46 protein-coding genes, 2 tRNA genes and 1 riboswitch (1 of these 49 running past the window's edge) are annotated in these 55,425 nt (G+C 39.5%); of the genes, 45 read left to right on the forward strand and 3 right to left on the reverse strand.

The features are described 5' to 3' along the window. The 3 genes in view from T501_RS06170 to T501_RS06180 are tightly spaced (at most 26 nt apart) and all read left to right on the forward strand, a layout consistent with a single transcriptional unit that may run on beyond the window. A protein-coding gene (locus tag T501_RS06170; protein WP_044913857.1) for a DUF6056 family protein crosses the window boundary here: on the forward strand, nucleotides 1-741 show its end. It extends 843 nt beyond the left edge of the window; 741 of the gene's 1,584 nt are visible here — the last part of the coding sequence; the start codon falls outside the window, past its left edge; its stop codon occupies nucleotides 739-741. A 26-nt stretch (nucleotides 742-767) separates the two neighbouring features. Continuing rightward, nucleotides 768-2,021, forward strand: coding sequence for a hypothetical protein (locus tag T501_RS06175; RefSeq protein ID WP_044913858.1), 1,254 nt, complete (start codon nucleotides 768-770; stop codon nucleotides 2,019-2,021). Beyond that, the gene (locus T501_RS06180; RefSeq protein WP_044913859.1) at nucleotides 2,014-3,534 is read left to right on the forward strand and encodes a phospholipid carrier-dependent glycosyltransferase; all 1,521 of its coding nucleotides are present in this window, start codon (nucleotides 2,014-2,016) and stop codon (nucleotides 3,532-3,534) included. The genes T501_RS06175 and T501_RS06180 overlap by 8 nt, the downstream gene beginning before the upstream one ends. On the opposite strand, the gene T501_RS06185 is transcribed toward T501_RS06180, so the two are convergent. Further along, a complete protein-coding gene (locus T501_RS06185; RefSeq protein WP_044913860.1) occupies nucleotides 3,495-5,399 on the reverse strand; it encodes a hypothetical protein in 1,905 nt (634 codons plus the stop codon). The genes T501_RS06180 and T501_RS06185 overlap by 40 nt on opposite strands. 416 nt (nucleotides 5,400-5,815) lie before the next feature. On the opposite strand from T501_RS06185, the gene T501_RS06190 reads away from it, so the two are divergent. From T501_RS06190 to T501_RS06355, 34 genes are all read left to right on the forward strand, one after another. Then, complete coding sequence (locus T501_RS06190) at nucleotides 5,816-6,811, forward strand: radical SAM/SPASM domain-containing protein (protein WP_044913861.1); 996 nt, start codon at nucleotides 5,816-5,818, stop codon at nucleotides 6,809-6,811. 51 nt (nucleotides 6,812-6,862) lie between these two features. Continuing rightward, entirely contained in the window at nucleotides 6,863-8,617 is a 1,755-nt protein-coding gene (locus tag T501_RS06195; RefSeq protein WP_044913862.1) for a DUF6044 family protein, read from the forward strand. An 88-nt stretch (nucleotides 8,618-8,705) separates the two neighbouring features. Then, nucleotides 8,706-9,653 (forward strand): glycosyltransferase family 2 protein, encoded by a 948-nt coding sequence (locus tag T501_RS06200; RefSeq protein ID WP_026509487.1) that lies wholly within the window; start codon nucleotides 8,706-8,708, stop codon nucleotides 9,651-9,653. A 98-nt stretch (nucleotides 9,654-9,751) separates the two neighbouring features. Continuing rightward, nucleotides 9,752-11,005 (forward strand): SGNH/GDSL hydrolase family protein, encoded by a 1,254-nt coding sequence (locus tag T501_RS06205; protein ID WP_044913863.1) that lies wholly within the window; start codon nucleotides 9,752-9,754, stop codon nucleotides 11,003-11,005. A 199-nt stretch (nucleotides 11,006-11,204) separates the two neighbouring features. Further along, nucleotides 11,205-12,509 carry an MBOAT family O-acyltransferase gene (locus T501_RS06210; protein WP_197027926.1) on the forward strand — a complete coding sequence of 435 codons (1,305 nt, stop codon included), beginning with the start codon at nucleotides 11,205-11,207 and terminating at the stop codon, nucleotides 12,507-12,509. A 12-nt stretch (nucleotides 12,510-12,521) separates the two neighbouring features. Further along, entirely contained in the window at nucleotides 12,522-14,027 is a 1,506-nt protein-coding gene (locus T501_RS06215; protein ID WP_044913865.1) for a hypothetical protein, read from the forward strand. Nucleotides 14,028-14,053: 26 nt separating this feature from the next. Continuing rightward, entirely contained in the window at nucleotides 14,054-14,680 is a 627-nt protein-coding gene (gene udk, locus T501_RS06220) for a uridine kinase (RefSeq protein ID WP_026509483.1), read from the forward strand. 2 nt (nucleotides 14,681-14,682) lie between these two features. Continuing rightward, nucleotides 14,683-15,864 carry a DUF6077 domain-containing protein gene (locus T501_RS06225; protein ID WP_026509482.1) on the forward strand — a complete coding sequence of 394 codons (1,182 nt, stop codon included), beginning with the start codon at nucleotides 14,683-14,685 and terminating at the stop codon, nucleotides 15,862-15,864. Nucleotides 15,865-15,954: 90 nt separating this feature from the next. Then, the gene (locus T501_RS06230; protein WP_207641182.1) at nucleotides 15,955-16,644 is read left to right on the forward strand and encodes a hypothetical protein; all 690 of its coding nucleotides are present in this window, start codon (nucleotides 15,955-15,957) and stop codon (nucleotides 16,642-16,644) included. A 26-nt stretch (nucleotides 16,645-16,670) separates the two neighbouring features. Further along, nucleotides 16,671-18,104, forward strand: a complete 1,434-nt coding sequence (locus T501_RS06235; RefSeq protein ID WP_050008167.1) for an MBOAT family O-acyltransferase — start codon at nucleotides 16,671-16,673, stop codon at nucleotides 18,102-18,104. 105 nt (nucleotides 18,105-18,209) lie between these two features. After that, the gene (locus tag T501_RS06240) at nucleotides 18,210-19,289 is read left to right on the forward strand and encodes a hypothetical protein (protein ID WP_044913867.1); all 1,080 of its coding nucleotides are present in this window, start codon (nucleotides 18,210-18,212) and stop codon (nucleotides 19,287-19,289) included. 10 nt (nucleotides 19,290-19,299) lie between these two features. Beyond that, nucleotides 19,300-20,283 (forward strand): SGNH/GDSL hydrolase family protein, encoded by a 984-nt coding sequence (locus T501_RS06245; RefSeq protein WP_026509478.1) that lies wholly within the window; start codon nucleotides 19,300-19,302, stop codon nucleotides 20,281-20,283. A gap of 7 nt (nucleotides 20,284-20,290) precedes the next feature. Further along, on the forward strand, nucleotides 20,291-20,680 hold the full coding sequence (locus tag T501_RS06250) for a DMT family transporter (RefSeq protein ID WP_026509477.1): 390 nt from the start codon (nucleotides 20,291-20,293) through the stop codon (nucleotides 20,678-20,680). Continuing rightward, nucleotides 20,677-21,015, forward strand: a complete 339-nt coding sequence (locus T501_RS06255) for a multidrug ABC transporter (protein ID WP_044913868.1) — start codon at nucleotides 20,677-20,679, stop codon at nucleotides 21,013-21,015. Before T501_RS06250 ends, T501_RS06255 begins: the two co-directional genes overlap by 4 nt. A 179-nt stretch (nucleotides 21,016-21,194) precedes the next feature. After that, a complete protein-coding gene (gene rfbB / locus T501_RS06260) occupies nucleotides 21,195-22,283 on the forward strand; it encodes a dTDP-glucose 4,6-dehydratase (protein ID WP_026509475.1) in 1,089 nt (362 codons plus the stop codon). Nucleotides 22,284-22,415: 132 nt separating this feature from the next. Further along, complete coding sequence (locus tag T501_RS06265; RefSeq protein ID WP_026509474.1) at nucleotides 22,416-23,348, forward strand: glycosyltransferase family 2 protein; 933 nt, start codon at nucleotides 22,416-22,418, stop codon at nucleotides 23,346-23,348. A gap of 172 nt (nucleotides 23,349-23,520) precedes the next feature. Further along, nucleotides 23,521-24,390: a glucose-1-phosphate thymidylyltransferase RfbA gene (rfbA, locus tag T501_RS06270; protein WP_026509473.1), complete on the forward strand. Its 870-nt coding sequence runs from the start codon at nucleotides 23,521-23,523 to the stop codon at nucleotides 24,388-24,390. Beyond that, nucleotides 24,380-24,778, forward strand: coding sequence for a hypothetical protein (locus tag T501_RS06275; RefSeq protein ID WP_026509472.1), 399 nt, complete (start codon nucleotides 24,380-24,382; stop codon nucleotides 24,776-24,778). The genes rfbA and T501_RS06275 overlap by 11 nt, the downstream gene beginning before the upstream one ends. Nucleotides 24,779-24,800: 22 nt before the next feature. Continuing rightward, a complete protein-coding gene (gene rfbC / locus T501_RS06280) occupies nucleotides 24,801-25,367 on the forward strand; it encodes a dTDP-4-dehydrorhamnose 3,5-epimerase (RefSeq protein WP_044913869.1) in 567 nt (188 codons plus the stop codon). After that, a complete protein-coding gene (locus T501_RS06285) occupies nucleotides 25,368-26,390 on the forward strand; it encodes an ABC transporter permease (RefSeq protein ID WP_044913870.1) in 1,023 nt (340 codons plus the stop codon). Nucleotides 26,391-26,417: 27 nt separating this feature from the next. Next, entirely contained in the window at nucleotides 26,418-27,761 is a 1,344-nt protein-coding gene (locus T501_RS06290; RefSeq protein ID WP_044913871.1) for an ABC transporter ATP-binding protein, read from the forward strand. Between the two features lie 3 nt (nucleotides 27,762-27,764). Further along, nucleotides 27,765-29,888, forward strand: a complete 2,124-nt coding sequence (locus T501_RS20680) for a class I SAM-dependent methyltransferase (protein ID WP_081843059.1) — start codon at nucleotides 27,765-27,767, stop codon at nucleotides 29,886-29,888. An 11-nt stretch (nucleotides 29,889-29,899) separates the two neighbouring features. Beyond that, complete coding sequence (locus T501_RS06300) at nucleotides 29,900-31,984, forward strand: glycosyltransferase family 2 protein (protein ID WP_044913872.1); 2,085 nt, start codon at nucleotides 29,900-29,902, stop codon at nucleotides 31,982-31,984. After that, nucleotides 31,984-34,047, forward strand: a complete 2,064-nt coding sequence (locus T501_RS06305) for a glycosyltransferase family 2 protein (RefSeq protein WP_044913873.1) — start codon at nucleotides 31,984-31,986, stop codon at nucleotides 34,045-34,047. The genes T501_RS06300 and T501_RS06305 overlap by 1 nt, the downstream gene beginning before the upstream one ends. Before the next feature lie 128 nt (nucleotides 34,048-34,175). Continuing rightward, a complete protein-coding gene (locus T501_RS06310) occupies nucleotides 34,176-35,915 on the forward strand; it encodes a phospho-sugar mutase (protein WP_026509466.1) in 1,740 nt (579 codons plus the stop codon). A 57-nt stretch (nucleotides 35,916-35,972) separates the two neighbouring features. Continuing rightward, nucleotides 35,973-37,358, forward strand: coding sequence for a glycosyltransferase (locus T501_RS06315; RefSeq protein ID WP_050008168.1), 1,386 nt, complete (start codon nucleotides 35,973-35,975; stop codon nucleotides 37,356-37,358). A gap of 31 nt (nucleotides 37,359-37,389) precedes the next feature. Further along, on the forward strand, nucleotides 37,390-38,379 hold the full coding sequence (locus tag T501_RS06320) for a glycosyltransferase family 2 protein (protein WP_044913874.1): 990 nt from the start codon (nucleotides 37,390-37,392) through the stop codon (nucleotides 38,377-38,379). A gap of 27 nt (nucleotides 38,380-38,406) precedes the next feature. Further along, the gene (locus T501_RS06325; protein ID WP_026509464.1) at nucleotides 38,407-39,810 is read left to right on the forward strand and encodes an undecaprenyl-phosphate glucose phosphotransferase; all 1,404 of its coding nucleotides are present in this window, start codon (nucleotides 38,407-38,409) and stop codon (nucleotides 39,808-39,810) included. 77 nt (nucleotides 39,811-39,887) lie between these two features. Then, complete coding sequence (locus T501_RS06330) at nucleotides 39,888-40,979, forward strand: LCP family protein (protein WP_044913875.1); 1,092 nt, start codon at nucleotides 39,888-39,890, stop codon at nucleotides 40,977-40,979. Nucleotides 40,980-41,124: 145 nt separating this feature from the next. Continuing rightward, a complete protein-coding gene (locus tag T501_RS06335) occupies nucleotides 41,125-42,054 on the forward strand; it encodes a glycosyltransferase family 2 protein (RefSeq protein WP_026509462.1) in 930 nt (309 codons plus the stop codon). Between the two features lie 62 nt (nucleotides 42,055-42,116). After that, nucleotides 42,117-42,755: a GTP pyrophosphokinase gene (locus tag T501_RS06340; RefSeq protein WP_026509461.1), complete on the forward strand. Its 639-nt coding sequence runs from the start codon at nucleotides 42,117-42,119 to the stop codon at nucleotides 42,753-42,755. Between the two features lie 417 nt (nucleotides 42,756-43,172). Then, the gene (locus T501_RS06345; protein ID WP_044913876.1) at nucleotides 43,173-43,748 is read left to right on the forward strand and encodes a hypothetical protein; all 576 of its coding nucleotides are present in this window, start codon (nucleotides 43,173-43,175) and stop codon (nucleotides 43,746-43,748) included. A 33-nt stretch (nucleotides 43,749-43,781) separates the two neighbouring features. Continuing rightward, on the forward strand, nucleotides 43,782-45,329 hold the full coding sequence (locus tag T501_RS06350; protein ID WP_442856345.1) for a peptidoglycan DD-metalloendopeptidase family protein: 1,548 nt from the start codon (nucleotides 43,782-43,784) through the stop codon (nucleotides 45,327-45,329). Nucleotides 45,330-45,439: 110 nt separating this feature from the next. Then, complete coding sequence (locus tag T501_RS06355) at nucleotides 45,440-46,732, forward strand: UDP-N-acetylglucosamine 1-carboxyvinyltransferase (protein WP_026509458.1); 1,293 nt, start codon at nucleotides 45,440-45,442, stop codon at nucleotides 46,730-46,732. Nucleotides 46,733-47,271: 539 nt separating this feature from the next. On the opposite strand, the gene T501_RS06360 is transcribed toward T501_RS06355, so the two are convergent. Both T501_RS06360 and T501_RS06365 read right to left on the reverse strand, forming a co-directional pair. Continuing rightward, the gene (locus tag T501_RS06360) at nucleotides 47,272-48,348 is read right to left on the reverse strand and encodes an HD-GYP domain-containing protein (protein WP_044913878.1); all 1,077 of its coding nucleotides are present in this window, start codon (nucleotides 48,346-48,348) and stop codon (nucleotides 47,272-47,274) included. A gap of 134 nt (nucleotides 48,349-48,482) precedes the next feature. Continuing rightward, nucleotides 48,483-49,250 (reverse strand): ECF transporter S component, encoded by a 768-nt coding sequence (locus tag T501_RS06365; RefSeq protein ID WP_044913879.1) that lies wholly within the window; start codon nucleotides 49,248-49,250, stop codon nucleotides 48,483-48,485. 104 nt (nucleotides 49,251-49,354) lie between these two features. After that, a riboswitch (FMN riboswitch) is annotated at nucleotides 49,355-49,562 on the reverse strand. Nucleotides 49,563-49,657: 95 nt separating this feature from the next. Here T501_RS06365 and tsaE point away from each other — a divergent pair. The 8 genes from tsaE to T501_RS06405 all read left to right on the forward strand — a co-directional run bounded on the left by tsaE (nucleotide 49,658) and on the right by T501_RS06405 (nucleotide 55,135). Next, the gene (gene tsaE / locus T501_RS06370; RefSeq protein WP_044913880.1) at nucleotides 49,658-50,095 is read left to right on the forward strand and encodes a tRNA (adenosine(37)-N6)-threonylcarbamoyltransferase complex ATPase subunit type 1 TsaE; all 438 of its coding nucleotides are present in this window, start codon (nucleotides 49,658-49,660) and stop codon (nucleotides 50,093-50,095) included. Between the two features lie 3 nt (nucleotides 50,096-50,098). After that, nucleotides 50,099-51,340, forward strand: coding sequence for a tRNA (adenosine(37)-N6)-threonylcarbamoyltransferase complex dimerization subunit type 1 TsaB (gene tsaB / locus T501_RS20685; RefSeq protein WP_044913881.1), 1,242 nt, complete (start codon nucleotides 50,099-50,101; stop codon nucleotides 51,338-51,340). Next, nucleotides 51,333-52,256 carry a ribonuclease Z gene (locus T501_RS06380; RefSeq protein WP_044913882.1) on the forward strand — a complete coding sequence of 308 codons (924 nt, stop codon included), beginning with the start codon at nucleotides 51,333-51,335 and terminating at the stop codon, nucleotides 52,254-52,256. Before tsaB ends, T501_RS06380 begins: the two co-directional genes overlap by 8 nt. Nucleotides 52,257-52,284: 28 nt before the next feature. Further along, nucleotides 52,285-52,875, forward strand: a complete 591-nt coding sequence (locus T501_RS06385) for a DUF6715 family protein (protein ID WP_026509452.1) — start codon at nucleotides 52,285-52,287, stop codon at nucleotides 52,873-52,875. A gap of 63 nt (nucleotides 52,876-52,938) precedes the next feature. Continuing rightward, complete coding sequence (gene tsaD, locus T501_RS06390) at nucleotides 52,939-54,021, forward strand: tRNA (adenosine(37)-N6)-threonylcarbamoyltransferase complex transferase subunit TsaD (RefSeq protein WP_197027928.1); 1,083 nt, start codon at nucleotides 52,939-52,941, stop codon at nucleotides 54,019-54,021. After that, nucleotides 53,984-54,745 carry a 2-C-methyl-D-erythritol 4-phosphate cytidylyltransferase gene (gene ispD, locus T501_RS06395; RefSeq protein ID WP_442856346.1) on the forward strand — a complete coding sequence of 254 codons (762 nt, stop codon included), beginning with the start codon at nucleotides 53,984-53,986 and terminating at the stop codon, nucleotides 54,743-54,745. Before tsaD ends, ispD begins: the two co-directional genes overlap by 38 nt. Before the next feature lie 176 nt (nucleotides 54,746-54,921). Continuing rightward, nucleotides 54,922-55,007 (forward strand) — tRNA-Ser (locus T501_RS06400). 39 nt (nucleotides 55,008-55,046) lie between these two features. Then, nucleotides 55,047-55,135, forward strand: a tRNA-Ser gene (locus T501_RS06405). The last annotated feature ends 290 nt before the right edge of the window (nucleotides 55,136-55,425 follow it).

Consider the following 55,425-nt stretch of genomic DNA (forward strand, 5'->3'; position numbering starts at 1 on the left):
GCTGAGGCTGCTTTTAATCCCATAAAAGCAATACTTATGGCAATATACTACACAGTGGATGCAATGCTTGGAAAATGGCTGACCTGGCCTGTTGTGATACTGATAGCATTTCTTGTACCGTTTTTGTGGAAGGCTACAGGAAGAATAAAGCGTTTTTACGGATTTGATCATCCGGTATTGTTTATTTCCTTTTCATTCCTGCTCACAGCGGCAAGCATTACGCCGCCGATATATGCCACAGGAAGTATAGAAGCAGGAAGAATCCAGGCTCTGTTTTATATGCAGGGAATGCTTTTACTGATATTATCCATAGGCTACATGTGTGGCTGGATAAGATATGTTATAAAGCCGGCTAAGCTTATAGATACGGATGATATTGAAAAAAGAAAGCCAAAGGATTTTCTTGAGGATGCATTCCTTGGACAGTATGCATCTAAGGTTGTCCTGGTTGTAGCAGCGGCATTTATTGTATGTACTTCCCTGGCAGTAAGACCTGAGCCTGCGATACTTACGTCATCAGAAGCGATAGCGGATATTCGAGGTGGAGCAAAGATTTATAAACAGGAATTTGAGGAGAGACTAAATCTCTTACTGGATGAGAAAACTGAAAAGGTTGAACTTTCATCATATTCCGTAAGACCGGGCCTATTATTCTTTTCAGATATAACTACAGATGAGAAGGACTGGCTTAACAAGTCACTGGCTGAATATTATCATAAGAAAAGTGTGGTTCTTAAATAACAGGAGCCACTTAAGGGGGAGGATTTTTGAAAACTGAAGGAACAAATAAAAAGGAACTCAATAATTCCGGTATAACCGGTTTTGATAAATGGATAATTGATATAGTTACGAACAATCTGGAGAAGATTGCAATATTTGCAATTGTCCTTATAGCAGTTTTGATCAGGATGAAGCTTATACCTGAGACAGAGCTTTCCCCGGATTATAAGAGCTATTATCTGCCCTGGGTAGAGGCTTACAGAGAGTATGGTCTCATAGGAGGCCTTTCAAAGGACATTGGTGATTATTATGTTCCCTTTAATGTCATGTATGCCATATGCTCACTTTTTCCCTGTGAGCCATATATTCCGATCGCTCTGTTTTCCCTTGCGGCTGAGCTTGTCAGCGCGTTCTTCATAAGAAAAATGCTCCTTCTCATTTTTGATGAGAGAGGTGTCGAGAGAAGGATTGCCGTAAGAATCAGTGATTTTTCAGCTGCCCTTACCCTGCTTCTTCCCTTTGTTATCTGGAACGGAGCGTTGTGGAAACAGTGTGATGCAATTTACGTAGTATTTCTTGTAATAGCTTTGTATTATGTACTTAAGGACAATTACACGAAAGCTTTCATTTTCCTTGCGATTTCATTTAGCTTTAAGCTTCAGGCGGTGTTCTTTCTGCCTCTTTTTCTGGTACTCTATTTTGTAAAAAAGAGATACAGTATTTTTAATTTCCTATGGATTCCTGTTATGTATCTGATAATGGGGCTTCCCTGTGTTTTGAGCAGAAGAGGGCTTAGAGCCACATATCTGGCATATCTTTTCCAGACTCAGGAAGTGGCAACTGAAGGATACGGCATGGTGTCCTATTATCCTAATTTTTATAATTTCGGGCTGGATGCCTTTGATGAGATACTAACGCTGCCGGCAGTTCTTATGACGGTTGCGGTGCTTGGAGTATTTGCGGTATATGCTATTCGCCATGCTTCTTTTTTGGATAAAAAGGAAAATGTATTATACTTTGGCCTGTTTATGGCTTGGAGCTGCTGCATGTTTTTACCGGGGATGCACGAGAGATATGATTATGCAATCGTCCTTCTCATGACAGCATTTTGCCTTGGGGTTAAAAGAGAGAAATTGTGGATTGCAGCCATCATGAATATTAATTCCATGCTTGTGTATATAATGGTGCTCTTTAAGGAGGAAGTGTTCTCTATAACAATTCTGTCAGCTATTGCAGTAGTCCTTTATGCCATTACTGCCTTTGATATTGTAAAGAGGATTGGAGCTGGATCCCATGAATAAGCATCTTCGAAGACTTTCAATGATCTTTTTTATTCCATTTACTTTATTGAATGCAGTGATACTTCTTTCAGGGACCTTTACCACTGTGTATTATGATGTGGGGCAGGAGGCGGATCTTCCCAGATTTGGGACGCAAGATTATTCGGAATTACTGGTAGGAATTCTTGCATTTGCACTCATGGCTCTACTGGCAGTTAAAATTGTAAAAAAGCGCATGCTGCCACTTGCACTTATACTTGAAGCAGTTGTCTGTCTTATTATCATTTTTTCATCAAAAGCCGTGGCAGTAACAGACGGACTTATGCTGGATAATGTCATCAATGAATTCAATGCAGGGGATTACCATAGCCTAAGTAAAGGCGGCTACATGTTTATATATCCCTTTCAGCTGGGATATGTGGCTATCGGGCAGATAATAGGTAACCTGTTCGGACCCGGCAATTATACAGTATTTCAGCTGATAAATATGATAGCGATACTGTTTACGGTGTACCTTCTTCACCTGATAACCCGGGAGCTGTTTGAAAACGACGAGGTCTGTGCGATATTTGATGTACTTTCTCTGTTCATGTTTTTCTTTTTTACCTATGTGACCTTTGTATACAACGATGTCTGGTCTGTGACGCCGGGAGTTGCTGCTATTTATTTTGAAATCCGCTATTTAAAGGGAAAAGCGGTCAAAGATGAGATACTTGCAGCACTGTTTTTAGGTCTTGGATGTTTTTTGAAAACAAATCTGTATATAGCTTTAATTGCCATGGTGATCCTGCTGATTGTGCATTTTGTGCAGGTGATTCTTGATAATGAAGAGCAAAAGATGAGGACGGTTTTCTTTAATCTTGTATTCTGTATTATTCTATGCATCATGGCTATATATCCGCTTAAGCTTTTAGGGAATGTATATGCTGCAAAGGCAGACCTTGAGGCGTATCCGGAGGGCGTACCGAGCTCAACCTATTTTGCCATGGCTATGCAGGAGGGTGAAGGAGAGTGGGGCTGGTACAACGGCTTTAACAGAAATACCTATGATGAATGTGATTATGACAGAGAGCTTACTGATGAAAAAGCAAAGCTTGCCATAGCTGAAAGAATTGCTGAGTTTAAGGAAAGACCGCTTCATGCGGCGAGATTTTATGCAAGAAAATTCTTAAGTCAGTGGGCGGATCCTACATTTGTATCTGTCAGAAATTTTGAGTTGTCGATGAGACATTCAGATTCTACATCTTCGTTTGCAAGGTCAATGGTAGATGGGATATGGTCGAAGATTTTTCAGGGAATAATGGATGTGGCCCACTTTATTGTGTATTTTGGAGTGGTGGTTTATTGCATATTAACCTTGAAGAAAAAGAGCTTTACACTTTGGCAGGCGCTGCCGATACTGTTTGTTTTTGGGGGAATGCTTTTCCATGAAATATGGGAAGGTTCGTCCAGATATATAATAAGATATTATCTGATGCTCCTTCCCTTTGCAGCTTACGGTCTTTTTGAAATTACAAAAAAATCACCAAAATAGTTTATACTTAGTGCCTCGGGATCATAACCCGGGGCATTTTTTATTGTATCAACCTGAGTCTTATGAAGGATAAAAGTATTACCTTCATCCAGATAAGAGACTACATTCTCCGCAAAGTCTTCCGGCAGTCCAAATCTGAAATTGGTAAAGGAATCTGCAATGCGAAATTCTGCAGTCGGATCCTTGTAATGGACTGTCTTGATAAAATCGGTGGGCGACGTTTTGGTGTAATAAAGTGCTATCATAAATGGGGCAGATACGTGTTCGTAGGTTGAGTAGATAATTGAATCATCCTTAGTTATATTATCTGCATAGGCACAGGCTTCTCCGTATCCGGGCATGTAGGCATCTCTGCTTAGATGATTAAAGTCAGTAAAGTAAGTCCTGCTGAATAAAATTGCGCTAATAAGAAAAACAGCGGGAGCAATTGCTTTTCCAAATATGGCAAGATAATGAATAAATTTGTTTGGTGTGTTTTTTTCAAGAGTGACAAATTCATTAACTATAAAAATGTATCCACGCGCCAGATAGTAAATCACTGGAATAAAGATCATCACCATTCTTGTTATATCTTCTTCAACGAATAAACCAAAGATAAATGAAGGGATGAAAAGGCTTGCAATTACCTGATCAATAAATTCACCATTTCTTAATCTGAGTATACTTAAAAACATTCCAAGTAGTGTAACAGGGAATGTAAAAGCCAGAAGCGGAGGAAATCCCGGGATATAATTAAGAATCTGTTCTGCGGAGGAACCGATTGACAGATTTTTAATTATAACCAGAAGGTTCTGCAGCACTGACAATAGCATCCCTGAACCGGAAACAAATATGCTCCTTTTGGCTGTGAATTTTGTTATTGTAAACAGAGGCGTTGTAATCTGCGGAAGATTAAGTGCATTGACCACGTAAAAAATCAGCAGAGGCGAAGAAAAAATAAGGAATACCACAACGCCTGTTGTTACCTGAAGTCTGGTCATGCGATGTCTTCTTGTAAATATTACGCACATGATAACCAGATGGACAGGAATGATGATTGTAGCTGCGCCATAGCTGTAAAGCGTAAGTGAATAGAATAAGGCGGAAAAAGCAAAAAGCAGAGTTGCCTGCGTATCAGAAGCGCTTAGGGATTGACGTTTTTTCCTGTCTTTACGCTTAAATAATGTTCCAATGTTCTCGAAGGAGGTAGCTTCTTTTTGCGCTTTGCCTCCGAGAATGAAAAGAAAGAGAGCAGTAAGTACAAAAAACGGTGCGGTATTGCTGTCAAGGCTCCATCTTGAGAGCATGATATGCCATGGACTAAGGGAAATTATGCACAGATACACAATTGGGAGCCACAGATATTCACCTGATATATACTGAAGAGTAAGCCTTTCACTACTGTCGGAAAATGATTCACTGCTGAGTTTTTTTATAAGGAAAAATGAAATAATAAGTGTAGCTACGCCAAGAACAGCCGGCAAAGCCCTTAGAGTCACGGGGCTTGAACCAAACAGAAAGGTTGTGATGGCGTTAATATAGATCATAAGCGGGCTTCCGCCACCTGAACCGTAAGTGATCGGATAAACAGGATATCTGTTGCCGTCACGGTCAATTCCGAAAACAGAAAGGATGTAAGCCTCATAGCCTATGGATGCTTCGTCCTGATGAAGACCCAAAGGAATCTGTGTGAGCTTATAAATTCGGAGTGCAGTACCAATAATAATAAGGGCTGCAGGTAAAAAAAACGTATATATTTTATTGAAGGTGACATTTGATAGATTTATCTGGGAAAATGAGTCACGGTCATTTTTACTATACAGATACAAAGCTAAAGCAATGATCCCAAAATAGATAATGAGTGATACCGCATTTAAAGTTAGCATAAACTATTTTCCGCCTTGTAGATTGCAATTATTGTTCGAATGTTGATGACTTCTTGAATTTCCTCAGGTATTCAGAAAGCCATACTTGTGTATTAATTATAGGAAACGTACAGATAAGAGTCAAACGCTAAGTTGAAAAAAAGCCCTGCTATTGATATAATTATAAACTGTTCATTCAGCTCTGCGCACTTGCTGCGCTGAGCGTGAGGATGTTTAAAGCTTTGAATATTGGATTTGCCCCTTGCCGAAGGCAATTGGAATGGGCAAATCCCGTTGCTGTGAGCACCATAAGGTGCGAGCAGTAACTATAATTATAAACTGTTCATTCAGCTCTGCGCACTTGCTGCGAGCACCATAAGGCGTGAGCAGTATATATAGTAAGCACTCTTGTAGATTTTTAGTTTGGAGGAAATGAAATGCCAATCAAGGTTAACAGTTTTATGGGGAAATTTGGCTGGTTTGCAAGAAAGCATTTTCCTATGCTTGCCAGTGAAGCCTATTTAAAGCTTCAGTTTGCCACAAGACATAAACAGCAACAGGATTATATAGATTATTTTATGAATGCCAAGGAAGTTCCGATGCCCAATGTGGTTAACATCGAGACAATAAACAGATGTAATTCTACCTGCGCATTCTGTACAGCAAATGTACATGCTGAGAGAAGACCTCTTTGCAAGATAGATGATGAGCTTTATAAGAGCATTATCGATCAGCTTGCTGACTGGGGATACAAGGGACACCTCACATTGTATGGTAATAATGAGCCCTGGCTTGATACCAAGATAGTTGAACGCCATAAGTACGCGAGGGAGAAGCTTCCTGAGAGCTTCATCTTCATGAGTACTAACGGACTTATCCTTAATATTGATAAGGTTAAGCAGATTCAGCCCTATATAAATCAGCTTATTATCAATAACTATAGTATGGAGTTCAAGCTTCATAAGAACATTCAGGAGATTTATGAGTATGTTAAGGCTCATCCTGATGAGTTCAAGGATCTTGATATAGAGATTCAGATGAGATATCTGGAGGAAGTGCTCACAAACAGAGCCGGTTCAGCACCTAACAAGCAGGCTACCGAGAAGGTTATCAAGGAGACTTGTCTTCTTCCTTTCACTGATATGTGGATAATGCCTAACGGAAAGCTTGGACTTTGCTGCTGTGATAACTTCGAGGTTACTAATTATGCTGACCTTGCTACAACAAGTCTTAAGGATGGATGGGCATCTGAGGAGTTTATGGCTGTAAGAAGGAAGATTGCTTCCGGAAGACAGAATGAGCCCTTCTGTAAGCATTGTGACTTTATTGATGCAGGATTCCGTATGACGATCGTAAAGGCCATTCTTGAGGGAAGAGATCCCAATAAGCTCGGCGGACATGAGAGAATGGGAATTTTCAAGAAGGAAGACTAATCGTAGCTTTATGTCAGCCTTATCAGGATATGCACATATAGAGGTGAAGTTGTGAAAGGCATAACAGGGAAAATAGCATCCGGATGGTACATCTGGCTTATAGGCATTTTTATCACTGCTGTTTTTGCTATGTATATGATAGTCGGTGAGAACAGTTACATAGCAGTGCCGGACAATTTGGATCTATTTGTTGCACAATATCAAATGATGAAAAATACAGGGACATTCTGGGCTCACGGCGCGGATGTCCCGTTTCTTAATGGTATCAGCAGGGATAATCTTCCCGGAGAATTTTATCTGTACAGTATTCTGTACATGATTTTTCCGGCATATATCGCTTATGTTCTGGGATATATTCTGAAGATTGTTATAGCGCTTGTTTCCTGCCTGCTGCTGTTTAAGGATTTCTTTCCGGATGAGAAGCCGGGAGATGTTGCTTATTTAAGTGCTTTTGCATATGGAATTCTCAATCTTTTTCCAGCCTTTGGAATACCTTTTGCTTCCATTCCCCTTGTTATATATCTTCTTAGAAGGATATACAGAATTGGATTAAAGAGGGAGGTTGTAAAGTACTATATACTCTTATTTCTGTATCCGGTTGTATCTTATTTTTCGTATTTTGGAATGTTTATTCTGGGGTACCTGGTTCTTGCAATTATCTGGAGACTGATAAGTGATAAAAAGCTTTCTCTTTCCTTATGTATTTCTCTTATAGTTTTATCTGCAGGATTTGTGATTTTTGAGTACAGACTTTTTGGAACCATGCTGCTTTCGGATGAAATAACGATAAGAAGTTCTATGAAAGATGCTTCCATGGGAATTTCTGAGATTATAGGTGAGAGCTTTTCTGTGTTTAAAAATGGAATGATGCATGCTGATGATGCACATTCATATTTTGTATTCCCGGTGTGTATGATATATCTGGTCTTTTTAAATGCCGGATATGTGATAAAAAGGGATTTTAAAGGAATTGTTCACGATATTTACAATTTCTTTTTTGTGCTTTTGATTTTTAACAGCGCTGTATATGGAATTTATTACAGCGAGGCAGTAAGAGATTTTGTTGCGTTGGTATTACCGCCGCTTACAGGTTGGCAGTTTAACAGGACGATTTTCTTTAGCCCGTTTCTGTGGTACGGAATGTTTTTCATAGTATGCAGGAGAATGGCTAAAAGAAGTAATGTACTGCTAAGGATATCCGCAAGAGTCCTGCCTGTTATAGCTGTATTTGTGATACTGCTCTTTTCCGGGCATTATAATGATCTGTATGATACTGCTTACGGAACGGCATATCGTTTAAAGACAGGACATGAAGTGGACAGGCTCAGTTACAGAGAGTTTTATTCCACAGAGCTTTTTGATAAAATTAAAAGCGATCTTGGCTATGAAGAGGATGAGTGGGCAGTGGCCTTTGGAATGCATCCCGCCGTGCTGGAATACAACGGAATATCGACACTTGACGGTTATCTTGGATTTTATTCTCAGGATTACAAGGAGAAGTTCAGAAGAGTCATAGCGCCAGCCCTTGATAGAAAGGAAAACACCAGAATCTATTTTGATGACTGGGGAGCAAGGTGTTATCTGTATTCCGGAACTGATGATTCGATAGTTATGCCTACAAAAAGTATGGCAGGTGTTACTGATACCAATCTGTATGCAGACACAGAGGCTCTGAGGGAGCTTTCATGCAAATATATTTTTTCCAGGATTGAACTTGGAAATGCAAAGGAAAAAGGGCTTTTATCTGTAGGAACATATGAGGATGAATCATCTCCGATGACTATATATGTCTACAGGCTGGATTAATAAAGTCTGTAGTTATAAAGCCTGTGAAAAACGGAAAATCTTCCGGGGGCTAATATTTTAGCTCAAATATCATAATGAGAGGTTAGAAATGGATAAAATAGCGGTACTTATTCCCTGCTACAATGAGGAGCAGACCATTGAAAAAGTAATAAAGGATTCAAGGGCGGCTCTTCCTGATGCGGTTATATATGTTTATGATAATAATTCATCTGACCGCACATCAGAAATAGCAGAGGCAAATGGTGCAATCGTCCGCCATGAATATGTTCAGGGAAAAGGCAACGTAATAAGAAGAATGTTTCGTGAAATTGATGCAGAGTGCTATGTAATGGTTGATGGAGACGATACCTATCCTATGGAGTCGGCACCTGGCATGTGCGAGCTGGTACTTAAGAAAAATGCTGATATGGTTGTAGGTGACAGACTTTCATCAACATATTTTACTGAGAATAAAAGGCCTTTTCACAATTTTGGTAACAGTCTTGTAAGGGGTAGCATCAACAGGCTTTTTGATTGTGACATAAGAGATGTAATGACAGGATTCAGGGCATTCAGCTACGAATTTGCAAAAACATTTCCTGTATTATCAACCGGGTTTGAAATTGAGACAGAGATGACAATTCATGCTGTAAATAATCATATGCAGATTGAGAATTACATCATAGAATTCAGGGACAGACCGGAAGGCTCTGAGTCAAAGCTTAATACCTACTCTGACGGAATGAGAGTGCTTATGACCATAGCAAGACTTTACAGAGACTATAAGCCTATGGGATTTTTCTCAATAATCTCTCTTGTTCTTGCGATTGTATCAATTGTATTTTTTGTGCCGATTTTTGCATCATATCTTCAGACGGGGCTTGTTGAGAGATTTCCGACACTTATTGTCTGTGGTTTTGTGATGCTTGCTGCGATTTTCGCATTTTTCGCAGGAATGATACTGCATAATCTTACAATAAATCACAGGAGAGAATTCGAGATGAGGCTTATAAGCCTGAATGCGGATAAGAGGAGATTGCTGGAAAAGGAAAGTTAAGATTATATTAACTTTTTGTGTTTTTTTGATGATAGGGAGTTTCTGGTGTTAAAATGTCATTGTACTTTTGTGATTTGTTAATGACATGAGGAGCTATTATGAAAAAAAGATTTGTTATGGGACTGACTGCTTTAATGCTTACCGTCTCAATAGCCGGCTGCGGTGATCCGTCTAAGCTGACTTCAAAAAATGTAAATGAACCGGTTGTGGAAGAAGAGATAACCGGGGAGACTTCGGAGGAAGCCGTGTCTGATGGCGTAAGTCAGGGGCAGGCGACTGGTTCGGAGCAGAATGCAGAAGGTGATGACGCTGAAGCTTCTACAGCAGAAGCAGCTGAAAAGCCTATGGCAGTAACGTCGGATGGAGTGGCATTTGATCCTGAGGAGATAGTTGAGCCTGCGCTTCCTGCGGCTGAAGTACAGCAGGCAGAGGCGGTAACTGCTGATGTACCCGCCACCGATACCACTGAAACAGAACAGACCGTGGCTGAGACTCCCGTAGAAGACCCTGCAGCTACTCCTGCAGAAGAACCCAAAAAGGATAAGTATTATGACATAGTCTTTATTGGTGACAGCCAGTTTGACAATGCCAGAGGAACGGCATCTGATATACCCTCTTATACCTGTTCGCTTCTTGGGAAAAAGGTTAAGTTCTATAACCTGGCAATAGGAGGAACGGCAGCATCTCTTTCAAGAGACATGGGCCTTGAACTTGATACATTTAGTGATTCATGTTTTATAGGAATCAGCTATGCCCTTGCAGGTAAGATAAACGCTTCTTTCCTTGATCAGTATCCTGCGGGTGAGGAGCTTAAAAGGGTTGATCCCGAAAAGGTGGATCTGTATGTTATTGAGTATGGAGCAAATGACTATATAAACGGAAAAGATTTGTATAATTCCAATTATGTAGATTATCATTCATATAGCGGAGCTCTTTCAGAGGGAATAAATACACTTAAGACCATAAGCCCCAAGGCGCAGTTTATTCTCTGCGGACCATCATATTGTGTATGGTACAACTCAGACGGATATCTTATTGGAGACAGTTATACCGTAAGTAAAGGAATTGGTACGCTTTCAGAGTATTCAAATACTGCCAGCAACCTTGCCAGTGATATGGGCATAGACTTTATGGATTCCATGTATGCGTCACAGTTTGACCTTAAGATGGAAACTATAGATGATTATCTTGTAGACGGTCTTCATTACAACGAAAAAGGAAGACAGATTTACGCAGCGGTCCTTGCTCACAGAATTCAGAAGCTGAGAGGGCTTGATGACAGTGAAATGCCTTATATCGAAATAAATAATTTTGATTTCTGGGCATACAGTGACAGCATCAAGAAAAAATAATAAATTGCAACCAAAAGAATGTCGCACCGCGACATTCTTTTTTTTTAGGTCTTATTTTGCTATACTAAACCTTAATATTATCTAACAAAGAGGACGAATAATGCAGCTTATATCTTTGCAGTTTTTAATCTTTTTGCCAGTTATGGCGTTTATCTATTTTTTAATCCCGGCGAAGCTACGGTATTTATGGCTTTTTCTGATGAGCTGGGCTTTTTACCTTTCACTCGATCTTAAAGGCTTTCCGATGCTTCTTTTCACATCCCTGTCCACCTATATTGGGGCAAGGGTCATGGAGAAGCAGGAAGGGAATAAGAAAAAAGCTATTCTTGCATGTGTGATAGGTGCAAATCTTCTGATCCTTGCTCTTTCAAAATATGCGGGTATCTCAATTCTGTCAGCAGTCGGTATGTCATTTTTTATGTTCATGGCAATCGGCTATATGGTGGATGTTTACCGCGGGAATATTTATGCGGAGAAGAATTTTTTCATACTCTCACTATTTGTATCCTTCTTCCCACAGGTTACGTCAGGACCTATAGAACGTGCGGGACATATGTTCAGACAGTTCAGGGAACCTCATGATTTTAGCTATGACAAAATGAGAGATGGCCTTTTACAGATGATGTGGGGCTATTTTATGAAAATGATAATAGCCGACAGATGTGCGATACTTGTATCTGCTATTTATGCAGATCCTGTGAAGTACGCGGGAACAGCTACACTGGTGGCATCAATTCTTTATACCTTTGAGATATACTGTGACTTTGGCGGATACAGTAATATTGCCATAGGCTGCGCCAAGGTGCTGGGCTTTGATCTGATGAAGAATTTCGATGCTCCTTATTTATCAGGTAATGTCCAGGAATTCTGGAGACGCTGGCATATTTCACTCTCCTCCTGGTTTAAGGATTATCTGTATATTCCCCTTGGCGGCAATAGAAAGGGAACTGTTAGAAAATATATAAATATTTTGATTGTGTTTATTTTAAGTGGGCTGTGGCATGGCGCCAACTACACTTTTGCAATCTGGGGATTATTGCATGGCCTGTATCAGGTAATAGGTCATATCCTGATGCCTGCAAGAGAAAAGCTATGTGCTGCTTTTAAGGTTGAAACGACCAGCTTTTCCCATAGAGTTTTAAAAATCCTGATAACCTTTATGCTGGTAAATCTCGCATGGATATTCTTCAGGGTTCAGGATTTTGGTTCTGCTGTTTATATGGTGACACATATTCTAAAGCCTGAGCCATGGTTTATTACAAAGGGAACCCTTTATAACCTTGGACTTGACAGAACCAATGTGCTTTTGCTGTTTTCATCCATAGCTTTGCTTATAGGAGTAGATATAGCTAACAAGAAGGGCATTGTGATTTCGGAAAAAATTAAAAATCAGGGAATCTGGCTCAGATGGCTCATCTATATCGCTGCGGTTACATTTATTGTGACTTGTGGTATATGGGGACCCGGATATGATGCAGCAGGATTTATTTATCAGAACTTTTAAGGAATTATTATAATGAAGAGAAAACTGATTCTTACACTTAAAACAATATTATTTCTTATACTTCTTGGCGGTGTTTTGTGTACAGTAATGCTTGTTACCGAGAGAAAAACCAGCTATATGAAGAATAAGGACTTTTTTGAGGAAGCAAAAAAAGATCATCTTGATGTTTTGTTTTTGGGATCTTCCCATGTGATAAACGGTATAAATCCCATTGATCTGTATGAGGATTACGGAATCACATCCTACAATCTGGGTGGTCACGGCAGCCTTCTGAAGGAAAGCTATTGGCAGCTCATAAGGGCTCTTGATTACTGTAAGCCGGATTATGTAGTCGTGGATTGCTTTATGATGGACAGGAACTACGATTATATTGATGAAATGTATGAGGAGACTCCCGAAGAGTTCAGGCAGGCAGCTATCAGCCAGCTTCACCTCAATATGGATGCGTATCCTTTGAGTAAGCTCAAGATTGCAGCTGTTAAGGACCTCGTTCATGATCCTGATATACAAAAACAGTATCTTTTTGATTTTATGGTATATCACAACAGATGGAACGAGCTTGAGCAGAAGGACTTCCAGAGACTTACAGGTACTTCAGAATACAATATGTTAATGGGAGCAGAGATGAAGCATGAGCTTGAGGGAAGCATATCTTACGATTATGAATATGATACAGCTGCAAGACTTCCGGAGCATACCGTTTGTGAAGAATACCTTATGAAAATCATTGATGAATGTCAAAGAGACGGTATAGGAATACTTGTTACATATCTTCCGTTTGCAGCTGAGCCTCAGGATATTCAGTCTGCCAATTCTGCGGGAGACATTGCAGCGCAGTATGGAGTTCCGTATATAAATATGCTTCAGATGGAGGATATTATCGACCCCAAAGCGGATTTAAGTGATCCCGGGCACTTGTCCTCTACCGGAGCAAAGAAGGTTACAGATTGCATAGGAAAATGGCTTTCTGAGAACACTGATCTTAAGGATCACAGAGGTGATGCAGAGTTTTCTAAGTGGGATGAACTCAGCGCAGGATATGATAAAGAAGTCAGAGATAGGGAAATAAGCTACAGACTTCTCACTACTCAGCTTAATATGCTCACATTGGGAGATGTAAGTGCTGCGCTCTATCTTACAGAGGATTCACCTGCACTTCAGGATCCATGGTTCAGACATTTGGTTTCAAATCTGACAGGTACAGATAAGATTGAAGAGGCCGGAAGAGATCATCAGCAATATTTCCTTCTGATGGACAGGGCATCAGGTAATATCTACGAGGCTGTTGGATATGAGCCTGTTGAAAATATGGATACTTCAATGGGGCAAATGACATATATTCCTATTGAGAAAAAATTCAGGTTGTTGTATCTTACATCAGATGAGAATAATAATTTCTTATATGATGATGATCACCTTAAGGATGACGTTCAGCTTATAACATATGATAATAATAGTGGAGAGATGCTTTCTCATATTTATTGTGAATCATCCCACAATTATGAAATAGAAGAGTAATACACAGTTTTGAAAGAGAGGTTCTAATGAAGAAAATTTGCATTGTAGGAATAGCCGGTGGTTCTGCGTCCGGAAAGACAACAATTGTGAACAGAATAAGGGAGCAGTTTGGTGATGATATTGTGGTCATCAGCCATGACTCATATTATAAAGCACACAATGATCTGACCTATGACGAGAGAAGCAGACTCAATTATGATCATCCTTCTTCTTTTGATACAGAGCTTCTTATAAGAGATGTGATGAAGCTTAAAAATGGCGAAGAGATTGATGTACCGGTATATGATTATGCAATCCATAACAGATCCGATCAGACAGTGCATGTGATTCCAAAGCCGGTAATCATTCTTGAGGGCATTCTGATACTTGAGAACAAACAGCTTAGAGACCTTATGGATGTAAAGGTTTTTGTTGATACAGATGCTGATGAGAGACTTATGAGACGTATTCGCAGAGATACTATCGAGCGTGCAAGAAGCGTTTCGTCAGTACTTACCCAGTATTCTGAGACTGTAAAACCTATGCATGAGCAGTTTGTTGAACCCAGTAAAAAATATGCTGACCTTATAATTCCGAGGGGCGGCGAGAATCTCACTGGTATCAATATCTTTACAGAGCACTTAAATGCAATGCTTCGGGAGGAGGTTAACTGATAATGTTGGTACTGTCCGCACTTTCTTTGATATTGTGGCTTTTTATAGTACCTATGGGGATGGGGCTCTTAATTCAGAGGATTCTTCCGCAAACGAAAAAGACAATAGGGATAACCTGTCTTTGCGGATTTCTGATATCCTTTGCTGTATTCGAAGTGATAGGAATCTGGTGCATGATAAAGATTCCTTACGGTGCTTTTCATAAGTGCAGTGTTGCCTTTGCCAGTGTACAGGGCATTCTTGCCATTGCGGGATACGCTGCAAAGATTATGGATATTCAGAGGGATTACGAAAAAAAGGATGTAAATATTTTTTATCTGTTCTTTCCGGGAGATAAGAGAGCAAAACCGGAGGCTATCATAAGCCCCAGAACAGATGTAAGAGTCATGAAATTTCAGTATTCCAGGGAAAGTCTTATATATTGGGCTGTTTTTCTTGTGGTGCTGATTTTTCAGCTTGTAATGGCTGTTGTAATTGCTCCGTTTGACGGTGACGATTCATATTATGTTGTTGAATCGCTCCTTGCGCAGCAGACAGATGTTATGAATACGATTCTTCCTTATACCGGAAGCTCAACATCTCTTGATATACGTCATGCCATGGCGGTATTTCCTCTCTGGATTGCATTTATAGCAAGAATGAGCGGGATTCATGCTACAATCGTATCTCATACCATAATGCCGTTTTTGATCATTCCGCTTGTTTATCTGATCTATCTGGAAATAGGTCGAATTCTTTTTGGTGCAAGGCAGGATATGATTCCTGTGTACATGTTGTTTATTTCGCTTTTTGCCATGTTCGGGAATACTTCGATCTACACGCCGGAGACCTTTTTTATGATGAGAACCTGGCAGGGAAAAGCTATGGTAGCAAACTTTGTTATTCCTTTTATATTCTGGCTGTTTTTATGGCTGTTTGATGATTGCAGGAAGCCGGGATTTTTGTGGAAGGAAGAGACAAAAGGTGGAATAAGGTCGATTCGCAACAGTGCCTGGATACTATTGTTTCTTCTCAATATGGCAGCAGGAATCATGAGTTCCATGGGGATTGTTTTTGGAGCAGGACTTATAGGATTGTTGTCACTTTTACTTCTGATCTACACAAGAGATTTAAAGGTTATTATCAAGGCTGCTTTGTCAGTTATTCCTACAGGCGTATATCTTTTAATATACACATCATTTTGAATTTGAGGAAAATTTATGTATGGAATTTTTATGGAGTGTTGGGTCATTTTTAAATTATACGGAGAGAATGGTTTTCTGATCCCGCTCTTTTTGGTTTCTCTAATATATCTTCTGATCACTGAGAAGGACAACAGGAAAAGACTTGTTATAGCCGTTGCTCCACTGATAGTACTTGTGGGCTTTTTCATACCATACACAAGAATTGCCTATGTGGCAGTTTTAAGTGACGGAGGAGACACCTATTACCGTATATTGTGGCTTCTTCCGATGGGAGTGTGCATATCCTATGCCGGCTGTAAGCTTTTCATAAACCACAAGAGGATAGGACTTCCGGTTGTAAGTGCTCTTATCATTCTTTGCGGAAGTATTGTTTACAAGAATCAGTATATGGTCAAAGCTGAAAATGTTTATCATATACCCCAGGTGGTCATTGATGTCTGCGACGTTATAAGTCCAGGGGAGAATGAGCCGAGAATCAGGGCAGTATTTCCTTCTGAGATGCTTCATTTTGTAAGACAATATGATACAAATATCCTAATGCCTTACGGACGTGATATTATTCATTGGGATTATTACAATGCGGTTCATGAAGTTTTTGAAAAGCCGGAGGAAATTAACGCAAAGGATCTTCTTGAGGCTACGAGACAGGCTCAATGCAGATACATAGTTATGCATGAGGGCAGGAAAATAGATGTACCGCTTGATAAAATGGGTCTTGAACTTGTGGATAATGTCGGCGGTTATAATATTTATGAGGATACCGAAGCGGTTCAGCAATAAGGACTATAGGTTCGGTAAGCATAGAAATGACTTTTAATTCATATTCATTTATTTTTATATTTTTACCTGTATTCCTTCTGGGTATATGGGGAATCCAGAGCTCCTTTTTACAGGATGATAAAAAGGGAACTTTGATGAAATTGTGGCTGATAGTAATGTCAGCCTTTTTCTTCGTGGGATACGGGAGATTCAGTATCCTGATCTTTTCTTTTAGTATTTTATGGAATCTTTTATCCGGACTTGCAATTTTACGAAGCAGGGGCGGTTTTTCTAAATATATTAAAGCTGTTGCAATCGTAGGAGATGTAGCACTTCTTGGTTATTTTAAATATTTAAATGCCGGGGCTATGCCTGTGGCCATAAGCTTCTATACCTTTTCCCAAATCATGTTTATAGCAGAACTTAATAAAGAGGAAGGACTTAATATAATTGATTACCTGTGTTATGTCCTTTTCTTCCCCAAGATTCTCCAGGGACCTATTGCTGATTATGAAAATATCAGGGCAGGAATTTTTGATCTTCATAAGAGAAAACTGAATTCAGATAATATAGCCGAGGGTCTTAGGCTGTTTACTTTGGGACTTGTAAAAAAGGTGCTTTTAGCTGATATTCTTGGGAAAGCTGTGGATTTTGGCTATCAGGGTATAAACACAGCTACGGCGCTGGATGCTCTGGTTATAGCGGTTTCATATTCTTTCCAGCTCTATTTTGATTTTAGTGGTTATTGTGATATGGCAGAGGGAATCTGCAAAATGATCGGAATGGATCTCAGGATAAATTTTGATTCTCCGTACAAGTCAGGAAATATATCAGAATTCTGGGATAGATGGCATATATCCCTCACAAGGTTTTTTACAAAATATATTTACATTCCACTGGGTGGAAGCCGCAGGGGAATAGTGAGAACCTGTATAAATATTATGGTTGTTTTTCTGATAAGCGGAATATGGCATGGAAATGGCTGGGGGTTCGTTCTGTGGGGATGTCTTCATGGTCTTCTTATGGTGCTTACCAGATTATTAAAAGGTGATAAAAAGGCAGGAGAGGCAAAAAAATCTGCAGTAATTGACGGGATAAAAACTTTGCTTACATTTCTTTATGTAACTGCAGCCTGGGTGTTCTTCAGGGCCCCCGGTATTGATTCTGCACTGGCACTTTTGGGAAAAATTATCAATATTGATGCCTGGAGAGGATTTCATATTTCCATAAAACTGGCAGAATGTTTTATGGTTGATGAAATCTGGTATATCTTTAAGGTTACTCCGATACCGCGCTGGGACAAGAGTAATTATATATGTATGTGGATAATAATTATCATCTCTGCACTTATCATAATCAGAGGTGACACTGCCAGAAAAATTGCAAAAAAAAGAAAGGCTCCCATAATTTATGGACTGTTGTTTGTATGGGGAGTATTAAGCCTTGGTGGCGTCAGTACCTTCCTTTATGTGAACTTTTGAAACTGGTATCGTCCAGGAATGCAAAGCATGATTGGTTAACGGCACCGGTTACAGAGTGGTCTTAGTCAGATAAAAGATTTGTTTATAGATGAGGAGAGATTTGTATTGGATAAATCAGGCGGAAAAAAATTTATATTATATTTTTTTGTAACCGTTGCAATAATATTGATTCTTGTATCAGCGTTGGTTGCCTATGTAGATCCGTTTTTTCATTATCATAAACCTTTAAATGGATTTCCATATATAGTGGATAATCAGTTATCTCAAAATCCGGGAATGGCGGTGCATATGGATTATGACAGCTGCATAATAGGTTCATCAATGACAGTCAATTTTCATACGGATGATTTTAATGAGCTGATGGGACTTAATACGCTAAAACTTTCCTACAGCGGAGCGTATCCAAGGGATGATTACAACATCTTAAGCATAGTTTTTGATAAGGACACCTATGCCAGAAAGAATAATGATATGAAAGCGGTCTTTTTGGGGCTGGATATACCTACCCTTACCGCAGAAACGGATGAGATAAAGTATGAACTTCCAATGTATCTTTATGATAAAAATCCGGTAAATGATGTTAAATATCTGTGGAATAAGGATGTTCTTCTGGAATATATATTAAAGCCTGTAATTCAGAGAAAACCCTCCAATATGTCTGAGATTTATGCCAGCTGGTGGACTGAGGATTACTATAACCTTCAGTATGTGATGCACGGATATGAAGCTCCGGAGCCGGTTGATGAAGAGATGGATAAGGAACTTCTGATTCCCAAGACGAAGGAAAATCTGGAGGTCAATATTCTTCCATTTGTGAAAGAAAATCCGGACACGGTTTTTTATGTATTTTTCCCGCCATACAGCATTCTTTATTGGAATAATGTTATTACTGAAAATCATCTTGAGGCTACCCTGAATCAATATATGTTTGCGGCGAGAGAGCTTTTGCAGTATGATAATGTGCGTCTATTCTATTTTCAGAATATGGAAGATGTTGTGACAGACTTGAATAATTATGCGGATTATACGCACTATAATCCAAGGATCAATCGCTTTATGACAGAGTGTTTTGCGGATGGATCCTATGAGATAAAAAGTGAGGAAGAATTTGAAACCGAGCTTTCCAAAATGCGAAAGATTATAGAGAATTTCGATTTTGAAGAGCTGTTTTCAAAGGAGTATTAGAGAGGTTTTTATGGCTAATTACAGATCTGATGATAACAGAGGACGTAGAAAAAGACGAAATGACGCTGGAATTCCCGGATGGGTTCATCTGGTTATTCTGGGACTTATTGTTTTACTTATCGGATATGGCGCATTCAGGCTCCTTAAATGGAATAAGGGCAAGACGCTTGAAAAGGTTGAAATTGATGAATCGGAATATGAGGTAGAGCTTCTTGACCAGGTATTTCTTTTACCCTCCGAAAAGAGAGAAGGGCATGAAGACGATGGCAAGGAAACGATACTTGTTCTTGGAAATGATGCGATTACATATGATACTTCCGACGATGGCGTCTGTGCACAGATAGCTGACAGAACCGGAGCGGAAGTGATAAACGCAGGCTTTGCGGGAAGTACAATCGCTCTTTCAAGCCCTGAAGGTGAAGGAGATGCGATGGACAGACTGAGCTTTTTCAATATAGCTAAGTCTATAGCTGGTGATACGAGGACGGATGTTCTTGATGCCACCTGGATTCTCGGTGAGACAGTGATGCAGCAGCATGCACAGAGCCTTGTTGATCTTGATATGAACAAGGTGGACACACTTATCATTTATTATGATGCCACAGATTATATAAAGCTTCGTCCAGGTATGAATCCCGGCGACAAACTGGATCCTATGACTTACATGGGAGCACTTGATTCGGGAATCAGGATGATACAGGAAAAATATCCTTTCATCAGAATTGTGTGCATGTCTTTTACTTTTTGTTATGCCTATGATTCAGATGGGGTTCTGAAAAATGGAGACAGGGTCGATTTTGGAAACGGTAAACTTACTACATATCTGCAGCATATGATAGATACCTGCGGTGATACCGGAGTATCTTTCATAGATAATTATTATGGAACTATCGATGAGGGAAACAGTTCGGAATTCCTTCTTGATAATATTCATGTTAACAAGGATGCAAATAAACATATAGCAGAGCATTTTGCCTCCGCAATATATAAATGAGGTTTTGATGAAGAATAACAGGTTTTTGAGTATTATTTTTTTGCAGGGAGCGGTGCTTATTTATTCACTGACTACAGTTATCAGTAAGCTTGTTTCTGGCTATGATTTTTTGTCAAAAGAATTTGTGATTTTTTATTTGCTTGATTTTGCGGTGCTGGGAATATATGCCATATTGTGGCAGCAGTTATTAAAGAGGTTTGAGCTGTCTATAGCCTATGCAAACAAGGCGATGACGCTTTTATGGTCGCTTCTCTGGAGTGTCGTGCTGTTCCACGAAGGAATAACTTTTGCTAAGATTCTTGGAGTGATCATGGTTATTGCAGGCACCATCATTCTGAATTCTCCTACAGAAAACATGGAAGAGGATACAGATGATATGAAGGGAGGAAGCATATGATTCCCTTCATAGTGCTGATGCTCTTTGGACAACTTTTGGCTTCAGTGTCCCAGATTATGTTAAAACAGAGCTCTCTTAAAGAATATCCCGGTTTTATCAGACAGTATCTTAATGTACTTGTGATAGGCGGATATGGGCTTCTTGTTGTGTCCATGCTGGTGGCTATTATCTGTTATGGACATATGCCTTACATGTATGTGGTGATAATAGAGCCTGTGGGATATATCCTTGTTATGTTTTTAAGCAGAATGATATTCAAAGAGAAGATAACCAAAAACAAGATTTGGGGTATGATACTTATCATGGCAGGTATCCTTGTATTTTATCTGCTTTAATCAGACTGACCTTCAACGAAGGTGGCTTGGAATGACCTGTTGATGGGCATTATAATACTTTCTCTTTTTGCAGCAGGCAGTAAGGCAAGAAATCTTTCTTGCGTGAATATCACATAACGGTTATAATTTTATGAGCTAATTATTTAAAAGTAGTTATATTTATATTATAGGAGTGAAAAATGAGAACTTATCTTGTAACAGGCGGTGCCGGTTTTATCGGTTCAAATTACATTCATTACATGTTTAAAAAATATGATAATGAAATCCGTATCATCAATGTTGATGCACTTACATATGCAGGCAATCTTGAGAATTTAAAGGACGTTCAGGACAGAGATAATTATTCTTTCGTTAAAGCTAATATTTGTGACAGAGATGCTATAAATAAGATTTTTGAAGAAAATGATATCGACAGGGTTGTACATTTTGCAGCTGAGAGTCATGTAGACCGCTCAATTGTTAATCCTGAGATTTTTGTTGAGACCAATGTACTTGGTACAGCAACAATGCTTAATGCAGCTAAGAAGGCATGGGAACTTCCCGATGGAACCTTCAAGGAAGGAAAGAAATTCCTTCACGTAAGTACAGATGAAGTTTACGGATCGCTTCCTGAGGATCCCAATGCTTATTTCTATGAGGATACACCTTATGATCCTCACAGCCCGTACTCAGCTAGTAAGGCAAGCTCAGATATGCTTGTTAAGGCTTATATGGATACATATAAGTTCCCTGCAAACATTACAAACTGCTCAAATAACTATGGCCCTTACCAGTTCCCGGAGAAGCTGATACCTCTCATGATCCACAATGCACTTGAAGGCAAGGCTCTTCCTGTTTATGGAGACGGTAAGAATGTTCGTGACTGGCTCTATGTTGAAGATCATGCCAAGGCAATCGATATGGTTCAGGAGAAGGGCAGACTTTTCGAGACATATAATATCGGTGGACATAATGAGAAACAGAATATCGAGATAGTTCAGACTATTATAGATGTCCTTCGTGAGTCACTTGATGATTCAGATCCCAGAAAAGAGAAGATTACTTACGATCTTATCACTTATGTTGAAGACAGAAAGGGACATGACCGTCGTTATGCTATCGCTCCTGATAAGATCAAGGCTGAGATCGGCTGGGAGCCTGAGACAATGTTTAAAGAAGGTATCCGCAAGACAATCAAGTGGTTCTTTGCCAATGAGGATTGGATGGAGAACGTTACAAGCGGTGACTACCAGAAATATTACGACAGCATGTACAGCAACAAGCTTTAAAACATAAATGATGCGGTTGTATCATTAGTATAACAAGAGAGCTTTGGTAAGCTTTTTTACCGGGCTCTCTGTTGTTGCGTTTTAGGAGACCTCATCGGTAAGGATAATTATCGGTGAAATTATGGAGATAAGATGAGTAAATTATCAATAGTTGTTCCTGTGTATTACAATTCAGATACACTAGAGATGCTCTATGATGACATGAAGGAGAAAATCCTTGGAAAGCTTCCTGACTACGAGATAGTATTTGTTGATGATGGATCCGGCGATAATTCCTGGGAAATTATGAATAAGATTGCCAGCCGTGATGAGAAGGTTGTATGCACCAGACTCTCAAGGAATTTTGGTGAGCATGCAGCAATTCTGGCGGGGTTATCTGTGTGCACGGGTGATTGCGCTGTGACCAAGCAGGCTGATCTGCAGGAGGACAGTACTCTTATTCTTGATCTTTTTGAAAAGTGGAAGGAAGGCAATAAAGTAGTACTTGCCATTCGTGCTGAGAGAGATGAAGGTGCTGTGAAAAAGTTCTTTGCCGGTATGTATTACTGGCTTGTAAGAAAGACAATCAACAAAGAGATGCCTCAGGGAGGCTGTGATTGTTACCTTTTGGACAGACAGGCTATAGAGGTCATTCAGCTGATGGATGAGAAAAATTCATCTCTTACTCTGCAGGTTATGTGGATCGGTTTTAAATCAGCAAAGGTATACTTCCACAGAAAAGACAGGACAGTAGGTAAATCACGCTGGACTTTCGCTAAGAAATATAAACTGGTAGTTGATTCGATGATGAGCTTTTCGTATTTCCCCATAAGGGCCATCAGCACTGTGGGATTTTTTGTTGCTCTTGCAGCATTGATCGGAATAATTGGTGCTATATATGAGAAGCTGACAGTGGGAACACCGATAGCAGGATACGCTTCACTTATGTGCGTAGTGCTTTTTGCAACAGGACTGATAATGGTAACCCTTGGTATTCTTGGGGAATATATATGGCGTGCATTGGATGCTTCAAGGTCCAGACCGCCGTTTATCATTGATGAAGTTCGAAAAAACGAGAATAAATAACGAAATAACAACAAATGAAAGACACGTTCATTTTGTGTTATAGTATAATGTGGTGAAAATGTTTGCTTACATTTTCGTGAGGTAATGTAAAGCAAATTATTGAAACTGTGAATCGTCCTAAGGGATTCACCGCAAGTGGTCCGCTTTAGGAATTTATTTGGAGGGAATATCCATGAAAGGTATTATTTTAGCCGGAGGATCCGGAACAAGACTTTATCCGCTTACAAGAGCAATCTCAAAACAGATTATGCCTGTTTATGACAAGCCTATGATCTATTATCCGCTTTCAACACTTATGCTTGCGGGCATAAGAGAGGTTCTTATTATTTCAACGCCCAGAGATCTGCCGATTTTTGAAGATCTTTTCGGAACAGGAGAGCAGCTTGGTATGTCATTTTCATATGCTGTTCAGGAGCAGCCGAGAGGTCTGGCAGATGCATTTATTATCGGAGCAGATTTCATAGGTAATGACAGTGTGGCTCTTGTACTTGGAGACAATATCTTTTATGGTCAGAGCTTTAGTAAGCTACTTAAGGAAGTTGCTGCAAGGGATAAGGGTGCAACCATATTTGGATACTATGTTCGTGATCCCAGAGAATATGGTGTTGTAGAGTTTGATGAGAATGGCAAGGCTATATCAATTGAGGAAAAGCCTGAGCATCCAAAGAGCAACTATGCGGTTCCGGGACTTTACTTCTATGATAATGACGTAATTGAAATTGCTAAAAATGTTAAACCTTCTGCAAGAGGAGAAATAGAAATCACTAGCGTTAACAATGAGTATTTGAGACGCGGTGAGCTTCGTGTTGAGACTATGGGTCGAGGCTTTGCATGGCTTGATACAGGAAACCATGATTCACTCCTTGATGCAGCTGACTTTGTTTGCGCATTCCAGAAGAGACAGGGACTTTATGTTTCATGTATAGAAGAGATTGCGTATAAGAGAGGATTTATCGACAAGGAACAGTTATTAAAGCTTGCTGAGCCTTTGATGAAAACTGATTACGGTAAATATCTTGTTGAGGTAGCAAATGGACTCTAAAACATTCAGGTTATCTGTACTGGCTATTTTTACTACGCTGGCCCTTATCGCTGTTGTGGTTTATGCTGCCAACAGAGAGCAGATCAATTCTCTTGTTGGAAAGAATGATACGGCAGAGGTAGAGGAGAGCGTTGAGGAAGAAGTACGTACAACTGAATATGGAGAACAGATAGGAGACAATCTTAAAGGGTTTCTTACTGCCAACGATTTTTTTGATAAAAGTGAGCAACGCCCTTCAGTGGTGGTTGTTGTTGATAATGTGCCTGTTCCTGCCAATGCAGACATTCAGCAGGATCAGTCATCGTCTGTTAAGGACGGCAATCTAAAACCGGATGAACACGGAATGCTTCATGAAGTACCGGAAGTTACAGACGGAAATGCAAATTAGATTTTGGAGGATTTAGGTTAAAATGGGACAGTTAACAGTTGAAACATGTGAAATAGAAGGACTTAAGGTTATCACACCCCAGGTTTTCGGTGATAGCAGAGGCTATTTTATGGAGACATACTCAAAACGTGATTTTGAGAAAATAGGTATTCCTATGGATTTCGTACAGGATAATCAGTCAGCATCTAAAAAAGGTGTGCTGAGAGGCCTTCATTTTCAGAAGAACTTCCCTCAGGACAAGCTTGTTCGTGTTGTAAACGGTGAAGTTTTTGATGTGGCTGTTGATTTAAGAGAAGGTTCAGCTACTTTTGGAAAGTGGTTTGGAGTTGTTCTTTCAGCTGAGAATAAGAAGCAGTTCTTTATTCCTAAGGGATTTGCACATGGTTTCCTTGTACTTTCAGATTATGCTGAATTTGCGTACAAATGTACAGATTTCTATCATCCCGACGATGAGGGCGGTCTTCTCTTTAAGGATCCCGAGATTGGAGTAGAATGGCCTTTCGAAAATGAGGCAGAACTCACACTTTCAGATAAGGATACTAAGTGGGGAACACTTTCTGACTATAAAAAGGAACGCGGTATTAACTAAATGGCAAAGGAAAAAACTGATAAACTGCCGTTTATAAGTGAGCTGCCAAAGCAGGTGGGGCTTGGAATATATTATGGACTTGCTGTAGTGCTTATGCTGATTGTTGTTTTGCACAGCAATCAGCTGGCAGATCAGCATACGGAGCTCCTGAAAAAGATATGTGCATGTATTTTGATAGTCATGTCGATGATACTTGTTACTGCATGGTATGACAAACTTATGGTATTGCCGGTTGAGCTTTTTAATTCCAGAAGGCTTATATGGCGACTTGCGGTAAATGATTTTAAGAAAAGATATGCCGGCTCTTATATGGGCGTTGTGTGGGCACTGGTTCAACCGGTGGTCACTGTTTTGATGTATTGGTTTGTATTTGACAGAATATTCCACACAAGATCTCAGATGGTTGCAGGTGGAATAGATGTGCCGTATGTTCTCTTTCTCACATCCGGACTTGTTCCGTGGTTCTTTTTTAATGAAGCACTTATGAACGGAACTACATCACTTCTTGAATATAATTACCTTGTAAAGAAGGTTCTATTTAAGATCAGTATACTTCCGCTAATCAAAGTTATTGCAGCATTATTTATTCATATATTTTTTGCAGTAGTAATGCTTGTTGTGGCTTGTATGTATGGGTATTATCCCACAATATATACGACTCAGATTTTTTATTACGCAATATGTGAGTTTATTTTAGTATTGTCCGTTTGTTATACTACATGTGCAGTGGTGGTTTTCTTTAGGGATCTCACACAGATCCTGGCGATCGTTCTGCAGGTAGGACAGTGGGCGACTCCGATTTTATGGGATATCAATATGCTTCCAGACAATCTTAAGTGGATTATTAAGCTTAATCCCATGACTTATGTTGTTAATGGCTATCGTAATGCTGTTTACGGCGATGAATGGTTCTTTGAGCATTTCTACTCAAGCACATATTTCTGGATCGTTGTTGTAGCATTATTTTGTATAGGTTCTTTGATTTTCAAGCGTTCTAAAACACATTTTGCAGATGTGCTTTAATATAATCCATCAGGAAAGTTTGGTTTAATGGAAAAAGATATAGCGATTCAGGTCACAGACCTGACGAAAATGTATAAACTATATAATAAAAACGGTGACAGATTAAAAGATGCGCTGGGATTGCTTAAAGGAAATTCATATACAGAGCATCTTGCCCTTAATCATGTTAATCTCAAAGTGAAAAAGGGAGAGACAATAGGTATTATCGGAACCAATGGCTCCGGTAAATCTACTATTCTTAAAATCATTACAGGTGTTTTATCACCTACATCAGGCTCTGTTGAGGTGGATGGACATATATCAGCACTCCTGGAGCTCGGAGCTGGCTTTAATATGGAATATAACGGCATCGACAATATATTCCTCAATGGAATGATGATAGGTTTTTCCGAAGATGAGATAAAGGCCAGAATGGATTCGATACTTGAATTTGCCGATATAGGAGACTACGTTTATCAGCCTGTTAAGACATATTCAAGCGGTATGTTTGTAAGACTTGCTTTTGCAGTAGCCATCAACATAGATCCTGAAATATTGATTGTTGATGAAGCGCTTTCAGTTGGTGATGTTTTCTTTCAGGCAAAGTGTTACCATAAATTTGAGGAGTTCAAGAAGCAGGGGAAAACGATTCTTTTTGTTTCACATGATCTTTCAACCATAAGCAGATATTGTGACAGGGCGATCCTTTTGAATCAGGGAGTGATCCTTGGTGAAGGTACCCCTAAAAAGATGATAGATATATATAAACAGGTTCTGGTTGGACAATATCCTCTTCCCGAGAATGATTTCAAGTCTCTTCTTGAGGATGATGACATCAGGGAAGCTGCCGGGAAAAAGCTTGGCAAAAAAGATGTGGACATCAAAGAAAATAGTGATGATTCCACCAAAGATAAGGATAAAACCGAGCAGAATCCTGATCTTTTGGAATATGGAAATAATGCAGCACAGATTGTGGAATTTTATGCCACAGATTCCAAGGGGCTGCGTACTAATTCGGTAATTAAGGGAACAGAGTTTACCATTCATATGAAGGTTAAGTTCCTTAAAGATATAAATGCTCCGATTTTTGCTTTTACTATTAAAAACATCATGGGAATTGAAATTGCAGGAACCAATTCCATGGTTGAAAAAGCATTCCTGGAGCCTGTTAAGGCAGGAGAGGAGAAGGTTATTACCTTTAGTCAGAGAATGCTTTTACAGGGAGGAGACTATCTCGTATCCTTTGGAGTTACAGGTTTTGAACAGGATAATTTTGAGGTCTACCATCGTCTCTATGATGCACTTAACTTAACTGTTGTGTCAGATAAAAACACGGTTGGCTTTGTAGATATGGAATCAACAGTACAGGTAACCGATGCCAAAAAGGAATAAAACATGCAGGAAGAAGTATTTATTGGTAACGTAAAACTGAATTTCAAGCATTATGCCGGACTTGATCTGTATAGTGATGGACCGGTAGAACAGGAAATTTTCGACATCGTAAGAAAACATAAAAAAGAAGAGTATCCGGAGATTATTGAAAAGAAAGCCAGCTGGCCGGTACTGTATCATTTATCAGAGCTTAGAAGTAACATTGTAGAATGGATTCCGATGAATGGTAAGGAAAAGGTTCTTGAGGTTGGAGCCGGTTGCGGTGCAATTACCGGTATGCTTTCGGAGAAAGCCAAAGAGGTAGTTGCGTGTGATCTTTCAAGACGTAGAAGTGAGATAAATGCTACAAGGAATTCTGATTGTGATAATGTAACTATTCACGTTGGTAATTTTAGAGATATTGAGCCTGACCTTCCGACAGATTTCGATTTTATCTTTCTTATAGGTGTTTTTGAGTATGGACAGGGCTATATCGGCACAGAGAACCCATACGAGAATTTCCTTAAGATGCTTAAGAAGCATCTTAAAAAAGATGGACGAATTGTTATAGCTATAGAAAACAGGATAGGTCTTAAGTACTTTGCAGGGGCAGCAGAGGATCATCTTGGTGGTTATTTCAATGGAATTGAAGGTTATTCCAAGGATTCTGTTGCAAGAACATTTACAAGAAATGGGCTTATAAAGATATTTAAGAAGTGTGGTATCAATGATTATCATTTCTATTATCCATACCCGGATTACAAGCTTATGACTTCACTCCATTCGGATAAATATTTACCCGGATACGGAGAACTGCAGGATAATGTACGGAATTTTGATAGAGACAGATTACTTCTTTTTAATGAAAAGCGTGCCTATGAATGTCTTATAAATGATGGAATGTATGCTGATTTTGCTAATTCCTTCGAGGTTATTTTAGGGCCAGGATTTGATACTGTTTACTGCAAATATTCCAACGATCGTGCGGACGAGTTTAAGATAAGGACAGATATTGTTGTTGATAAGCTTGGAAGGAAGATAATAAAGAAGTATCCCCTTACAGAAGCTGCAGAAGAGCACATTTTTGGAATGCAGGATGCTTATTATGCACTTCGCGAGAGATATAGAGGCGGCGACCTTGAGGTAAACGACTGCCAGCTTGATGAGAAGTCAAGATGTGCAATGTTTTCATATGTTAACGGCATTCCTCTTACAGCTTTGTTTGATGCATGTCTTGAATCAGATGATATGGATTCATTTAATGCACTTTTCAGAGAGTACATGAGAAGGATTGGATACAGATCTGATTATCCGGTTACGGATTATGATCTGATTTTCCCTAATATTCTGGTTAATGGACCTATATGGACCATAATTGATTATGAATGGACATATGGAAAATGTATTCCGCCAAAGGAAATAGCATTCAGAGCACTATACAGTTACATCCTTGAGGACAGAAGCCGTGAGAAGCTTGATGTTAAGGCTTTATATGAAAAGATAGGTATAACTGATGAGGATATAAAGGCTCTTCTCAGTGAGGAGGCTGATTTCCAGAAATATGTCACCGGAAGAAGGAAATCGTCAGTTGAACTCTGGAAGATGATAGGAAGGACTGCTATTGTTCCCAAGGAACTTGCAGGCTCCGCAGAAACAGCAAGAAGTGCTGAGGATATTCAGATTTATGTTGATGAGGGTGATGGTTATAGCGAGGATGATTCTATTTTCCCTGAGGAGTCTTATGATGACCATAATATCGTCACACTCGATGTGGAGTGCAATGATAATGTGCAGAACATCAGAATCGATCCGGCATTTTCCAGCTGCATAGTAACTATTAAGCAGGTTGTATGGAATGGTGTTTCGGTAGAAGAAGGAGACACTTATATTTCAATTCATCCCAACGGTTCATGGATTTCTGAGGACAGTATTGTATTTGGAACAGATGATCCTAATATAGAATTTGGATTTATGGATGATAAAATTGAGAAAAGGCGTGAGAATCATTTGAAGGTTACAATGATGACTACGCTTATTCCGAAGGAGACAGCTATTACCCTTGAGGATTCACTCAGGGTGAGTGTGGATGAAAGCGCGGAGGAGAAAGGGGAGTTTCTTCAGAAGATTAAGAAGCTTCTTCCTAAGTAAAGCATTAGCAGATGTTAAAAGAAGCCATTAAGAACGTTCTTATTAACAACAGAAAACGTGGTTACCAGAATAAGGTCAATGAGTGTAAAAATGCCTATAACATCTGGGAACACCGTCAGGAGAAGCACCCTGTATTTATTGAAAACGGGGAGGCTTCTGAAGTTACGGGGAGACTTCAGCTGACTACGGAGATTGTATCCTATACTAAGGTTTGGAGAGAATCTGATCCTACGGCCACTGCTGAGAAGATCCTTATTTTCGTGAGCCCAAAAGGAAGGCTCGCAGGACATGCTGTTGAAAATATAAGACGTTATTTTGAGGCACATCCCGAGATCAACGTTGTTTACGGCGATGAGGATGAAATGGTGAGCAGGGGTAAATACGGACACCCGTACTTTAAACCTGACTGGTCACCTGATACATATCTTAATGCATTTTATATTGGCAGTGTATTTGCCTGCAGAGCAAATACCTATGAAGCCGCTGCAGCAGAGTATGACAATGCTCTGCGAATGCTTGGAGGAACCACGGGAGTTAAGAAAAATACCCCGGAAGCCTTGGGACGTGAAGCAAGTATGCTTTCTGCGGACGTTTTATTCTGCATGCTCGCGATAGAAGAAAGAGCTTTTGGAAAGAGAAAAGATATGTCATTTCCTATAGGACATATTGGAGAGATACTCTTCCACAGAAACTCTGAGACGGATGTATTTTATGGAAGAGGATTTCATAATTCCAGGCATATGCTTATGAAACCCACTACTGTGAGTATTATAATTCCTACAAAGGACCATCCGGACATTCTTTTTCAGTGTCTTAAATCGATAGTTAATACTACTCATGAGAAGATTATTAAATATGAGATAGTGATAGTTGATAATGGAAGTACTGCTTATAATCGTGTGAGATATGGATCTTATATAAGCCAGATTGATAAGATCAATGGTCTGATCAATATTTCGTATCTCTATAAGGTTGAGAATTTTAATTTTTCACATATGTGTAATCGTGGAGCATCAAGGTCCGGCGGTGAATACCTGCTTTTCCTGAATGATGATATTGAAGCCACTCAGGATGGATGGATGCGGGAGATGCTTTCACAGGCGCAGCTTCGTCATGTCGGAGTTGTTGGTGCCAAGCTCCTTTATCCTGACAGTGATCTGATTCAGCATTGCGGAATCACTAATGTAAGGCTTGGCCCTGTTCATAAGCTCCAGAAAATGCACGATCAGAAATCACATTATTTTGGATTTAACAGAGGAATTCATAATCTGATAGGTGCTACAGGCGCATGCCTTATGATCAGCAGAGAAAAGTTTAACGAGGTCGGAGGATTTCCTGAGGAATTGCCGGTTGCGTTTAATGATGTTGATCTGTGCTACAGTGTTTTTGAAAAGGGATATTATAATGTATCCTGCAATCACATAAGCCTCTATCATCACGAGTCATTAAGTCGAGGGCTTGATACTCTGGATATTAAAAAGATGGAGCGCCTTGCCCGTGAGTATGAAGTGCTTATGAAGCGTCATCCCGGTTTTTACAATAAGGATCCCTTCTACAGTGGTTATCTTACTGATGATGAGACTATAAGCGCAATAATTCCATGTGAAGACTTTACACCGGTAACGGATATACCCTATCACAGCATCAAGGTTCATGAGGATGGATTTGTTGATGCAAGAGAGGATGCCTGCCTCAGGGTTGGTGTTGAATATGCCGGAACTATGGAAAACTGGATGTATGGAATCAGAGATGGAGAGGCCCCCGATGGCTACTTTATCAAGGGATATAGCTTTGTTATCGGTTCAGACAATGCCTTTTTCGAAAGAAGGCTTGTACTAAGACAGGTTGAACGATCCGATGAGGGTGCAAGGCCGGTTTCTTCTATAGTTTACAGTATGCCGGTATATACATGGTACAGACCTGATATCAGACTAAGACTTCAGGATCAGATAGATGTGGACCTGACCGGATACAAAGTGCGAATTGCAACCGGGAAGCTTTCTCCCGGATATTATCAGGTCGGTATGGCAGCACTTGATCAGACCGGAAGCCTGAAATTGATTAATTGGGTACCAAATTTACTTAAGGTGAAATAATGACTGACAATACAGAATTTGATTTTAAAACAGCATATGAGAAGGAAAAGCTTAAAAGTGCTGATCTTGCTCAGAGAATAGCAGATCTTGAAGATAAGAATCAGGAACTGGAATTTAAACTAAACAGAATTAAGAATAATCCTATCTGGAAAGCCAGCACTCCTGCCAGAAACGCCATGCATTTTGTTATCAGACAAAAGGACAGAGTCAAGAATGCAGGATCTGTCAGAGGTGTTATAGCAAAGCTTAAGTACAAACAGATTGAGAGAAAAGCGAAGGTTCATTATGGAACAGAGAGCTTTCCCTCAGAGGAAACTATAAGGATTGAGAGAGAGACCAGATTTGATAATATGCCTCTTATCAGTATTCTTGTTCCTCTGTATAACACACCTGAGAACTTTTTGAGAGATATGATCGAGTCTGTTTTAAATCAGACTTATACAAACTGGCAGCTGTGTCTGGCAGACGGCTCAGATGCCGAGCATGCATATGTAGAGCAGATTGTAAAGGAATATCAGAAGGATGAGCGGAGCGGAAAAGGTATATCGAAAGACTCCGGAATTTTATATCTCAGACTTGAGAAAAATACAGGTATTTCCGGAAATACCAATGAGTGCCTGAAGCTTGCATCCGGCGAATATATAGGCCTTTTGGACCATGATGATATTCTGCATCCTGAGGTTTTATATTATTACGTTAAGGCTATCAACGAAGAAAATGCAGATTATCTTTACTGTGATGAGGCCACTTTTTCAGGCAAGAGCATTGATCACATGATAACAATGCATTTTAAACCTGATTATGCACCTGATAATTTAAGGGCAAATAACTATATCTGCCATTTTAGTGTATTTAAACGTTCACTTTTGGATGGGACCGAGCTTTTCAGATCCAAGTTTGATGGAAGCCAGGATCATGATATGATTCTCAGGCTGACAGACAACGCGGAAAAGATAGTTCATGTACCAAGACTTTTATATTATTGGAGATCCCATGCCGGAAGTGTGGCATCAGATATCAGTGCCAAGAGCTATGCCATTGATGCGGCAAGAGGCGCAGTGGCTGATCATTTAAGAAGACACGGCTATGATCATTTTAAGATCAGCAGCACAAGGGCATTTGAGACTATATTCAAGATAGCATATGAAGTCGAAGGAATGCCTAAAATATCGATAATTATTCCTACATGTGAGCACATGGAGGATCTTAAAAGGTGTCTTACATCAATATATGAAAAATCGACCTATGATAATTATGAGATCATACTGGTAGAAAATGGCAGCAGCTCAAAAGAAATAAAAGCTTATTATGATGAACTTAGAAACAGCGCGATGAGCTCTGTGCTAAAGATTGTGGATTACTATGAGGATAAGAATAATTTAAATCCGGATGGATCAAGACCGGCGTTCAATTATTCTGCGGTAGTTAATTATGGAGTAAAGAATTCTTCAGGAGACTACGTTCTATTGCTGAATAATGATACTCAGGTAATAACCGTGAACTGGATGGAAGAGCTTTTGATGTATGCCCAGCGTAGTGATGTTGGTGCAGTTGGAGGAAAATTATATTTCCCCAACAGAAAAATTCAGCATGCAGGAATTGTTTTAAGACTTGGAGCTCACAGAACGGCAGGACATTCACATTATGGGCAGGAGGGAATGAACCTTGGATATATGGGAAGACTCTGCTACGCTCAGAATGTATCGGCTGTCACAGGTGCATGCCTCATGGTATCAAGACAAAAGTACGATGAAGTCGGAGGATTTGACGAAGGATTTCAGGTTTCATTAAATGATGTTGATTTTTGCCTCAAATTGCGGGAAAAAGGGTATCTCAACATATTTACACCCTTTGCAGAGATGTATCATTATGAGTCCGCTTCAAGAGGCCTTGATCTTGAGGGCGAAAATGCCAAAAGATATGATAAGGAATCAGAGCATTTCCGCACTAAATGGAAAAAAGTTCTCGATAAGGGAGATCCGTACTATAATCCGAACTTCTCACTTGACAGAAGCGATTTTTCGCTAAACGTCGAAGGCTATAGCAGTCTGAGAAATTCATGAGCACGAAAAGAGCCACGAAGTGACTTTTTCGTTCCTATGATTGTTGGGAAGTATTATCTTGATTTTTGCTTTCAGTAATGATTTACTAAGTATATTGAGGTTTAACCTCACTTATAAGGAGGAAGATGATGAGTGAAGCAATGAAACAGCTTGAATATTGGCTGAATGATCCTTACTTCGATGAGGAGACAAAGAAAGAGCTGACAGCTATCCGTAACAATGAGGATGAAGTTCAGGATAGATTTTATCAGGAGCTTGAGTTTGGTACAGGTGGTCTGCGTGGGGTTATCGGAGCAGGTACTAACAGAATGAACAAGTATGTAGTACGTAAGGCTACACAGGGACTTGCAAACTATATCAAGAAAAACGGTGGTGCTGATGGCGCTAAGAGAGGTGTGGCTATTTCATATGATTGCCGTAGATTTTCACCTGAGTTCGCCGATGAGACAGCAAGATGTCTTGCAGCTAATGGTATAAAGGCTTATGTTTTTGATGAACTTAGACCTACTCCTGAGCTTTCATTTGCTTTAAGAAAGCTTGGATGTATTGCAGGTGTAATGATAACTGCAAGCCACAATCCGCCAGAATACAACGGATATAAAGCTTATTGGGAGGATGGCGCACAGGTTACACCTCCTCACGATACTGGAATAATCGGAGAAGTTAAGGCAATAACTGACTATAATGACGTAAAGACCATGTCCAAAGAGGACGCAATGAAGGAAGGCCTTTATGAAGTTATAGGCAAGGAAATTGATGATGCATATATGGTAGAGCTTAAAAAGCAGATCATTCATCTTGATGTTATCAAGGAAATGGCTGAGAAGCTCACAGTAGTATATACACCTTTCCATGGAACAGGTCTTGTACCAGTAAAGAGAGTACTTGCTGAGCTTGGATTTAAGAATGTATTTATTGTTCCTGAGCAGGAGCTTCCGGATCCTGAGTTTACTACACTGGATTATCCTAATCCTGAGGATCCTAAGGCATTTAAGCTTGCTCTTGAACTTGCAAAAGAGAAGGATGCAGACATCGTTCTTGCAACAGATCCTGATGCAGACCGTCTTGGTGTTTATGCTAAGGATACAAAGACAGGCGAGTATGTAGCATTCACAGGTAATATGTCCGGTATGCTTATTGGAGAGTATATTCTTCGTGAGAGACAGGCTACAGGTACAATGCCTGAGAGACCTGCATTTGTTACTACAATAGTTACAACTAACATGGCTAAGAGAGTAGCTGATAAGTACGGCTTACACTATATCGAAGTTCTTACAGGCTTCAAATATATAGGCGAGCAGATCAGACTTTTTGAGGAAAACAATCAGTCATACAATTATGTATTTGGACTTGAGGAAAGCTATGGTTGCCTTGCCGGAACACATGCCCGTGACAAGGATGCTATTGTTGCAGTTATGATGCTCTGCGAGGTAGCTGCATATTGCAAGAAGCATGATATGACTCTTTGGGATGCTATGATCGACATGTATGAAGATTATGGCTATTACAAGGAAGGTCAGTATTCAATCACTATGAAGGGCATTGAAGGTGCAAAAGAGATAGCTGCACTTATGGATAAACTTAGAAGCAATCCGCCTAAGAAATTTGGTGATTGGACTGTTCTTGAGTTCCGTGATTACAAGACAGGTGAGACAGTTAATCCTCAGACCGGTGAAAAAGGAACAACCGGACTTCCGGAGTCTAATGTATTGTACTTTGCACTGGATGATGATTCATGGTGCTGCGCACGTCCTTCAGGAACCGAGCCCAAGATTAAATTCTACATGGGTGTTAAGGGAACAAGTCTTGAGGATGCTGAGAAGAAGCAGGAAGAATTAACAGCTGCTGTTAAGGCTCTTATAGAATAACACTAAAAATACTATTTATAGGGCTGTCAGTTTGCCTGGCAGCCCTCTTATTTTAATATGATCAATAATATAAAAAAGACAATTGCATATGCAAGAAGAAACGGAGTGGGGAATACCGTTGTTGCTGCAATGGAGAGGCTCCGCGATCAGCGCACTGAAAGCTATGATTTTGTGCCAGTTTCCGAAGAGGAATTGGAAAAACAAAGAAAATGGTACAGAGCGCTTCTTAATAATGCAGGAAAATCAAAGATGCTTCCTCTTATAAGCATACTTGTGCCCTGCTTTAATACTGACAGAAGATTTCTGCGTGAAATGATAGAGTCAGTACAGAATCAAACATACGGTAAGTGGGAACTTATTCTTGCTGAGGCACCGGTGGTTTCTAGGGGAAGACCATATTATCCTCTCACTGAAACTATAGAGGGCTATTCAACAAATGACGGCAGAATAAGACATATAAAGCTGAAAGCAAATGCAGGAATTTCAGGAAACAGTAATGCAGCGCTGGATGTCGCAAGGGGAGACTATATGGCTCTGCTTGATCATGATGATCTGCTTACTCCTGATGCCCTGTGTGAAGTTGCCATAGCTGCCATAAAAAACTATCCAAGGCTTATTTATTCTGATGAGGATAAGTGTGATGCTGAAGGAAAGAAGTTTTTCGAATATCACAGAAAAAAGAAATTTAATCCGGACCTGTTTTTGTCCAATAATTATATCTGTCACTTTACGACAATCAGGTCTGATGTAATACATACCTGCAGATTCCGGAATGAATATGACGGGGCTCAGGACTATGATCTTTTCCTGAGGGCTATTGGAAGAATCATGTGGACGTCTGATTATGAGAAGCAGATAGTACATATCTCAAAAGTGTTATATCACTGGAGAACGCATGAGAATTCAACCTCTGCCAACCCGCAGAGCAAGATGTATGCCTATGATGCCGGAAAAAGAGCTGTTCAGGACTTCCTTGATTCAAATAATATAAGGGCTACAGTATCTCATCTTAAACATGTGGGCTTTTACAGGGTTGAGTATAAGGAAGACATTTTTGATGCAAGAAAAGATGTCGGCGTAGTAGGTGGTAAGATTGTAGATAAGAACGGCACTCTTCTTGGTGGTAATTACAGAGCAGATGGAAAGATCCGATTTGATGGTCTTCCGAAGGGATTTAGCGGCGGAAGGCAACATCTGGCTGTTTTGGAACAGGATACTGATGCGGTTGACGTAAGATGTATGAAAATTCGCCCTGAGCTGAAAAACCTGTATAAAGAGATTTTTGGTATATCTTATGTGGACACAACAAAAGATAATAGTATTCGTCCTGAGATTCTGGGAACAGAAAGTGAAATACTGAATAAGTGCGTCCGTTTCGGACAGGCTACAAAACAACTTGGCTACAAAGTATTGTGGGATCCCGGATTTGAAACTATAATCTGACAGGAATCCGACGCTTATAGAGGAGATTCTAGTGTATACTGGCGAAAGAGTTACGATCATTATTCCTAACTATAACGGTGCAAAATATCTTGATGCCTGTCTGAGAAGCCTTAAGAAGCAGACTGTTACGTCTAAGGTTATAGTGGTAGATAATGGTTCGACAGATAACGGATTGGAAATACTAAAAAATGCAATGGCAAAACATGCTAAAGCATACCCTGAAGTAATTATTCACGAGCTTTCTGAGAATACCGGGTTTGCCAATGCGGTGAATGTAGGTATGAAACTTGCTAAAACAGAGTATGTCCTTCTTCTTAATAATGATACTGTTTCTGATGAGGCAATGACGGAGAAGCTTATAAAAACAGCGGATCACGATAAGAAGATTTTCTCTGTTCAGGCTAAAATGCTACAATTGAACAATCCGGACTATATAGATGATGCAGGGGATTATTACTGTGCACTGGGATGGGCCTTTTCACCTGCAAGGGATAAACATAAAGACCGTTACAATAAAAAGAAAACAATCACCTCAGCATGCGCAGGGGCGGCTATCTATAGAAAATCTGTCTTTGAAGAAATAGGTTATTTTGATGAAGCCCATTTCTGCTATCTTGAAGATGTTGATATAGGCTACAGGGCAAGGATATTTGGATATAAGAACGTTTTTGAACCATCTGCTATAGTTTATCATGCAGGTAGCGGGACCAGCGGCTCAAGATATAACGTATTTAAGGAAGAACTTACGGCTGCCAACAATCTTTATTTTATATACAAGAATATGCCTTTTTTACAGATAATTATAAATTTACCGCTCATAGTCACAGGAATTATAATTAAGCAGTTGTATTTTTCAAAGAAAAAGCTTGGAAGAGCTTATTTCAAAGGATTAATGAGCGGGATAAACAAAATTATCCATAATAGTAACAAGAAAGTAGCATATAGTAATACGCATTTTAAAAATTATGCTAAGCTTGAATTGGAACTGCTTGTTAACTGCGTTCGCAGGCTTGTTGGATAAAATAAAATGTTATAGAATGAAATAGATATGATTAAAGATAATCAGAAAAACCTGAACATGCTGCACGTCGTTGGGGACGGCATAATTGTGGCCTGTTCCTATATGCTGGCATTTTATCTGAAATTTGAATCACCTTTTTCAGAGCCGGAGGGAGGCTACCTATCAATGGGGACATATTTTACTGCCCTCTATTTTTTGGTGCCTGCATATATGGTTCTTTACAATATGGTCAATCTCTATACGCCAAGACGTGCCACAAGGACCAGGATTGAGCTATATAACATTCTAAGAGCCAATGTTATTGGCGTTATAGGATTCTTCGTAGCGCTGTACATGGTTAAACAGGTCGATTTCTCCCGTAAGATGATAATCATGTTCGGGGTGATAAATGTCATACTGATGAGCCTCTCAAGAGTTTTGCTCCGGAGGTTTCTAAGATATATCAGGAGAAAAGGATATAATTTAAAGCATATTCTCCTTGTGGGATATTCAAGAAGCGCTGAAGGGTATATCAGTCGAATCAACAATAATCCTCAATGGGGATATGTAGTAAGCGGAATTCTTGATGATACGGTTCCAATCGGAACAACTTATCATGGGGTAAAAGTAATCTCAAAAATAGGTAAGCTTCCTGAACTTCTCGAAGAGAATGAATATGATGAGATTACGATAACTCTTCCCCTGGACAGATATGACAGACTTGAAGTGCTTGTGGATGAGTGTGAGAAATCAGGTGTTCATACAAAATTCATACCGGACTATACCAGCCTTTTCCCGAGTAATCCTTACACGGAAGATATTATGGGACTTCCGGTTATTAACATCAGATATGTGCCATTGACAAATGCATTTAATGTATTTGTGAAGAGAATCGTTGATATAGTTGGCTCTATAGTGGCAATAATTCTCTTTTCACCAATAATGCTCGCATCTGCCATAGCAGTTAAGGCTTCAAGTCCTGGGCCTATTATATTTAAGCAGGAGAGAGTTGGACTTCACGGCCAGAGCTTCATGATGTACAAATTCAGAACCATGAAGCTTCAGTCTGAGAAAAGCGAGAAAAAGGGTTGGACTACAAAGGATGATCCCAGAGTAACCGGAATTGGAAGATTTTTAAGATCTCATAGTATAGACGAACTTCCTCAGTTGTTTAACATTCTGATCGGAGACATGTCACTTGTCGGGCCAAGACCGGAGAGACCTCAGTTTGTTGAAAAGTTCAAGCAGGAGATTCCAAGGTACATGGTCAAGCATCAGGTAAGACCCGGACTGACAGGATGGGCTCAGATTAATGGTTACAGAGGAGATACTTCTATAAGAAAACGTATAGAATATGATATTTACTATATAGAGAACTGGTCAATGGAATTTGATATCAGGATTCTTATAGGAACGATTTTCCATGGCTTTATAAATAAGAATGCTTACTGATTACTTTTGCTTGTATAATTATTGTTTTTGTGGCAAAATAGGGCAGTGGAAAACATAAGTTAAAGGAGATTTTTGATATGTCTAATCGCAGGAGTGGAAGCTCAGGCAGAAGAGGCAGAAAGAAGAACACAAAGAGAGCACTTGTGATTTTTGGTGTTGAAATTGTTGTTCTGCTTATACTTCTTTTTATAGTTTGGACTTTGTTTGGCAGGATTAAAGTTGATAAGGTAGGTAAGGTCAATCTTGATGAGAAGGTAATTGCCGAGAGTGTGAATACCGGAGTCGAAGAGAATGAGCAGATGACAGGCTATACGAATCTGGCACTCTTTGGTGTAGATTCTCGTGAGGGCGATCTTGATAAGAATACCAGAAGTGATACCATCATGATTGCTTCAATCAACAATGCTACAGGTGATATCAGACTGGTTTCAGTATACCGTGATACATATCTTAATCTTAGTAATGATACATATACCAAGTGTAATGCAGCATATATGGCTGGTGGCCCTGAGCAGGCTATCTCAATGCTGAATATGAATCTGGATATGGATATAACTGATTTCGTTACAATTGGATTTGGTGGCCTTACAGATGTTATAGACGAGCTTGGTGGAGTTGATATTAACATTGAAGAGAATGAGATAACTCATCTTAACAACTACCAGTCGACTATGGCAGAAGAACTCAATAAAAAATACACACCGGTTACTCAGACAGGAATGCAGACACTTGACGGCCTTCAGGCTACTGCATATTGCCGTATAAGGTACACGGCCGGTGATGATTTCAAGAGAGCTGAGAGACAGAGAACAGTTCTCATGGCTATTTTGGAAAAGGCTAAAACAGTAAACATTTCTGAACTTGAAAATGTCGCAAATAAGGTTTTTGGTGAGACATATACTTCACTTGGACTTGATGATATTGTAAAATTATTAGGAAATGTTACCAATTATAATGTAGTTGCAAATGATGGATTCCCGGTAGCGGATATGAGAGCAACCGGTACAATTGGTAAAAAGGGAAGTTGTGTAATTCCAGTAAATCTTGCTTCTAATGTTAAGTGGCTTCATGAATTCCTCTTTGATGATGCTGAATATCAGGTATCTTCAAGTGTTGAGGAATACAGCCAGAAGATCGCTGCTGATACGGATGAGTATCTTGACAGATAGAAGTTTTGAAGACTAGCCCCGGCATTTCAGCCGGGGCTTTATTTGAGCTATGAGATATTTGCGCACTTGCGCAAGCTGAATATGTACTGAAACAAGCATACTCATAACAATCCATTGGAATTTGTTTATGATTTAAAGGAGTATAATGCAGACAGTAGATGTAATAATACCAACATATAAACCGGGACCGGAGCTTTCCATGCTTATCGATGAGCTGGAGAAGCAGGCATACAGACCTGAGAAGATTATAATAATTAATACAGAGAAGCATCATCTGGTAGAAAGAAAAGACGCCATGGATACAATCGGCAAATATGACAATATAATTGTCCGTCATATTTCCAAGAAGGAATTTGATCATGGTGAGACTAGAAATCTTGGAGTAAGTTTGTCAACAGCTGATTGCTTTCTTATGATTACTCAGGATGCTGTGCCAAGGGATTATCATTTGATCTCCAATCTTATAAAAGAGCTGGAAGATCCGCAGGTAGCAGCAGCTTATGGTAGACAGTATCCTAAAAGCGATTGCAATCTGGCTGAACGCTATTCAAGAAAATTCAATTACCCTACAGAATACATTCGCAAGACAATCAAAGATTTACCAAACCTTGGGATAAAAACTTTCTTCTGTTCCAATGTTTGTGCAATGTATAGAAGAGATGTTTTTGATAAGGTAGGAGGGTTCCTTCACAAGGCGATTTTCAATGAAGACATGGTATATGCAGGAAACGCAATGTATCAGGGATATGCGATATGCTATGTACCTGATGCTGGAGTAATACATTCCCATAATTATTCCTGTATGCAGCAGTTTCATCGGAATTTTGACCTTGGTGTGTCTCAGACTGATCATCCTGAAATCTTTTCTGGAATCAAGTCTGAATCTGAGGGCAAGCGTATGGTGAGGGATACCATTAGACATTTTCAACATATCGGGAAGCTGTATCTGGTGCCTCATTATATTGTAATGTGTGGGTTCAGATTTATTGGATACAGAATGGGAAGGCGTTATAAAAAGCTTCCCAAGGCGCTTGTAAGAGCATGTTCAATGAACAAGAGCTATTGGGATAAATGATGGGTACTTTTGGGTAAATAATAATAGATGTATTTGGTGATGGACCATACAGGGGGAATACTATGGAGTCCAGATTTTCAGATGGAGATATAAAAAGCTGGGAAGAAGTCAGCCTTCTATATAATTCAGCTCTTAAACAAATAAATACAAAAATTGAGATACTAAATGATGAATTTCAAGAAGTTCACAGATATAATCCGATAGAACATATAAAGTCCAGAATTAAGACTCCTGAAAGTATTGTTAAAAAGCTTAAAAGGCATGGCTATGAATCAACACTGGAAAACATGATGAAATATATCAATGATATAGCCGGTATCAGAATCATATGCTCTTTTACTTCAGATATTTATCGTATTGCGGACATGATAAGCAACCAGCAGGACATTAAGGTACTGACTATAAAGGATTACATAATGAATCCCAAAACCAGTGGCTACCGCAGCTATCACATGATTGTTGCAGTTCCTGTATATTTGTCTGATCATAAGGCAGAGGTTAAGGTTGAGGTCCAGATTCGTACTGTTGCCATGGATTTCTGGGCAAGTCTGGAACATAAGATTCAATATAAATTCGAGACCAAGGCACCTGCAAATATAAAAGCGCAGTTATTTGAATGTGCCAGGATGGTGGCGGAGCTTGACGACAGAATGCTATCACTGAATGAAGAGATACAGTCAATAACGCTTCAGAATGATTGATATCATTTATAGATATATAAATGGAATACGTTCAGGAATCTGTGAAATAACGGATTTTTGAACGCATTTTCCTATATGCGTTCAGATAGAAATCTATATTGAAAGTAATAATTCCTCAATAATGAGGAGTGCCCAGGCACCTTTCGGCACCCGGGCTATTATGAAAAAATTTATCTATCTTTCGGAGCTACTAATAAGCTTCGCTCATGAACCTCATTTTCCTTGGTTCTGTTTAATTATAACAATCAAATATGAACAAATTATTAATAAAATTTAAACTAGACGTTAATATAAACAAAACAAGGAATTATTTCATCGTATTATTGTGCGAAATGCATAAATAATGTAATCTAGTATTTGGCTATAAAGTTTTAATTAAATAAAATGGACAGAATGCATTTGTTGACGGGAGGGGCTATGGATAATATAATGGATAAACTTGCTGGGAAAATCAGTGCGCAAGAGATAATAAATGCTAATGCTGCTGCTGAGGCGGCTCATAGAGAGCAGATTGAGAATCAGAACAGGCAATATGAAGAAGAGATAAATGTTCTTCGTCAAAATGCACATAAGCTTGAGGACAGACTGAATAATATTGAAATAGCTCTTAAGGATCTAAAGAAGGACAGAGATGAGGCAGATGTCAATGTACAGGAACTTGATAATGCTATCAGAGAACTTAAGAATAATCTGAGCGACAGACTTAATAAAAGTGACGAAGCTACTCATGATGTCGGAGTAAGAATTTACAGGAACGTCCAGGCTGCTGTAATAGATGAACAAAAGAAGCAGCTTGATGAGATTAAAGAGGATTTAAAGAAACAGATGGAATCAATCAGAGGTGAATTCACTATGCTTGTGAGACAGCTTGATTCCATGCAGAGGGCTAATAGAGCAAAGAACAGAGGTATTATGCCTTTGACAGTGATCATTCTGATCGCTACTATTGCCAACTTGGCTCTTGTAGTTCTACGAATTATAGGGTTGGTTTAAAGAATGAAGTTTTATAAGCTCAAAAAAAATCGAGTGGGCATTTTTCAGGCTACTATTATGGCGGCAATTGTCTGGGTGGTCATGATATTGCCGATTTATTCGCCGATACAAAGTTCGGGTGATAATATTTTTAAAGTTTCATTAAACGGAGTGGAAGTCGGAACACTATCGTCTAAACAAGCTGCAGAGAAATGCCTGAGGGATGCCAGAAGGCAGCTTGCTGCTGAGAGTGAAGAACTCATACTTGTGGATGCTAATCTTGAGCTTGAGGGCGATGATGTACTGTTTGGACAGATTGACTCTAAAAAAGCAGTCAGAGCCAGAATGCTTGAGGTGCTCAAAAATAATATTTCGACAACACTGGAACGCTCATATACTGTTAAAATCAATAAATACTCAGTCAATCTTTCTAGTAAAGATGATGTTTTTACTCTTTTAGGGGAGGCCCTTGGAAAATACGATACAGAGGGTGAATACAAGGTTGAACTTGTAACGGACCCTACCCGTGAGGTAAATGTGCTTACATCACAGGTTGTATCAGTCGAAGAGGCCAAGAAGCAGGAAGAGGAGATTAAGCTTCCTGAGGCTGGAATTAATCAGGCAATATCTGATATTTTCAGAGAGATCAAGCCATTGATTGTCGAAAAAAGCTTTGATGATTATCAGTTGGGACTTATGTCAATAGATTTTGGTGATAAGGTGGAAGTGGTCGAAAGCTATTTGCCATCTTCAGAAATTACTGATATTCAGACTGCCATAGATGAAGTCACCAAGGATCAGGAGACTAATCAGATATACGAAATAAAGGCAGGCGATACATTAGGAACTATAGCTGAAGATTTCGGAATACCGATGAATCAGCTTATAGCGATAAATGAAACTATAGAAGATGAGAACTCAACCATAAGAATAGGAGATGAGATCATAGTTACAGTTCCTGAACCGGAACTGGCTGTTGTATATACAAAGCAGCAGTATTACGAAGAAGACTATGAGGCTGACGTTATTTACAGGGATAATGATTCCTGGTATACAACAAGGTCTGAAGTTGTTCAGGAACCCTCAGACGGTCACCGAAAAGTTGTGGCTATGGTTTCGTATGTTAATAATAGCGAAGTAGGTCGTGATATTCAAAAGGAAGAGGTGACCTATGAAGCAGTTCCCAAGATTGTAGAAAGGGGAACCATCGTTCCTCCCACATATATTAAACCTATATCTGGAGGAAGACTGTCTTCCGGATTTGGACGAAGGAATGCTCCTACAAAGGGTGCAAGTTCTTTCCACAAAGGAATTGACTGGGCAACTCCTGTAGGTACTGCTGTCATGGCATCTAATGCCGGTGTTGTAACAAGAGCCGGATGGGGACGTGGCTATGGTTATGTTGTCTACATCAGTCATTCTGATGGAAGAGAGACCAGATATGGACACTTATCCAAAATATTGGTTAAGCCCGGACAGTCCGTTTCTCAGGGACAGAAGATAGCACTTAGCGGTAACACCGGCGTAAGTACCGGCGCGCATATACATTTTGAAATACTGATAAATGGCTCTCAGGTTAATCCGCTTAATTATCTTAATTAATGGGTTCATTTTACAAATGTTTTAATTTGTGGTATAACATAAAGCGTTTATAAAATTGGGGAGAAAGTTTATCAACTAAAAGATTCACGAAGGTGTGAATATAGGAAATTATGGAAAAATATGTTATTAAAGGTGGGACACCACTTGTAGGTGAAGTTGAAATCGGTGGAGCTAAGAATGCTGCACTGGCTATTCTTGCTGCGGCTTCTATGACCGATGAGACTGTATATATAGACAATATGCCTGATGAGGCTGATACAAATGTAATGCTTCAGGCAATGGAGAGCATAGGGGTACTGATCGACAGAACAGGCCGTCATTCAGTTACAATCAATGCATCACAGGTTAGCTCATACAAAATAGAGAATGAGTTTATTAAAAAGATAAGAGCATCATATTATATGCTTGGTGCTTTTCTTGGAAAATACAAGAATGCGCAGGTCGTACTTCCAGGTGGATGTAATATCGGTCTCAGACCTATCGACCAGCATATAAAGGGATTTACTGCTCTTGGCGCGAATGTTTCAATAGAACATGGAATTATAAGTGCCCAAGCAGACAGATTAGTAGCTAACCATATTTATCTCGATATAGCCAGTGTAGGTGCTACGATCAATATTATGATGGCAGCTTCTATGGCAGAAGGGAAAACAATAATTGAGAATGCTGCCAAGGAACCACATGTGGTTGACCTTGCCAACTTCTTAAATAGTATGGGTGCTGACATTAAAGGTGCCGGTACTGACATAATACGTATTAGAGGTGTTGAGAGGCTGCACGGGACAGAGTACACGATAATTCCTGATCAGATAGAGGCAGGAACATTTATGATGGCTGCAGCTGCTACTAAGGGTGATGTCACTATCAAAAATGTAATACCCAAGCATTTGGAATCAATAAGTGCCAAGCTCACTGAGATGGGATGTCAGGTTCTCGAATCTGATGATGCAGTCAGAGTCGTAGCAACTAAGAGAATGAAGAATGTCCATGTAAAGACACTTCCATATCCGGGATATCCTACGGATATGCAGCCGCAGATTACTGTTGTACTCGGACTTGCAAGTGGTATAAGTCTTGTAACAGAATCGCTCTTTGAGAATCGCTTTAAATACGTTGATGAGCTTACCAGAATGGGAGCCAGCATCAAAGTTGAGGGAAGTACTGCAATTATTGAAGGCGTTGATCAATATACAGGTGCAGAAGTAGCAGCACCGGATTTACGTGCCGGAGCAGCCCTTGTAATAGCAGGACTTACAGCTGAGGGATTTACTACTGTGGAAGATATCAAATATATCGAGAGAGGTTATGAGGACTTTGATGTAAAACTCAGAGAACTTGGAGCTCAGATTCAAAAGATAGATTCTGACAGAGAACTTCAGAAATTCAAATTAAAGTTTGCATAACATAAATACAAACATGAATATAAACAAAAAGAATCGCTGTAGCTTACAGTGATTCTTTTTTTATCTTACAGGAAATTCCTCCGGATTTCCTATAAGATAAAAACACTCCGTGAGGATGCGCACTCGCGCGATAGGAATATGTTGCTTGAAGCAACCGCGCTCGGCGCGAGAATTTTGCAAGCAAAATTCTTATTTTAGTAGAAAAACCATTGAGTTTTTCACAAGCTTCGAGAGAACTATGTAACTCCGATAAGTATAATATTTTCGGACTTGGTGGAGTTTGTTTGAGCAGAGCACTAGTGCTACTGTCATCAAATAAATCGACTTTATTACTTGTCTAAATTGTCTTCTGCTGCGTTGTCGTCAATCGCCGTACCGCCCGGTACGACTCATTCCTCCGCCTTGCAGAAGAACAATTTATACTTCGTAAAAAGTCGAGGTATTTAATGACAGCAGCACTAGTAAGTCTTTTTCATGCTAACTTATAAATAGGTTTTAGGGAAGATCCATAATAAAAGGAATATGCCTATAAGCTACAGTTACAGTATTTTTTCTATGTATAGATCAGGATGCTGCGTAAGATCAAGATATTCATCATTGATTTTTATTGTAGGCCTGCTGAGATGAGCGCGATTTATAAATATGATTTCTCCTTCACGGCCATCGCTTAATTTCACGCGGTTTAATAAGTATGTATTAACGATATTCTGAAGAAATGTCATTATAGCATTTGTGTCATACTTCTGAAGCCCTTCATTTTCAAACATTTCAATTGCTATAAAGGGACAAAGTGAATCCCTGTATACACGGGCAGAGGTCATGGCATCGTAAACATCTGCGATGGCCACACATTTTGCGAAATAATCTATCTGAGGCCCGCGAAGATGAGCAGGATATCCTGTGCCATCGCACCGTTCATGATGCATAAGCGCGGAATTTTTCACATGGTCACTCAGATTCAGATCGGTAAGGATCATATACCCCTGAGAGGGGTGGGTCTGAACCACAGAGTACTCATCAGAAGATAAAACTGATGGTTTGGTTATTATTTCATTTGGAATTAGAAGTTTTCCTATATCATGAAGAAGACCTGCCTCTGTCAGGATCAAAATGTCCTCTTCGCTCATTTTAAGCCATTGACCTAAAATGTTACATATCATGGCTACGCTTATACAATGTACATAAGTTGCATCATCGTAACAGCGGAGATTATGAATCATGTCGAAAAGATTTGAGGAGCTGCTCCCTTTGTGCAGTAATGCATAAATTGGAGAAATGATGGAATCAATATCAAACTTCTCTTTATCGTTTATTAAGTCTTCTATACCGGATTTGAATTTGGATGCGCAATCCTCAAAGTCCTTTTTGAACTCAATGAATTCAGCAGTCTGTCTGAGACTGGCTGCATAGGATTTGCTATTATCAAAAGAATCAATCAAATCTTCTGAAGAATCTTCAACAAGCACACTTTGTATAGAATAAAAGGTCAACTTTGTGATGGCTTGATTATCCAGAACATATTCTTTTGGTAAGATCAATTGATTATTATCATGGGCATATATGTTATCAGATAAAACCATGCCCGGAACAAGTTTTTTTGTAATCAACCTTTTCATAAAGAAGGCGCCTCATTGACTGTTTTTTAGTGAACGTAAATACAAATTAATCTTAGGGTTCGCTAGTATAAAAGTCAATAAAGACGCCATTTTCATGCTATTAAAAAACAATAAATAATATATAAATTGCAGGTTTAAGCTTCTGTTCCTGTCTGAATTTTTCTGTGAGATGCCAGTTCTGAATTCTTGAGCACTGGACTGAGCTTTTTATAAACCAGAGCTGTAATTGCACTAAGTACGCCACCTTTAATAAGGTTAATGGGAGCAACAGCGAAAAGCACAAATGTAAACAGATTGTTTATAGCCGGATTAATGGCTGTTCCCATTCCAATAAGTGCATCAAGTGGCATTCCATAAAGCTTGGCAAAAGCAGGAAGAAGATAGAATGCGTTGAGAGAGCTTCCTACTATTGTGATGATCATAGTTGCTACCAGGCATGAAATAAATGCTGTCTGGCGGTTCTTTTTGAAAATATAAATGATTGAAGCGGGAAGTACATAGCTGCATCCAACAACAAAATTTGCCAACTCACCGATAAATGCTGTCTGTGTTCCGTTAAGTACAAGATTGAGAAGGATTTTTATAAATTCAATCATAACACCGGTCATGGGGCCAAAAGCAAAACCTGCGATCACTGCCGGAAGATCTGAGATATCCAGCTTGTAGAAGCTTGGTGCAAAAGGCATCGGAATTTCAAAGAGCATGAGCACTGCTGAAATTGCTGAAAAGATGCCGATGATGACAAGTTTTCTGGTACTCATTGTGCCTGAAGAGTCACCGGTTTTTTTAGATACATAGTTCTCTGCAATTCTTGCTGCTATAAACATGGCAACGATAAGCATGAGAAAAATCGCTACAAGAAGAGTGTTTTCTGCGATTGAAGCTAATAAATTGTTTTTCATGGTTTTTTCCTCCAGATTAATGTCGGGGAGGATTATGATTAGATTACGTACGCTCTATTAATAAAAAAGAATCAACATAGATGTTGATTCGGGACAAAATAAAACGACATCTTCTATCATCCAGACTATACTGTCGGTTTTGGAATCTCACCAAATCGGCCGTAAAAACGGTTCGCGGACTTCTGATGCAAGCAGATTATCAGCAAAACATTTCTGTTTCGATGTCATTAATGAATGATTAAGCTGACATACAAAATAAAAAGCTTCTCAGTTACCGCCGGTAGGGAATTACACCCTGCCCCGAAGATTATATTTTTATGTCATCATTATATAGCAGAAAGTGAACACGTCAATACCTTTTTGGCTCCCGACTTGCATTTTTTGGATGGCTGGAATATTCTGATTATATGAATACTATATTAGAAACATACTCAGCGGAGGAAACCTTCGCATTTGGAAAAAGAATTGGAGAGACTGCTGCGCCCGGATCGGTATATACACTGATCGGGGATCTTGGTGTGGGTAAAACCGTATTAACTCAGGGAGTGGCAGCAGGTCTTGGAATTGAAGGACCTGTAAACAGTCCTACCTTTACGATACTTCAGGTTTATGATGAGGGGAGGATACCATTTTATCATTTCGATGTTTACAGAATAGGCGATGTGAGTGAAATGGATGAGATAGGATATGAGGACTATTTCTACGGAAAAGGAATATGCTTCATTGAATGGGCAAATCTGATAGAGGAAATCCTTCCTGAAAAATATATGGAGATAATAATTGAAAAAGATCTGAAGAAAGGAACAGATTATCGCCGAATAACATTAAGAACGATTGAGAGATAGAAAATGAGAATACTTGCATTAGATACATCGGGCCTTGTTTGCAGTGTGGCTGTTATGGAGGATGACAAACTGTTATCGGAGTTTTCCATACAGCATAAGATTACGCATTCAGAGCTTTTACTTCCTATGATGGACGAAATTAAAAAACGTATAGCACTTGATTTAAATACAATTGATGCTATTGCGATTGCAGCGGGACCCGGATCATTTACAGGACTTAGAATAGGTTGCGCAACAGCTAAAGGACTATGCCTCGCCATGGATAAACCACTGATTGCCGTGCCAACCCTTGATGCAATGGCATATCAGTTTTATGGTAATGAACTCGTTATATGTCCAATGATGGATGCCAGAAGAATCCAGGTTTACACAGGCATATATACTTTTGTCCCTGAAAAGGAAAACGAAAAGCATAGTGAAATCTATTTTTCTATGAAAACAATAAAACCTCAGAGTGCAATGTCTGTTGAGAACATAGCAGGTGAACTTAACATGCTTGGCAAAACGGTTGTGCTTCTTGGTGATGGAGTACCGGTTTATAGGGATAAGATTGAAAAACTGTTGACAGTCAACTATATCCTTGCGCCTGCTCATATGAACAGACAGAGAGCTTCAGCGTTGGCTTCTCTGGCGGAAATATACCTTCGTGAAGGCAAAACAGTAGATGCTGACAGCTTTTCTCCTGAATATTTGAGAGCCTCCCAGGCTGAGCGTGAAGCTGCAGAGAAAAAATCTGCAATGAAATCATCCTCTGAAGATTCAACTAAGCTGGAAAAAAAGAGTAAAAGTGAATCCATTTACATAAGAGACCTTAGGGCAGAGGATATAACGTACGCTGCAGAACTGGAAAAAGCCAACCTCGGTAAAGAAGCATGGACTGAAAAACAAATACTTGAAGCAAGTACACGGGATGACACGGTTTATCTTGTTGCAGAAAAGGTGGGAAATGTAGTAGGATTATGCGGCGTGCAAAACATCCAGGGAGACGGAGAAATTACAAATGTGTCTGTATCCCAGGAATGCAGGGGAGCAGGAATCGCCTCTATGATGCTTGAAAAACTACTGCTTAGAGGAAAAGCTATAGGATGCGAGAACTTTACTCTTGAAGTCAGAGCAGGAAATGCACCGGCAATAGGGCTGTATGAAAAACTTGGTTTTGTGAATGAGGGGACCAGACCTGGATTTTATGATGATCCGAAGGACGATGCTATAATATATTGGAAGAGAAATAAAACGAATGATTGATGTATGTCTACTTGGAACTGGCGGCATGATGCCACTGCCAAACAGATACCTTACAGCTCTGATGGTCCGTTATAACGGAAAGAGCTTTTTAATTGATTGCGGAGAAGGGACACAGATAGCCTTAAAGAAAAGCGGATGGAGTCCTAAACCCATAGATATGATCTGTTTTACACATTATCATGCAGATCATATTTCCGGATTACCCGGAATGCTTCTTACTATGGGCAATGCCGAAAGAACAGAACCACTTCTGGTCGTAGGACCCAAAGGGCTTGAACGTGTAGTTAAAGCGCTGAGGACAATCGCGCCGGAACTTCCTTTCCCTATTGAATATCACGAGATCAATAGCGATAGTGACCAGATCATAATACCTGATATGCCGGAATTTAAAATCAATGCATTCAAGGTAAATCATAACATTACATGTTATGGATACTCCATGCAGCTGGACAGGATTGGAAAATTTAACGTCGAAGCTGCCAAAGCAAACAATATAGAACAGAAATACTGGAATCCTTTGCAAAAAGGCGAGATTATACATACTGAGGATGGCAGAATCTTCACACCGGATATGGTTCTTGGAGAGGCAAGGAAGGGCATACATCTGACATATGTCACAGATACAAGGCCCACCGACAGTATAATTAAATATGCCGAAAATTCAGATTTATTTATCTGTGAAGGAATGTACGGAGAACCTGAAAAACTGCAGAAAGCAAAAGAAAACAAACATATGACAATGTATGAAGCTGCTGAACTTGCAAAGAAGGCAAACGTTAAAGAAATGTGGCTTACACATTACAGTCCGTCACTTGTTAATCCAAAGGAATATCTCCCTAAAGTAAAGGATATTTTTTCTAAATCAATTGCAGCCAAGGACGGTAGAAATATCACATTAAAATTTGAAGACGAATAACAGATCATATTTCTTTTGAGGAGGAATTATGGACGAGTCTACGAAGAATAGTATTTTTAAAACCGTGTTGCTTATGTTTCTTGCAGCAGTTGTAGGAATATCTATATTTGTTGTTATAACCAGAAATGGTAAGAACACAAATACTACAACAGAGGACCAGGTGCTTACAGAGGTTCAAAAAATAACAACCATTGACCTTGCAAAAAGCTATCCGAAAACTCCTCCTACTGTTGTGGATCTTTATGCCCGGACCATGAAGGTTCTGTATAAACAGACATATACTGACGAAGAATTTGATAAAATGGCAGCAATTCTTGCGGGTATATTTGATTCAGAATTTTTGCTGAATCAGAGCAATTGGCCGGATGGACTCAAAAATGAAGTTGACGAAAAAAAGAAGGGTGACTATTCTATCACCAAATATGAAGTATTGACATCGGATCTCCAGGAAAAGAGAGATAACGGTGAAGAAATAGCAAATGTACTCGCAAAAATCAATTTGCGACATGGAACATCCACTACTCCATATAACTATTTGTTTGTTCTTCGAAAGGATTCAGAAGGGCTATGGAAGATAATGGGTTGGACAGTTTCAGAAATAACGGATGAAGAGCAGTAAATTATGGATAATAAAAATGTAGAAAAAATTGAGCGCCGTACCGAAGAGGACGGCGTAATATTTATGTCGATTAAGAACGAGAACGACATTGAAAAAAACAAAGCTGATGATATAACAATACTGGCAATAGAAAGCAGCTGCGATGAAACAGCGGCTGCCGTGGTCAGAAATGGCAGAGAGGTGTTGTCAAATATTATATCTTCTCAGATAGCTTTACATACAATTTATGGTGGGGTAGTACCCGAGATAGCCTCCAGAAAGCATGTAGAAAAAATAAATGGTTGTGTGCGTGCTGCATTGGATGAGGCAAAGCTCAGGCTTGAAGATATCGATGCCATAGCAGTAACATATGGCCCCGGCCTGGTCGGAGCCCTGCTTGTTGGTGTTTCAGAAGCTAAAGCCCTTAGCTTTGTTACAGGAAAACCGCTTGTTGGAGTGCATCATATAGAAGGACATATCTGTGCTAACTATATAGAGGACAAGACATTAGAGCCGCCGTTCATTTGTCTTGTTGCTTCTGGAGGACATTCACACCTTGTGTATGTGAAAGATTATGGTGAATATGACATTATTGGTCAGACCCGTGATGATGCTGCCGGTGAAGCTTTTGATAAAGTTGCAAGAGCGATAGGGCTTGGATATCCCGGTGGACCCAAGGTGGATGCTGCTGCAAAGGAGGGAAATCCGGAAGCAATACACTTTCCTAGAGCAAAAACCACTGAAAAATCATATGACTTTAGTTTTAGCGGACTTAAATCTGCAGTACTGAATTATCTTAACCAGGCTGAAATGAAAGGAGAGAGCGTAAACATAAATGATGTGGCTGCTTCTTTCCAAAAGGCAGTTATAGATGTTCTTACTGAGCACACAATAGAAGCAGCGGCTGAATATGGATGCGATAAGATAGCCATAGCTGGTGGCGTTGCTTCTAATACAGCGTTACGTGCACGATTGGAAAAAGAATGCAAGGACAGAGGATATACATTTTACAGGCCTTCACCGGTATTATGCACTGATAATGCAGCGATGATCGGAGCAGCAGGCTATTATGAGTTTTTAAAAGGGGTAAGAAGTGGGATGGATTTAAATGCAGTACCTAATTTACCTCTTGGAAACAGGGAAAGAAGATATCATGGCAGATCATAAGAAAAAATCAACAGCGATAGTTTTAGCTGCAGGAAGCGGTAGCAGAATGCATAGCGACATAAAAAAGCAGTATATGCAGATAGCAGGGAAACCACTTTTTTTATATGCACTTGAAGTGTTTGAAAAAAGCTTTGTTGATGAAATCATTCTTGTATTACCGTCAGAAGATATTGAATATGTAAAAAAAGACATAATAGGTTCGCGTAATTTCACTAAAGTTAAAGCAATGATTCCGGGTGGCAGCACTCGTTACCACAGTGTAAGAAATGGCCTTAAAGCAGCTTCAGGGGATACAGAGATAGCGTTTATTCATGATGGAGCAAGACCATTTATTGATGATATGATTTTGGAGAGAGCTTATGATGCAGTGATGAAGTATGGAGCATGTGTAATTGGCATGCCTGTAAAAGATACCATCAAGATTGCAGATTCCGAAGGCTTTGCCGAAATGACACCTGACAGGAATCATACCTGGCTTGTACAGACGCCGCAGGTTTTTGTTTATGATGAAATATCAGAGTTATATGAAGAACTTGTCAGAAATGAAGAGGACCTGATTTCAAAAGGTATAAACATAACAGATGATGCCATGGTAATGGAGACATTTGGAAAACGGAAAGTAAAGCTGGTTGAAGGATCATATGACAATATTAAGATAACCACTCCTGAGGATATTATTCTGGCTGAATCAATATTAAAAAGAAAAAGCTGGAGTAAAAATTAAATTCCAACTTAAGAAAGTTGCTTCAAAGAGTAAAAGTCACACTTTGAGAAAAGGAAAAGAAAAAAATAAAATATAAAAAGAAAAAATTTAAAAATAGTGTTGACATTATATGCACATATGGATATAATAAATTTCGCTGCTGAGGTGTGCAACACTTCACAGAGAAAATTATAAATGGAGCGATATCGAAGCGGTCATAACGAGGCGGTCTTGAAAACCGTTTGGCGGCAACGCCACGAGGGTTCGAATCCCTCTCGCTCCGCTCAAAATTAAAGAGTGAAGAGATGAAGTCAACACTTTTGCAGAAGTACTCAAGAGGTTGAAGAGACACCCCTGGAAAGGGTGCAGGTCGTTAATAGCGGCGCGAGGGTTCAAATCCCTCCTTCTGCGTTCCTCATCAATATGATGAGATTGTACTTTGACAATGAAATAGTAATGCAACCCTGAAAATTCCAAAAAGAATATTCAGAGAACAAAACAACCTAACTAAAGGTAAAACGGACAGAACAAAAGCCAAGCTTAAGTTCTGGTCAGAAGACGAACGATCTTAAACAGAGATGTTTGAGAAACATTTAAACGTGAGAGTTCGATCCTGGCTCAGGATGAACGCTGGCGGCGTGCCTAACACATGCAAGTCGAACGGAAGATTATCGCTGATGAAGCTTCGGCAGAATCTTGAT

This window comes from Butyrivibrio sp. WCE2006, from assembly GCF_000701985.1.
Classification (GTDB): domain Bacteria; phylum Bacillota; class Clostridia; order Lachnospirales; family Lachnospiraceae; genus Butyrivibrio.

Coding starts and splice junctions, on each gene's coding strand:
- T501_RS06180 (WP_044913859.1), top strand. CDS start 2,014: ATGAATAAGCATCTTCGAAGACTTTCAATGATCTTTTTTATTCCATTT.
- T501_RS06185 (WP_044913860.1), bottom strand. CDS start 5,399: ATGCTAACTTTAAATGCGGTATCACTCATTATCTATTTTGGGATCATT.
- T501_RS06190 (WP_044913861.1), top strand. CDS start 5,816: ATGCCAATCAAGGTTAACAGTTTTATGGGGAAATTTGGCTGGTTTGCA.
- T501_RS06200 (WP_026509487.1), top strand. CDS start 8,706: ATGGATAAAATAGCGGTACTTATTCCCTGCTACAATGAGGAGCAGACC.
- T501_RS06205 (WP_044913863.1), top strand. CDS start 9,752: ATGAAAAAAAGATTTGTTATGGGACTGACTGCTTTAATGCTTACCGTC.
- T501_RS06210 (WP_197027926.1), top strand. CDS start 11,205: ATGAGCTGGGCTTTTTACCTTTCACTCGATCTTAAAGGCTTTCCGATG.
- T501_RS06215 (WP_044913865.1), top strand. CDS start 12,522: ATGAAGAGAAAACTGATTCTTACACTTAAAACAATATTATTTCTTATA.
- udk (WP_026509483.1), top strand. CDS start 14,054: ATGAAGAAAATTTGCATTGTAGGAATAGCCGGTGGTTCTGCGTCCGGA.
- T501_RS06225 (WP_026509482.1), top strand. CDS start 14,683: ATGTTGGTACTGTCCGCACTTTCTTTGATATTGTGGCTTTTTATAGTA.
- T501_RS06235 (WP_050008167.1), top strand. CDS start 16,671: ATGACTTTTAATTCATATTCATTTATTTTTATATTTTTACCTGTATTC.
- T501_RS06245 (WP_026509478.1), top strand. CDS start 19,300: ATGGCTAATTACAGATCTGATGATAACAGAGGACGTAGAAAAAGACGA.
- T501_RS06250 (WP_026509477.1), top strand. CDS start 20,291: ATGAAGAATAACAGGTTTTTGAGTATTATTTTTTTGCAGGGAGCGGTG.
- T501_RS06255 (WP_044913868.1), top strand. CDS start 20,677: ATGATTCCCTTCATAGTGCTGATGCTCTTTGGACAACTTTTGGCTTCA.
- rfbB (WP_026509475.1), top strand. CDS start 21,195: ATGAGAACTTATCTTGTAACAGGCGGTGCCGGTTTTATCGGTTCAAAT.
- T501_RS06265 (WP_026509474.1), top strand. CDS start 22,416: ATGAGTAAATTATCAATAGTTGTTCCTGTGTATTACAATTCAGATACA.
- rfbA (WP_026509473.1), top strand. CDS start 23,521: ATGAAAGGTATTATTTTAGCCGGAGGATCCGGAACAAGACTTTATCCG.
- T501_RS06275 (WP_026509472.1), top strand. CDS start 24,380: ATGGACTCTAAAACATTCAGGTTATCTGTACTGGCTATTTTTACTACG.
- rfbC (WP_044913869.1), top strand. CDS start 24,801: ATGGGACAGTTAACAGTTGAAACATGTGAAATAGAAGGACTTAAGGTT.
- T501_RS06285 (WP_044913870.1), top strand. CDS start 25,368: ATGGCAAAGGAAAAAACTGATAAACTGCCGTTTATAAGTGAGCTGCCA.
- T501_RS06290 (WP_044913871.1), top strand. CDS start 26,418: ATGGAAAAAGATATAGCGATTCAGGTCACAGACCTGACGAAAATGTAT.
- T501_RS20680 (WP_081843059.1), top strand. CDS start 27,765: ATGCAGGAAGAAGTATTTATTGGTAACGTAAAACTGAATTTCAAGCAT.
- T501_RS06300 (WP_044913872.1), top strand. CDS start 29,900: ATGTTAAAAGAAGCCATTAAGAACGTTCTTATTAACAACAGAAAACGT.
- T501_RS06305 (WP_044913873.1), top strand. CDS start 31,984: ATGACTGACAATACAGAATTTGATTTTAAAACAGCATATGAGAAGGAA.
- T501_RS06310 (WP_026509466.1), top strand. CDS start 34,176: ATGAGTGAAGCAATGAAACAGCTTGAATATTGGCTGAATGATCCTTAC.
- T501_RS06315 (WP_050008168.1), top strand. CDS start 35,973: ATGATCAATAATATAAAAAAGACAATTGCATATGCAAGAAGAAACGGA.
- T501_RS06325 (WP_026509464.1), top strand. CDS start 38,407: ATGATTAAAGATAATCAGAAAAACCTGAACATGCTGCACGTCGTTGGG.
- T501_RS06330 (WP_044913875.1), top strand. CDS start 39,888: ATGTCTAATCGCAGGAGTGGAAGCTCAGGCAGAAGAGGCAGAAAGAAG.
- T501_RS06335 (WP_026509462.1), top strand. CDS start 41,125: ATGCAGACAGTAGATGTAATAATACCAACATATAAACCGGGACCGGAG.
- T501_RS06340 (WP_026509461.1), top strand. CDS start 42,117: ATGGAGTCCAGATTTTCAGATGGAGATATAAAAAGCTGGGAAGAAGTC.
- T501_RS06345 (WP_044913876.1), top strand. CDS start 43,173: ATGGATAATATAATGGATAAACTTGCTGGGAAAATCAGTGCGCAAGAG.
- T501_RS06355 (WP_026509458.1), top strand. CDS start 45,440: ATGGAAAAATATGTTATTAAAGGTGGGACACCACTTGTAGGTGAAGTT.
- T501_RS06360 (WP_044913878.1), bottom strand. CDS start 48,348: ATGAAAAGGTTGATTACAAAAAAACTTGTTCCGGGCATGGTTTTATCT.
- T501_RS06365 (WP_044913879.1), bottom strand. CDS start 49,250: ATGAAAAACAATTTATTAGCTTCAATCGCAGAAAACACTCTTCTTGTA.
- tsaE (WP_044913880.1), top strand. CDS start 49,658: ATGAATACTATATTAGAAACATACTCAGCGGAGGAAACCTTCGCATTT.
- tsaB (WP_044913881.1), top strand. CDS start 50,099: ATGAGAATACTTGCATTAGATACATCGGGCCTTGTTTGCAGTGTGGCT.
- T501_RS06380 (WP_044913882.1), top strand. CDS start 51,333: ATGATTGATGTATGTCTACTTGGAACTGGCGGCATGATGCCACTGCCA.
- T501_RS06385 (WP_026509452.1), top strand. CDS start 52,285: ATGGACGAGTCTACGAAGAATAGTATTTTTAAAACCGTGTTGCTTATG.
- tsaD (WP_197027928.1), top strand. CDS start 52,939: ATGTCGATTAAGAACGAGAACGACATTGAAAAAAACAAAGCTGATGAT.